The organism is Patulibacter ginsengiterrae, from assembly GCF_056269115.1.
Genome location: NZ_JBWDOG010000010.1, coordinates 57672 through 114334, shown reverse-complemented (window position 1 = coordinate 114334; position 56663 = coordinate 57672). Strand labels below are relative to the sequence as shown.

51 protein-coding genes (2 of these 51 cut by a window edge) are annotated in these 56663 nt (G+C 73.1%); 33 read left to right on the top strand and 18 right to left on the bottom strand.

Annotation, left to right across the window (positions count from 1 at the left end; translation table 11 throughout):
* The 5 genes in view from ACVUH9_RS14445 to rpmH are tightly spaced (at most 10 nt apart) and all read right to left on the bottom strand, a layout consistent with a single transcriptional unit that may run on beyond the window.
* A protein-coding gene (locus tag ACVUH9_RS14445; RefSeq protein WP_475758079.1) for a Jag family protein crosses the window boundary here: on the bottom strand, positions 1 to 12 show its start. The gene continues 468 nt to the left of window position 1, outside the view; 12 of the gene's 480 nt are visible here — the first part of the coding sequence; its start codon is at positions 10 to 12; the stop codon falls past the left edge of the window.
* A 1-nt stretch (position 13) separates the two neighbouring features.
* Positions 14 to 928 (bottom strand): YidC/Oxa1 family membrane protein insertase, encoded by a 915-nt coding sequence (locus ACVUH9_RS14440; RefSeq protein WP_475758077.1) that lies wholly within the window; start codon positions 926 to 928, stop codon positions 14 to 16.
* A 10-nt stretch (positions 929 to 938) separates the two neighbouring features.
* The gene (yidD, locus tag ACVUH9_RS14435) at positions 939 to 1199 is read right to left on the bottom strand and encodes a membrane protein insertion efficiency factor YidD (RefSeq protein ID WP_475758075.1); all 261 of its coding nucleotides are present in this window, start codon (positions 1197 to 1199) and stop codon (positions 939 to 941) included.
* Positions 1199 to 1633, bottom strand: coding sequence for a ribonuclease P protein component (gene rnpA, locus ACVUH9_RS14430; RefSeq protein WP_475758073.1), 435 nt, complete (start codon positions 1631 to 1633; stop codon positions 1199 to 1201). The genes yidD and rnpA overlap by 1 nt, the downstream gene beginning before the upstream one ends.
* A gap of 4 nt (positions 1634 to 1637) precedes the next feature.
* Positions 1638 to 1772, bottom strand: a complete 135-nt coding sequence (gene rpmH, locus ACVUH9_RS14425) for a 50S ribosomal protein L34 (protein WP_210491090.1) — start codon at positions 1770 to 1772, stop codon at positions 1638 to 1640.
* Between the two features lie 331 nt (positions 1773 to 2103).
* Between rpmH and dnaA the strand changes: the two genes are divergently transcribed.
* The 6 genes from dnaA to gyrA all read left to right on the top strand — a co-directional run bounded on the left by dnaA (position 2104) and on the right by gyrA (position 11713).
* Complete coding sequence (gene dnaA, locus ACVUH9_RS14420) at positions 2104 to 3555, top strand: chromosomal replication initiator protein DnaA (protein ID WP_475758070.1); 1452 nt, start codon at positions 2104 to 2106, stop codon at positions 3553 to 3555.
* Between the two features lie 147 nt (positions 3556 to 3702).
* A complete protein-coding gene (dnaN, locus tag ACVUH9_RS14415; protein WP_475758068.1) occupies positions 3703 to 4812 on the top strand; it encodes a DNA polymerase III subunit beta in 1110 nt (369 codons plus the stop codon).
* A 46-nt stretch (positions 4813 to 4858) separates the two neighbouring features.
* On the top strand, positions 4859 to 5992 hold the full coding sequence (gene recF, locus ACVUH9_RS14410; protein ID WP_475758066.1) for a DNA replication/repair protein RecF: 1134 nt from the start codon (positions 4859 to 4861) through the stop codon (positions 5990 to 5992).
* A 4-nt stretch (positions 5993 to 5996) separates the two neighbouring features.
* A complete protein-coding gene (locus ACVUH9_RS14405; RefSeq protein ID WP_475758064.1) occupies positions 5997 to 6359 on the top strand; it encodes a DciA family protein in 363 nt (120 codons plus the stop codon).
* Between the two features lie 166 nt (positions 6360 to 6525).
* Positions 6526 to 9060, top strand: coding sequence for a DNA topoisomerase (ATP-hydrolyzing) subunit B (gene gyrB, locus ACVUH9_RS14400; RefSeq protein WP_475758062.1), 2535 nt, complete (start codon positions 6526 to 6528; stop codon positions 9058 to 9060).
* 40 nt (positions 9061 to 9100) lie between these two features.
* The gene (gene gyrA / locus ACVUH9_RS14395; RefSeq protein ID WP_475758060.1) at positions 9101 to 11713 is read left to right on the top strand and encodes a DNA gyrase subunit A; all 2613 of its coding nucleotides are present in this window, start codon (positions 9101 to 9103) and stop codon (positions 11711 to 11713) included.
* Positions 11714 to 12384: 671 nt separating this feature from the next.
* Here the strand turns inward: gyrA and ACVUH9_RS14390 are convergent.
* From ACVUH9_RS14390 to ACVUH9_RS14380, 3 genes are all read right to left on the bottom strand, one after another.
* On the bottom strand, positions 12385 to 13011 hold the full coding sequence (locus ACVUH9_RS14390; protein WP_475758058.1) for an HNH endonuclease: 627 nt from the start codon (positions 13009 to 13011) through the stop codon (positions 12385 to 12387).
* A 200-nt stretch (positions 13012 to 13211) separates the two neighbouring features.
* On the bottom strand, positions 13212 to 13778 hold the full coding sequence (locus ACVUH9_RS14385; RefSeq protein WP_475758056.1) for a DUF4446 family protein: 567 nt from the start codon (positions 13776 to 13778) through the stop codon (positions 13212 to 13214).
* Positions 13779 to 13781: 3 nt separating this feature from the next.
* Positions 13782 to 14975 (bottom strand): hypothetical protein, encoded by a 1194-nt coding sequence (locus ACVUH9_RS14380; RefSeq protein ID WP_475758054.1) that lies wholly within the window; start codon positions 14973 to 14975, stop codon positions 13782 to 13784.
* A 231-nt stretch (positions 14976 to 15206) separates the two neighbouring features.
* Here ACVUH9_RS14380 and ACVUH9_RS14375 point away from each other — a divergent pair, with 231 nt between their 5' ends.
* The 8 genes from ACVUH9_RS14375 (at position 15207) to ACVUH9_RS14340 (ending at position 25134) form a co-directional block, all read left to right on the top strand.
* Positions 15207 to 16649 carry a serine/threonine-protein kinase gene (locus tag ACVUH9_RS14375; protein ID WP_475758052.1) on the top strand — a complete coding sequence of 481 codons (1443 nt, stop codon included), beginning with the start codon at positions 15207 to 15209 and terminating at the stop codon, positions 16647 to 16649.
* Positions 16650 to 16666: 17 nt separating this feature from the next.
* Positions 16667 to 17437: an FhaA domain-containing protein gene (locus ACVUH9_RS14370; RefSeq protein ID WP_475758050.1), complete on the top strand. Its 771-nt coding sequence runs from the start codon at positions 16667 to 16669 to the stop codon at positions 17435 to 17437.
* Complete coding sequence (locus ACVUH9_RS14365; RefSeq protein WP_475758048.1) at positions 17434 to 17922, top strand: FHA domain-containing protein; 489 nt, start codon at positions 17434 to 17436, stop codon at positions 17920 to 17922. Before ACVUH9_RS14370 ends, ACVUH9_RS14365 begins: the two co-directional genes overlap by 4 nt.
* A gap of 5 nt (positions 17923 to 17927) precedes the next feature.
* Complete coding sequence (locus ACVUH9_RS14360) at positions 17928 to 19181, top strand: Stp1/IreP family PP2C-type Ser/Thr phosphatase (protein WP_475758046.1); 1254 nt, start codon at positions 17928 to 17930, stop codon at positions 19179 to 19181.
* Complete coding sequence (locus ACVUH9_RS14355; RefSeq protein ID WP_475758044.1) at positions 19178 to 20518, top strand: FtsW/RodA/SpoVE family cell cycle protein; 1341 nt, start codon at positions 19178 to 19180, stop codon at positions 20516 to 20518. The genes ACVUH9_RS14360 and ACVUH9_RS14355 overlap by 4 nt, the downstream gene beginning before the upstream one ends.
* On the top strand, positions 20515 to 21969 hold the full coding sequence (locus tag ACVUH9_RS14350; protein WP_475758042.1) for a peptidoglycan D,D-transpeptidase FtsI family protein: 1455 nt from the start codon (positions 20515 to 20517) through the stop codon (positions 21967 to 21969). Before ACVUH9_RS14355 ends, ACVUH9_RS14350 begins: the two co-directional genes overlap by 4 nt.
* Before the next feature lie 79 nt (positions 21970 to 22048).
* Entirely contained in the window at positions 22049 to 24133 is a 2085-nt protein-coding gene (pknB, locus tag ACVUH9_RS14345; RefSeq protein WP_475758040.1) for a Stk1 family PASTA domain-containing Ser/Thr kinase, read from the top strand.
* The gene (locus tag ACVUH9_RS14340; RefSeq protein ID WP_475758038.1) at positions 24130 to 25134 is read left to right on the top strand and encodes a D-alanine--D-alanine ligase family protein; all 1005 of its coding nucleotides are present in this window, start codon (positions 24130 to 24132) and stop codon (positions 25132 to 25134) included. The genes pknB and ACVUH9_RS14340 overlap by 4 nt, the downstream gene beginning before the upstream one ends.
* A gap of 19 nt (positions 25135 to 25153) precedes the next feature.
* On the opposite strand, the gene ACVUH9_RS14335 is transcribed toward ACVUH9_RS14340, so the two are convergent.
* Together ACVUH9_RS14335 and ACVUH9_RS14330 are read right to left on the bottom strand one after the other, a co-directional pair.
* A complete protein-coding gene (locus ACVUH9_RS14335) occupies positions 25154 to 26605 on the bottom strand; it encodes a protein kinase domain-containing protein (protein WP_475758036.1) in 1452 nt (483 codons plus the stop codon).
* Between the two features lie 445 nt (positions 26606 to 27050).
* A complete protein-coding gene (locus ACVUH9_RS14330; protein WP_475758034.1) occupies positions 27051 to 28091 on the bottom strand; it encodes a hypothetical protein in 1041 nt (346 codons plus the stop codon).
* Between the two features lie 379 nt (positions 28092 to 28470).
* Between ACVUH9_RS14330 and ACVUH9_RS14325 the strand changes: the two genes are divergently transcribed.
* The 6 genes from ACVUH9_RS14325 to ACVUH9_RS14300 all read left to right on the top strand — a co-directional run bounded on the left by ACVUH9_RS14325 (position 28471) and on the right by ACVUH9_RS14300 (position 33163).
* The gene (locus tag ACVUH9_RS14325; RefSeq protein WP_475758032.1) at positions 28471 to 29046 is read left to right on the top strand and encodes an RNA polymerase sigma factor; all 576 of its coding nucleotides are present in this window, start codon (positions 28471 to 28473) and stop codon (positions 29044 to 29046) included.
* Positions 29043 to 30311, top strand: a complete 1269-nt coding sequence (locus ACVUH9_RS14320) for a hypothetical protein (protein WP_475758030.1) — start codon at positions 29043 to 29045, stop codon at positions 30309 to 30311. The genes ACVUH9_RS14325 and ACVUH9_RS14320 overlap by 4 nt, the downstream gene beginning before the upstream one ends.
* The gene (locus tag ACVUH9_RS14315; RefSeq protein ID WP_475758028.1) at positions 30311 to 31663 is read left to right on the top strand and encodes a hypothetical protein; all 1353 of its coding nucleotides are present in this window, start codon (positions 30311 to 30313) and stop codon (positions 31661 to 31663) included. The genes ACVUH9_RS14320 and ACVUH9_RS14315 overlap by 1 nt, the downstream gene beginning before the upstream one ends.
* 278 nt (positions 31664 to 31941) lie before the next feature.
* On the top strand, positions 31942 to 32316 hold the full coding sequence (locus ACVUH9_RS14310) for a hypothetical protein (protein WP_475758026.1): 375 nt from the start codon (positions 31942 to 31944) through the stop codon (positions 32314 to 32316).
* A gap of 119 nt (positions 32317 to 32435) precedes the next feature.
* Positions 32436 to 32777, top strand: coding sequence for an AbrB/MazE/SpoVT family DNA-binding domain-containing protein (locus tag ACVUH9_RS14305; RefSeq protein WP_475758024.1), 342 nt, complete (start codon positions 32436 to 32438; stop codon positions 32775 to 32777).
* The gene (locus ACVUH9_RS14300) at positions 32774 to 33163 is read left to right on the top strand and encodes a PIN domain-containing protein (protein WP_475758022.1); all 390 of its coding nucleotides are present in this window, start codon (positions 32774 to 32776) and stop codon (positions 33161 to 33163) included. The genes ACVUH9_RS14305 and ACVUH9_RS14300 overlap by 4 nt, the downstream gene beginning before the upstream one ends.
* A 116-nt stretch (positions 33164 to 33279) precedes the next feature.
* Here ACVUH9_RS14300 and purM read toward each other — a convergent pair whose 3' ends face one another.
* Positions 33280 to 34392: a phosphoribosylformylglycinamidine cyclo-ligase gene (gene purM, locus ACVUH9_RS14295; RefSeq protein WP_475758019.1), complete on the bottom strand. Its 1113-nt coding sequence runs from the start codon at positions 34390 to 34392 to the stop codon at positions 33280 to 33282.
* A 140-nt stretch (positions 34393 to 34532) separates the two neighbouring features.
* Here purM and ACVUH9_RS14290 point away from each other — a divergent pair, with 140 nt between their 5' ends.
* Positions 34533 to 35309, top strand: coding sequence for a class I SAM-dependent methyltransferase (locus tag ACVUH9_RS14290; protein ID WP_475758017.1), 777 nt, complete (start codon positions 34533 to 34535; stop codon positions 35307 to 35309).
* Positions 35310 to 35319: 10 nt separating this feature from the next.
* Here ACVUH9_RS14290 and ACVUH9_RS14285 read toward each other — a convergent pair whose 3' ends face one another.
* Entirely contained in the window at positions 35320 to 36189 is an 870-nt protein-coding gene (locus ACVUH9_RS14285; RefSeq protein ID WP_475758015.1) for an undecaprenyl-diphosphate phosphatase, read from the bottom strand.
* Between the two features lie 60 nt (positions 36190 to 36249).
* Between ACVUH9_RS14285 and ACVUH9_RS14280 the strand changes: the two genes are divergently transcribed.
* Both ACVUH9_RS14280 and ACVUH9_RS14275 read left to right on the top strand, forming a co-directional pair.
* The gene (locus tag ACVUH9_RS14280) at positions 36250 to 37371 is read left to right on the top strand and encodes a DegT/DnrJ/EryC1/StrS family aminotransferase (protein WP_475758013.1); all 1122 of its coding nucleotides are present in this window, start codon (positions 36250 to 36252) and stop codon (positions 37369 to 37371) included.
* Between the two features lie 44 nt (positions 37372 to 37415).
* On the top strand, positions 37416 to 38465 hold the full coding sequence (locus ACVUH9_RS14275; RefSeq protein ID WP_475758011.1) for a DUF354 domain-containing protein: 1050 nt from the start codon (positions 37416 to 37418) through the stop codon (positions 38463 to 38465).
* A 197-nt stretch (positions 38466 to 38662) separates the two neighbouring features.
* Here ACVUH9_RS14275 and ACVUH9_RS14270 read toward each other — a convergent pair whose 3' ends face one another.
* The gene (locus ACVUH9_RS14270; RefSeq protein WP_475758009.1) at positions 38663 to 39328 is read right to left on the bottom strand and encodes a hypothetical protein; all 666 of its coding nucleotides are present in this window, start codon (positions 39326 to 39328) and stop codon (positions 38663 to 38665) included.
* Positions 39329 to 39694: 366 nt separating this feature from the next.
* On the opposite strand from ACVUH9_RS14270, the gene ACVUH9_RS14265 reads away from it, so the two are divergent.
* The 6 genes from ACVUH9_RS14265 (at position 39695) to ACVUH9_RS14240 (ending at position 48650) form a co-directional block, all read left to right on the top strand.
* Entirely contained in the window at positions 39695 to 41656 is a 1962-nt protein-coding gene (locus ACVUH9_RS14265) for a polysaccharide biosynthesis protein (RefSeq protein ID WP_475758007.1), read from the top strand.
* Positions 41653 to 42993, top strand: coding sequence for a LytR C-terminal domain-containing protein (locus ACVUH9_RS14260; RefSeq protein ID WP_475758006.1), 1341 nt, complete (start codon positions 41653 to 41655; stop codon positions 42991 to 42993). Before ACVUH9_RS14265 ends, ACVUH9_RS14260 begins: the two co-directional genes overlap by 4 nt.
* A 68-nt stretch (positions 42994 to 43061) precedes the next feature.
* The gene (locus ACVUH9_RS14255; protein ID WP_475758005.1) at positions 43062 to 43610 is read left to right on the top strand and encodes a histidine phosphatase family protein; all 549 of its coding nucleotides are present in this window, start codon (positions 43062 to 43064) and stop codon (positions 43608 to 43610) included.
* Complete coding sequence (locus tag ACVUH9_RS14250; protein ID WP_475758004.1) at positions 43607 to 45487, top strand: N,N-dimethylformamidase beta subunit family domain-containing protein; 1881 nt, start codon at positions 43607 to 43609, stop codon at positions 45485 to 45487. Before ACVUH9_RS14255 ends, ACVUH9_RS14250 begins: the two co-directional genes overlap by 4 nt.
* The gene (locus ACVUH9_RS14245; RefSeq protein WP_475758003.1) at positions 45466 to 46989 is read left to right on the top strand and encodes an O-antigen ligase family protein; all 1524 of its coding nucleotides are present in this window, start codon (positions 45466 to 45468) and stop codon (positions 46987 to 46989) included. Before ACVUH9_RS14250 ends, ACVUH9_RS14245 begins: the two co-directional genes overlap by 22 nt.
* Complete coding sequence (locus ACVUH9_RS14240; RefSeq protein ID WP_475758002.1) at positions 46986 to 48650, top strand: hypothetical protein; 1665 nt, start codon at positions 46986 to 46988, stop codon at positions 48648 to 48650. Before ACVUH9_RS14245 ends, ACVUH9_RS14240 begins: the two co-directional genes overlap by 4 nt.
* Positions 48651 to 48825: 175 nt before the next feature.
* On the opposite strand, the gene ACVUH9_RS14235 is transcribed toward ACVUH9_RS14240, so the two are convergent.
* Positions 48826 to 49476: an NAD(P)-dependent oxidoreductase gene (locus ACVUH9_RS14235; RefSeq protein ID WP_475758001.1), complete on the bottom strand. Its 651-nt coding sequence runs from the start codon at positions 49474 to 49476 to the stop codon at positions 48826 to 48828.
* A 194-nt stretch (positions 49477 to 49670) separates the two neighbouring features.
* Here ACVUH9_RS14235 and ACVUH9_RS14230 point away from each other — a divergent pair, with 194 nt between their 5' ends.
* On the top strand, positions 49671 to 50036 hold the full coding sequence (locus ACVUH9_RS14230) for a winged helix-turn-helix transcriptional regulator (RefSeq protein ID WP_475758000.1): 366 nt from the start codon (positions 49671 to 49673) through the stop codon (positions 50034 to 50036).
* A gap of 98 nt (positions 50037 to 50134) precedes the next feature.
* Here ACVUH9_RS14230 and ACVUH9_RS14225 read toward each other — a convergent pair whose 3' ends face one another.
* The gene (locus ACVUH9_RS14225; RefSeq protein WP_475757999.1) at positions 50135 to 51028 is read right to left on the bottom strand and encodes a PaaX family transcriptional regulator C-terminal domain-containing protein; all 894 of its coding nucleotides are present in this window, start codon (positions 51026 to 51028) and stop codon (positions 50135 to 50137) included.
* Positions 51025 to 51648 carry a GNAT family N-acetyltransferase gene (locus ACVUH9_RS14220; protein WP_475757997.1) on the bottom strand — a complete coding sequence of 208 codons (624 nt, stop codon included), beginning with the start codon at positions 51646 to 51648 and terminating at the stop codon, positions 51025 to 51027. The genes ACVUH9_RS14225 and ACVUH9_RS14220 overlap by 4 nt, the downstream gene beginning before the upstream one ends.
* A gap of 29 nt (positions 51649 to 51677) precedes the next feature.
* Between ACVUH9_RS14220 and ACVUH9_RS14215 the strand changes: the two genes are divergently transcribed.
* Complete coding sequence (locus tag ACVUH9_RS14215; RefSeq protein ID WP_475757995.1) at positions 51678 to 52946, top strand: DUF418 domain-containing protein; 1269 nt, start codon at positions 51678 to 51680, stop codon at positions 52944 to 52946.
* 80 nt (positions 52947 to 53026) lie between these two features.
* On the opposite strand, the gene ACVUH9_RS14210 is transcribed toward ACVUH9_RS14215, so the two are convergent.
* Positions 53027 to 54079 (bottom strand): glycosyltransferase family protein, encoded by a 1053-nt coding sequence (locus tag ACVUH9_RS14210; RefSeq protein WP_475757993.1) that lies wholly within the window; start codon positions 54077 to 54079, stop codon positions 53027 to 53029.
* Between the two features lie 11 nt (positions 54080 to 54090).
* Positions 54091 to 54714 (bottom strand): ASCH domain-containing protein, encoded by a 624-nt coding sequence (locus tag ACVUH9_RS14205; RefSeq protein WP_475757991.1) that lies wholly within the window; start codon positions 54712 to 54714, stop codon positions 54091 to 54093.
* Positions 54715 to 54781: 67 nt separating this feature from the next.
* Between ACVUH9_RS14205 and ACVUH9_RS14200 the strand changes: the two genes are divergently transcribed.
* Entirely contained in the window at positions 54782 to 56245 is a 1464-nt protein-coding gene (locus ACVUH9_RS14200) for a lipopolysaccharide biosynthesis protein (protein WP_475757989.1), read from the top strand.
* Positions 56246 to 56365: 120 nt separating this feature from the next.
* Positions 56366 to 56663, top strand: partial view of a hypothetical protein gene (locus ACVUH9_RS14195; RefSeq protein WP_475757987.1) — the start only. The gene runs 953 nt beyond the window's last position; 298 of the gene's 1251 nt are visible here — the first part of the coding sequence; the start codon lies at positions 56366 to 56368; the stop codon falls past the right edge of the window.

Here is a 56663-nt window from a genome sequence, read left to right as displayed (position 1 = left end):
GTCCTGCGGCATCTCAGCGCCTCCTGCCCGAACGCTTGCGCTTGCGCTTGCGCGGGGGCGGCGGCGGGGTGCTCCCGGACGCCACGGCGACCTTGGCCCGCGCCGGCTTCGGGGAGGCCGAGTCGTCCTCCTCCTCGTCCTCGTCCTTCTCCGGCGGCTTGACGTGGCCGTAGACCTGGATCAGGCCCCACTGCTGGACGAGCGTGAAGACGTTGGTCGTGATCCAGTAGAGGAACAGACCGGCCGGCGGCTTGATCGGGATCAGGAAGAAGACGAAGACCAGCGGCAGCGCCAGCATCAGGCGCTTCTGGTTCTTGTCCGCCGTCGGCGGCATGTTGACCAGCGACGACGCCATCTGCGAACCGACGTAGAGGACCAGCAGCAGGACCAGCAGCGCGCCGGTCGCCGTCGCCGTGATGTCGTTGATCCCCAGGAAGTGCTCACCGAAGCCGCCGACCGCGCTGCCCGGCGGGATCGGCTCGCCGACGGTCCAGGTCCCGACCGGGTTCGGCACCGCACCACAGCCGACCGAGGTCGGCAGGCTCACGCCACAGATCTCGGTCTTGAGATCGGTGCGGAGCATGTAGTAGAAGCTGATCAGGAACGGGATCTGCACGATGATCGGCAGACACGACCCGAACGGGTTCACCTTGTACTGCGAGTACAGCTTCATCGTCTCCTGCTGGAGACGCTGCTTGTCGTCCTTGTACTTCTTCTGCAACTCCTTGAGCTGCGGGGCGATCGCCTGCAGCCCCCGCATCGACTTGAACGACTTGATGCCCAGCGGCAGGACCGCGAGGCGCAGGAGGATCGTCAGGACGATGATCGAGAGGCCCCATCCCAGTCCGACCGCATCGTGGAAGAACTCCAGGATCGGCAGGAACAGCGAGATGAGCCACTGAATCGGGGCGATAACGGCAGCGGGCATAGGCAATCGTTCAGGAGGGCGGAGCAGGACGGCGAGAGCGGAACAGCCGCTGCGCCGAGACGGGATCGTAGCCGCCATGGCTCCACGGGTTGCACCGGAGGATGCGCCACGTCGCGAGCACGAGCCCGCGCAGGACCCCTTCGGTCCGCACCGCCTCGGCCGCGTAGTGGCTACAGGTCGGCTCGTACTTGCAGCTTCTGGGCAGCGCCGGACTGATGAAGCGCTGGTACCCGCGGATCGGGGCGATGAAGATCGAGCGGACGACCGACATCAGCGGTCGGCCTGCTCGGGGGGCGGGGCGGAGCCCGACGGGGCCGGTGCCATCGACCGGGCGGCCTTGTCGACCAGCTCGCCGAGCGCTCCCGCGATGCCGGACAGGCCTTCGCGTTCGGCCAGCTCCCGGGCATCCGGGCGGGCGACGATGACCAGATCGACGGAGGTCGGGAACCGTCCCGCATGCTCCGCGAACGCCTCGCGAAGCAGACGCTTCACGAGATTGCGGTCGACGGCTCCGCCGACGCGGCGCGAGACGCTCAGTCCGACCCGGGGGTCGCGAGCCTCGCCGGCCCCGTCCTGCGGAAAGAGGTGCAGCACCAGATGGCGGTTGCCGAACGAGCGACCGCGTCGGAAGACGCGCTCGAAGTCGGCGCTGCGGGTCAGGCGACCCCGCTTCGACCGCGGAGCGGCCGGACGGGGATCGGTCATGGGATCAGACGGTGAGGCGGCGGCGGCCCTTGGCGCGGCGGCGCTTCAGGACCTCGCGGCCGGCCTTGGTCGACATCCGCTCGCGGAAGCCGTGGGTGCGGGCGCGCTTGCGCTTCTTCGGCTGGTAGGTGCGCTTCATCTCTAGAGCTCGGTTTGAGGGCTGCGCGGCACGGAGGAGGCACGACGACCTACCCCGACGCGGGCACGGACAGGCCAGTCTAGCGATACCCCGCGCGAGGGGCAGAGCGCCCTACTGCACCCGCCGGACGGTTCATGCTCGGAGGGCGCCCGGTTGTTCTCGCTCTTTCCGGGAACTCTCGTGCAGAACGGGCAAACCCGACCGCCGGGAGTCCAGGCCACTGGTATATTCGCGGCTCGCCGTCAGTCGATGGTGACTCCTCAGGACCTTCCTCCAAGCGGTCCTCCAATGCTTCTTCCTCGTCGCCCCTGGCGACTCCTTGCCCTGTCCCGTGACTGCCGCTGACCTCGACCGCGCCTGGAGCGCCATCATCGAGGACGCACGGCGGCAGATCGGGGACCAAGCGTGGGACACCTGGCTCTCCGTCCTGAGCCCGGTCTCCACCGACGGGCGACAGCTGCTGATCCTCGCGCCCGCACACGCGCGGGCGTGGATCGCCGACCGCCTGCTGCCGCTGCTCAGCGCGAGCGCGACCCGCGTGCTCGACCGACCGCTCGAGGTCGTCCTCGCCCCGGACGAACCGCCGACGAGCACCCGGCGACCAAAGGACCAGCAGCGGCGCGACGGCTGGTCCGGAGCCGACGCCGAGATCGGGGCCGCCCCGGCCGAGCGTCCCCTGACGCCCCGGTACCGGTTCGAGGAGTTCGTGCTCGGGCCGTCCAACCGGTTCGCCCACGCCGCCGCGCTGACGGTCGCCGAGAACCCGGGGATCGCCTACAACCCGCTGTTCCTCTACGGACCGCCGGGGACCGGCAAGACCCACCTGCTGCACGCGATCGGCAACTACGCCCGCCAGCACCACCACGGGATGCGGGTCCGCTACGCGACCGCCGAGACGTTCACCTCCGAGTTCACCGGGGCCCTCCGCAGTCGCGGGATCGCGGCGTTCAAGGAGCGCTACCGCGAGCTCGACCTGCTGCTCGTCGACGACGTCCAGTTCCTGATGGCGAAGAAGGCGACGGAGGAGGAGTTCTTCCACACCTTCAACGCGCTCCACGAGGCCGGCGCCCAGCTGGTGCTGACGGCCGACCGCGTCCCGCACGACATGCAGGAGATGGAGCAGCGCCTCCGCGACCGCTTCGCCTCCGGGTTGGCGGCCGAGGTCGAGCTGCCCGACATCGCCACCCGGATGATGGTCCTGCGCAAGCGGATCACCGGGCAGGCCGTCGAGCTGGCCGAGCCCGCCGCGCTCGAGGAGATCGCGCGGCACGTCAACACCAGCGTCCGGGCCGTCGAGGCCGCGCTGGTCCGGGTCGTCGCGTACGCCTCGCTGACCGATCGTCCGCTGACGGCCGGCCTCGCCCAGGAGGTGCTCGGCTCGCTCTACCCCGACCGTCCGCGGCACCCCGGCCAGCGCACCGGCGACGAGCAGGCCGCCGCTCCGGCGACGGTCGCCCAGGTCGTGCAGGCGACCGCGACGACGTTCGACGTCAGCGAGGAGGACCTGCTCTCGCGTCGGAACGACAAGCGGCTCGCCTGGGCCCGCAAGCTCGCCATGTACCTCGCGCGAGAGGAGACGGGTGCCTCGTACCCGACCCTCGGCCGCGACTTCGGGGGCCGCAACCACACGACGGTGATGACCGCCGTGCGCAGCGTGACCGAGAAGATCGGCCACGATCCGGCCGCACAGGTCGACCTCGCACGTGTGCGTTCGCTGCTCCGTTCTGTGCAGACGCAGGGTGCCTCCGCAGGCGACGCTCCACAGAACGACCGCCGTGACTGACAGACTGCACAGGGTCCTGTGCACGGACACGTCGCCCCGCGACCGTGCTCCAGACGGGCGATCCCGAGCTCTCGGGGGACGTCGGTCCACAGGACGCACAGGCCTTCCTACAACTTCTGATCACCCTTCTCTCTTGAGGACTTCAAGGTGAAACTGCACACCGCCGCACAGGACCTGCTCGGTCATCTGCAGTCGCTCAGCCGCATCGCGTCGGGGCGACTCGCGAACCCCACCTTGTCTGGGGTCCAGATCGTGGCGACCGGCGACGGCATCGAGCTGCGCGCCACCGACCTCCAGGTCGGACTCCGGATCGCCCTGGAGGGCGACGTCGAGCGTCCGGGCACCGTCGTGCTTCCTGCGCGGCTGCTGCTCGACATCACCCGTCAGGCTCCGGGGCCGCGTCTGACCCTGGAACTGCGCAGTGAGGAGCAGGACGTGGAGGTCACCGCCGGGTCGGCGGTCTTCCACCTGCGGACGCTGCGGGGCGAGGACTTCCCGCCGCTGCCGGAGCCCTCCGACGTCGCCGGCGTCGAGGTCTCGGCCGAGGCCTTCGTGCAGACGACGACCAAGGTCGTGCGGTCCGCGGCGAAGGACGACACGCGGCCGTTGCTGGCCTGCGTGCTGGTCCGCGCCGAGGGCGACACGCTGACGATGGTGGCGACCGACTCCTACCGCCTGTCCGAGAAGCGGACGACGCTGGAGACGCCGCTCGACGGCAGCTTCGAGGCGAACGTCCCGGCCCGGGTCATGCAGGAGCTGGAGCGGCTGGTGCCGGCGAGCGGCGCGGAGACGCTGACCGTCGCCCGCGGCGAGAACCAGGTGCTGTTCACGATCGGCCGCCACGTGCTCAGCTCGCGGCTGGTCGACGGGACGTTCCCGCAGTACCGCTCGCTGATCCCCGAGACGTTCGATCACGAGCTGCGGGTCTCCACGTCGGAGCTGCGCGAGGTCGTCAGCCGCGTCTCGCTGCTGGCCCAGAAGGCCGCGGCGTTGAGCCTGGCCTTCAGCGAGGGCGAGCTGGTCGTCTCGGCGCAGACCCAGGACGTCGGCGAGGCTCGCGAGTCGCTGCCGGTCCCGTTCCACGGCGAGCCGTTCGCGATCGGGTTCAACCCCGAGTACCTGCGTGACGGCCTCGACACGATCGACGGCGACGAGGTCCTGCTGCGGCTCACGAGCCCGATCCGGCCGGGCCTGCTGCAGACGACGGACGACCAGGGCTTCCTGTACCTGATCATGCCGATCCGCCTCAACGCCTGAGGACGGATCGGGTGGCGGACTCGAGCCCGGGGCGGACGACGTCCTGATGCACCTGGCGCGCCTTCGGGTGCGCGATCTGCGCACGTACGTCGAGGCCGACGTCGAGCTCGGTCCCGGGCTCACGGTCATCGCCGGTCCCAACGGGGCCGGCAAGACCAACCTGCTCGAGGCGGCCTACCTCGCCTGCACGGGACGCTCGTTCCGGCAGGCGAGCGACAGCGACCTCATCCGCCGCGGCGCGGAGGCCGGGCACGTGGCGGCCGAGGTCGCCACCGCCACCGGGACGAGCAGCTTCTCGGTCGGCCTGCATCCCGGAGACCGCCGGCGGCTGCGGGTCGACGGCAACCCGGTCGAGAGCCTGCTCGACCACCCGGCTCGTCCCCGGATGAGCGTCTTCCTGCCCGACCGGATGGTCCTGGTCAAGGGTGGGCCGGCGCTCCGGCGCGCGCACCTCGACCAACTGCTCGTAGCGCTGCGGCCCTCGGCGGCGCCGTTGCGGCGCAGCTTCCACGAGGCCCTGCGGCAACGCAACGCCTTGCTCTCGTCGCTGCGGGCACGCTCGGTCGACGTGGCGTCCGCCGGCCGCGAGCTGGCGCCGTGGGACCGTGCGCTGGCCGATGCCGCGGCGGCCCTGACCGGCGCGCGGGCGCTGACCACCGAGTCGATCAACCCCGCGGTCACGCGGCGGGCCGAGCAGCTCGGGCTCGAGGGCGCGCTGGAGATCTCCTACCGCCCCCGCTCGGCGGCGGACCCGGACGAGGTCGTCGCGGCCCTGGTCGAGCGGCACGCCGGCGACCTCGATCGGGGCTTCACCCACCACGGACCGCACCGCGACGACCTCGCCGTTCGCCGCGAGGGCCGTCCGCTCAGCCGCTTCGGATCGCAGGGCGAGCAGCGGCTGGCGCTGCTCGCCCTGCTCCTCGGCGAGGCCGACGTGATCGAGCAGGCGACGGGCCAGCGCCCGGTCCTGCTGCTCGACGACGTGATGAGCGAGCTCGACGTCGAGCGGCGCGCGCGGCTGGTCGAGGTGATCAGCGAGCGGGGTCAGGCGCTGCTGACCGTGACCGAGGCGACGCACGTGCCGGGTTCGAACGACCCGTCGGTCGGCTCGATCGAGGTCCGTCCCGGCGCCGCGACCAGCGTCCGGGTGGCCGCGGCGGACCCGGACCGGGGAGACTGAGTCCGTGGCCCGTCGTCGCCGATCCGCTCCCCGCCAGTCCGCGACCGGGCTCGAGTCGCTGCTCGACGCGCTCGCTCCGGAGGACGTCGGCAGCCTCGGCCTGGGCCGGATCCAGCGGGTCTGGGGCCGCGCGGTCGGCCCCGACATCGCAGCGGCCGGGCAGCCGGTGGCGTTCGTCGACGGGCTGCTCCACGTGGCCTGCGAGGACGCGACCTGGGCCCAGGAGCTGCAGATGCTGGAGGCGATGCTGGTCGAGCGTCTGCACGCCGCGGGCGTTTCCGAGGTGACCGCGATCCGGGCCCGGGCAGGTGGCGTTTCTGGGCGCAGCGGGTCGCCGTTCGGCCGTCCGTCCCGCGGGATCTCCTAGGCGGTCCCCGGAGGCGGCCGGAAAGCCCGTTGTGGAGCGGGTTTTCGCCCGCCACGACAGGGGATTCAGACCCCCTCCTGTGCTATTCTCAGAAGGATTCGCTCGGTGCGCCTTGGCCCGACCTCTTTGGCCCCGGGACCGAGGCGTTTCTGCTGCACGGAGGCTTATGGCGACTGACGAGAACCCCACCCCGGACGAGACGGCGAAGACGGAGGCCGCGTCCGCGGCTGACGTTGAGGCGCTCAAGGCGGCCAACGCGGAGGCGACGACCACCGCCAACGCCAAGACGGCATCGGACGGGACCTACGACGCGGCGGACATCACCGTCCTCGAGGGGCTGGAGGCGGTCCGCCACCGGCCGGGCATGTACATCGGCTCGACGGGGACCCGCGGTCTCCACCACCTGGTCTGGGAGATCGTCGACAACTCGGTCGACGAGGCCCTCGCCGGGCACGCGTCGACGGTGACGGTCACGATCCACCCCGACAACTCGGTCACCGTGGTCGACGACGGCCGTGGCATCCCGGTCGCGATGCACGAGACCGGCAAGCCGACCGTCGAGGTCGTCCTGACGGTCCTCCACGCCGGCGGCAAGTTCGGCGACGGCGGCGGCTACAAGGTCTCCGGCGGTCTCCACGGCGTCGGTTCCTCGGTCGTCAACGCGCTCTCCGAAGAGTTCGACATCGAGATCCGGCGTGACGGTTTCTCCTGGACCCAGCGCTACGTCCGCGGCGCGCCGATCGAGGAGCTCCAGAAGGGCGAGGCGCTCAAGCCCGGTGACGGCACGGGCACCATCATCCGGTTCCTCCCGGACACGGAGATCTTCGAGACGACCGAGTACGACTGGTCGACGCTCGAGACCCGCCTGCGCGAGACGGCCTTCCTGACCCGCGGTCTGCGGATCAAGATCACCGACGAGCGCGAAGGCGGCAAGACGGTCGACTTCCACTTCGAGGGCGGCATCGCCGACTTCGTCGCGTTCCTGAACGAGAACAAGGATCCGATCCAGAAGAAGGTCATCACCTTCGAGGGGGAGGACGACAAGGCCGGCGGCGCGGTCGAGGTCGCGATGCAGTGGAACGGCACCTACCAGGAGTCGGTCCACTCGTTCGCGAACAACATCAACACCCACGAGGGTGGCTCGCACCTCTCCGGGTTCCGCTCGGCGCTGACCCGCACGATCAACAAGTGGGCGCGCGAGAAGGGCGAGCTGAAGGAGAAGGACCCGGCGCTCTCCGGCGAGGACATCCGCGAGGGCCTGACCGCGGTCATCTCCGCGAAGCTGACCAACCCGCAGTTCGAGGGTCAGACGAAGACCAAGCTCGGCAACCCGCAGATGCAGGGCTTCGTCGAGTCGGTCGTGAACGCGAAGCTGGCCGAGTTCCTCGAGGAGAACCCGGCCGACGCGCGCTCGATCGTCCGCAAGGCGGTCCAGGCCGCCCAGGCGCGGTCGGCCGCCCGCAAGGCCCGCGACCTGACGCGCCGCAAGAGCGCGCTGGAGAACTCGCGGCTGCCGGGCAAGCTCGCCGACTGCTCGGTCAAGGACCCGTCGCTGGCCGAGCTGTTCATCGTCGAGGGCAACTCCGCCGGTGGTTCGGCCAAGCAGGGTCGCGACCGGCACACGCAGGCGATCCTTCCGCTCCGCGGCAAGATCCTCAACGTCGAGCGCGCGCGGATCGACAAGGTCCTCCAGAACATCGAGGTCCAGTCGCTGATCACGGCGATCGGCACCGGGATCCGCGAGGAGTTCGACATCTCCGCGGCCCGGTACCACAAGATCATCCTGATGACCGACGCCGACGTCGACGGCGCGCACATCCGCACGCTCGCGCTGACGCTGATCTTCCGTGAGATGCAGGAGCTGATCGAGGCCGGCTTCGTCTACATCGCCAAGCCGCCGCTCTACAAGGTCCGCCAGGGCGGCCACGATCGCTACATCGAGAAGGAGACGGAGCTGGAGGAGTACCTGCTCTCCGACAAGCTCGAGAAGTTCGAGATCGTCAACGCCGCCGGCGAGACGGTCTCGCTGAACGACAGCAAGTGGAAGAAGTTCAGCCGCCTGCGCAAGCAGCACGAGGGCTGGGCCAGCGCGTTGCGGGCCGAGCACGGGATGGACGTCGTCCACTTCCTCGCCTCGACCGGCCTCGTCCACGACGGGATCACCGGCTCGGCCGAGGTCCTCGCGCGGTTGCAGTCGTCGGAGATCTCCGGCGACGACGCCGCGATCAACGTGCGGCTGCTCTCCGAGGAGGGCACCCACCTGCGGATCCGCACGACCGAGAAGAAGACGGGCCTGGCCCGGACCACCGACCTCGACCGGACGCTGTTCGACAGCCCCGAGTACATCGGCTTCGTCAAGGTCCACCAGCAGCTCGTCGGCCTCTTCGGGCAGCCCTCGTTCACGATCCGGCTCGCCGATCGCAGCGAGGACGCCGACACGTTCGAGGAGCTCGGACGGGGCGTTCTCAGCGTCGCCCAGAAGGGCGTCTCGCTCTCGCGCTTCAAGGGGCTGGGCGAGATGAACGCCGACCAGCTGCGTGAGACGACCATGGATCCGGCCCACCGGACCCTCCAGCAGGTGACCGTCGACGACGCGGCGGGTGCGGACCGGTTGTTCTCGATGCTCATGGGTGAGCACGTCGAGCACCGCCGGAACTTCATCGAGGAGTACGGCCGTCAGGTCGCCAATCTCGATGTCTGACCGCTCACCGCAGACCCATTTCGTAGAAGGAGCCTGAGCGATGGCGACCGACGTGATCAGTGGCGGCAACATCGAGCCGCGCAACCTCGAAGACGAGATGCGGACGGCGTACCTCGACTACGCGATGTCCGTGATCGTCGGGCGCGCGCTGCCCGACGTCCGTGACGGGCTGAAGCCCGTCCACCGCCGGGTGCTCTTCGGCATGTCCGAGCTGGGCATCGGGCCGACGCGGCCGTACGCCAAGTGCGCCCGCATCGTCGGCGAGGTGATGGGCAACTACCACCCGCACGGCGACGCGTCGATCTACGACACGCTCGTGCGCCTCGCCCAGGACTTCTCGATGCGCTACGAGCTCGTCGACGGTCAGGGCAACTTCGGCTCGATCGACGACGACGACGCTGCCGCGATGCGGTACACCGAGGCGCGTCTGACGCGTCTCTCGCTCGAGATGCTGCGCGATCTCGACATGGACACCGTCGACTTCACGCCGAACTACGACGGCCGCAAGATGGAGCCGACGGTCCTGCCGTCGCGCTACCCGAACCTGCTGGTCAACGGCTCGTCGGGCATCGCGGTCGGCATGGCGACGAAGATCCCGCCGCACAACCTGCGCGAGACGATCGACGCCACGATCGCCTTCATCGACGATCCCCAGATCTCGGTCGAGGGGCTCATGGAGCACCTCAAGGGGCCGGACTTCCCGACCGCCGGGATCATCCTCGGCACCCAGGGCATCCGCGACGCCTACGAGAAGGGCCGCGGGAAGATCCGCGTCCAGGCCAAGGCGCACATCGAGCCGCTGGCCCAGGGCAAGGAAGCGATCGTCGTCACGGAGCTGCCCTACGAGGTCAAGAAGGGTGGCGAGAACGGCCTGATCGTCAAGATCGCCGACCTCGTCCGCGACAAGAAGATCCCCGAGATCTCCGACATCCGCGACGAGACCGATCGTCGCGGCATGCGCCTGGTCATCGAGCTCAAGCGCGACGTGCTGCCGAAGGTGGTGCTGAACAAGCTGTTCAAGCACACCAACATGCAGACGACGTTCGGCGTCAACATGGTGGCGCTGCTCGACGGCGTCCCGCGGACGCTGAACCTCCAGCAGGTGCTGACGGCCTACGTCGGCCATCAGCGCGAGGTCGTCGTCCGCCGCGCGAAGTACGAGCTGGCGCAGAAGGAGGCGCGCGCCCACGTCCTCGAGGGCTTGCTGATCGCGCTCGACAACCTCGACGCCGTGATCGCGGTGATCCGGTCGTCGAAGGACCGCGAGACGGCCCGCGGCGAGCTGATGAGCCAGTTCGGCCTGACGCTGATCCAGTCGCAGGCGATCCTCGACCTGCGCCTGTCGCAGCTGACCGCGCTGGAGAGCGACGCGATCCGCGCCGAGCACGCCGACGTGATGGAGCGGATCAAGGAGCTGCGCGCGCTGCTCGGCGACGAGCAGCAGGTGCTCGAGCTGATCAAGGAGGAGATGTCCGAGATCCGCGAGCGGTTCGGTGACGAGCGGCGCACGCTGATCACCCACGCCGAGGGCGAGATCGACATCGAGGACCTGATCGCCGACCAGCAGATGGTCATCACGATCACCCAGTCCGGCTACATCAAGTCGCTGCCGCTGGCGACGTACCGCCAGCAGCAGCGCGGCGGCGTCGGCGTCAACGGGATGACGATGAAGGACGGCGACTTCATCGAGCACCTGTTCGTCTGCTCGAGCCACGACTACCTGCTGTTCTTCTCCAACCGCGGCAAGGTCTACCGCTCGAAGGTCTACGACCTGCCGGAGTCCTCGCGGACCTCGAAGGGCCGGTTCCTCAGCAACGTGCTGCCGCTGCGCGAGGGCGAGCGGATCCAGTCCGTGCTCTCGACCCGCGACTTCACGGAGACGAAGTACCTCGTCTTCGCGACCCGCGCGGGCACGGTCAAGAAGACCGAGCTGCTGGCGTACAACACGCCGATCAAGGCCGACGGCATCATCGCGATCAAGATCCGCGACGAGGACGAGCTGGTCGCGGTCCGCAACGTCGACGCCGAGGACGAGATCGTGATGGTCTCGAAGGCCGGGCTGACCGTCCGCTTCAGCGAGGACGACGCGCGCTCGATGGGCCGCGACACCACCGGCGTCCGCGGGATGGACGTCGGCAGCGACCCGAAGAAGAACTCGGTGATCGCGATGGACGTCGCTCGCGACGACTACGACCTGCTGGTCGTGACCGAGAACGGCTTCGGCAAGCGCACGCTGATCCGCGAGTACCGCAAGACCAGCCGCGGCGCCAAGGGCGTCAAGACGATCCAGCTGACGGAGACCAAGGGCGGCCTCGCCGGCGCCCTGGTCGTTCGCGAGCACGAGGGCCTCGTCTTCATCAGCGAGGGCGGGATGGTCCAGCGGACGTCCGTCAAGGGCATCAACCGCTACGGCCGCAACTCGCAGGGCGTCAAGGTCATGAACATCAAGGACGACGACCGCGTCAGCGCGATCGCCCGCGTCGTCGAGGACCAGACGGTCGACGGGACCGAGGGCCTCGACGTCCAGGAGGCGCTGATCGAGGGTGGGCCGGCCGGCCTGCTCGAGATCGTCGAGGCGCCCGAGGGCATGGAGCCGCCCTCGGTCGACGGTGCCGGGCCCGCCGACGACGCTCCGGAGTCGACCGAGGAGTAGGCCACTGGCGGGGGCTCCTGACTGCGCGTCACGAGCTCCCGCCGCAGGCTCTCCCGGAGCGTGCTCCGGGGGGCCCGGGAGTCCTCGTTCGCCGTGAGCGACGGCGGATCATGCGATTCGCTCGACCTCGTCGGAGCTGGGTGCTAGGTTCGATCTACCCAGCACCAGAGAAAGGAGGTGGTCCGAATAGACAGTACGTCCGGGACTCAGGAGGTGGCCGTCAACTGACGGTCATTCGGGAGGTCGGTGGCGCCTCGCGTCACTTGCCGGACCGGGAGTTCGACCTCGTCCCAGCGAATACGCACTCACGTTACTGGCGTGAGGGATGCGACATCTCGGTCAGGACCACCACCCGACACTCTCAGCGCGGCGCCTACGGGCGCCGCGCCTCGTAGGGGGGCGGCGCGAGGCGTTCGTGGACCGGCGCATCTCGCCACCTGGTTCGCTCGGCAGTACTTGCGTACAGCTCTCGCTGCCCGGCGGCGACCTGCTTGGTCCACGAACGCCTCGCATCCACCCCCGCCGCGTTGCGACTCGGCCTGAGGTGGTCTGGGGCTTGGTCTTCGCCACGCCTTGATTTTGCTTGCCTCCGAGCGGCGCTTCCCGCGTCGTTGGCCCTCGGCTTCAGATGACGTGCGAGCGGGGCTTCGCGCCTTCCCGCGCTCGCGCGGTCAGGCGGCCTGGGGGAGCCAGGCGTGCCAGCTCTCGGGAATTCGCGGGCAGGCGACGTGGATGAAGACCGACGGGTGCGGCGCGCGTGGCGTCGTCGCCGGGAACATCCGCGCCTGGTGCGGCAGCCGGTCGGCCTTGCGGCGATTGCACGAGGAGCAGCAGGCGACGATGTTCTCCCACTCGCTCGACCCGCCCTTCGACCGCGGGATCACGTGGTCGACCGTCAGGTCGCTGTGGGCCCCGCAGTACTGACAGGTCCAGTCGTCACGGGCGAAGACGGCTCGCCGGGTCAGCCGCCGGCGGTTGTGCCGTGGGACCGGCGCGTAGGTCCGCAGGCGGATGATCGCCGGCCGCGGCAGCGACGTCCGCTCGGCGTGGAGCTCGCCCTCGCCGGCCTCTATGACCTCGGCCTTCTCCTTCAGCAGCAGGACCGCCGCCCGCTTGATCCCGCAGACGTGGATCGGCTCGTAGGTCGCGTTGAGGACCAGGACGTGCGTCGAGGAGCCGCTCGCCGGGCCCCCGATTCGGCGCGCAGTGAGGTGTCCACCACCACGCGACCCATGGCTTGCGCCAACACCGCGGGGCGGCAGGTTCACGACGGTGGCTGAGGGCTCTCCCGTGTGCATCAACCTGCACTCCGAGAAGGGAGGATACCCGTCAACTCCCCCTTGTCCACCGGTTGCTGCGTAGCGGTTACACGTCGGTCACCGCTCGGCCCTCGGTGAGCGTCGTCGCGGTGAGCGGCTCGGCGCCACGATCTGGGCCGCCCGCGGGGCCTCGCCGGGTTCGTCGGGAGCGGTCCGGTCAGGCCGCCGGGCGCCGCTGCTCAGTGGTCGTCGACGCCGCGCCGCGGCTCCGGCTCGACGCCGTCGATCGCGCCTGTGGCGGAGATCGCGCCGTTGTGGAGGGCGGCCTCCAGCGCCTGCTCCTCCTCGGGGGCGAGCCGGTGCTCCGGCTGGCCGCGGTTGATCCGGCGGATGTAGAGCCGGGCCTGATCGCGGTGGTGGATCGAGGTCATCACGAACCCGTCGCCGCGGACGTCGAGCAGCGCCAGCGAGCACGACTGCTGCCCGGACTGCTCGCCGTAGGCGTCGTAGCGGATCAGGCCGTGGCGGGAGAAGACCCGCAGGATCGCGCCCTCGATCCCGCCCATCCGCTCCTCCAGGCGGCTGCTGAGCAGCCGCCACTCGCGCGACGCGCTGGTCACGTGCTCGGTCAGCGCCGCGGCGTGGGCGACGAGGTCGTCGCTGCCGTGCTCGCCGAGGACCGTCGACTGGGCTCGCCGCAGCCGCCGGACCTGCACCCACAGCGCCGCGACCAGCAGCAGCGAGAGCAGGCTCAGCGCGGCGCCGGCAACCCCGATCAGGTGCCAGCTGGCGTCAGCGCCGGTCACCGCTCACTCACCGATCGTGATCGTGTAGGTCGCCTTGTTGTTGTCGAGCTTCTGCTCGCCCGGGACGCCGCCGACCTCGACCACGAGCTCGCCCGCCTGCCCGGCCTTGACCGTGCTCGGGAGCGCCAGCTGGACCGTCACCGTCTGCCCCTGGGGGATCGCCTTGACCGTCTTCTTGACGAACGCGGCCTTGCCGCCCGAGGGGGTGAAGGTCGCGCCGACGTCGACGTTCGCCTCGTCGGCCTCGCCCTGGTTGGCGACCTGGACCTCGACCGTGCGACCGCTGACGGTGGCGTCGGTGCCGGCCTCGAGGGTGGTGCCACCCATCGTCACGCCGACGATCCCGTTGCCGTGCGCGCCGCTGGTCGTCGGGGTCTCGCCCGAGCGATCGCGGACCGGTGACGTCGAGCCGCTGCTCCCGCCGCCGCTCGTGCTCGACCCGCCGAGCTTGCTCGCGACGGTGTCGGGCTCGAGCCAGCTCACGTCGGTCACGAACCGCGGGGCCTGGACGTCGGCCCCGGTGACGCCCGCGTCCTTCAGGGCCTCGTCGATCAGCGGCTTGGTCCGCTGGAGCAGGACCACGTCGCTGGCCAGCAACGCCTGCATCTGCCCGGCGATCTCCTTGATCGCGGCCTGCGACGTGTCCTGATCCGCCTGGGCGGCGGTGATCCGCGAGGCGATCACGCGGACCGCCTGGGCCCGGAAGTTCATCGCCAGCTCGAGGTCGTGCTGGGCGGACTGGCCGCGGTCGTCGCCGGGCGGGCTGAAGCCCTTCGCGCGCTCCGCCTCCTGCTCGGCCTTGTCCCGCAGCGTGTTGAGCTCGTTGGTCAGCTCGTTGGCGGGGCCCCCGGACGAGAGCGTGCGGAACAGCGGCGCGCCGACGTCGTCCCGCGACTCGACCAGCAGCGCGGTCACGTCCCGCGAGTAGTCCTTGAGGGCCGAGGTGCGGCTGTTGCTGACGCAGCTGCTGATGCCGACCGCGAGCAGGATCAGGACGACCACGATGATGCCGAGCGCGACCATCTGCCGGACGCGGGCGGTGTGCGGGTCCGGCTGGCCGGGTGCCCGGCCGCCGCCGCTGCTCGCGCCGCCGCCCCCGAAGCCGCTGAAGCCGCGCGGGCGCCGAGACGCACGCGGAGGCGCCGCGTCGGCGACATGCGTGGGCTCTTCGAAGTCGTCGTCGTCAAAGAACGACACGGGGTGCGCTCCTGTGCAGATGAAAGGGCTACGTCGGCAACGTGGGGTTCACGGTACCGACGGTCCTGCCTGCCGTTCACCGTTTCGACGGCGGTTCCTTCTTCTTCCGGTGCAGGTCCCCCCGACTGCGGCCCGCCGCGGGAGCCGAGATCGAGCGGTCTGGCGCTCCCGCGGGGTCGCCCACGACGGGTCCGGGGAGGAGCGCGCCGGCGGACAGCGAACACCGCTCTCGTGCGTACGGGAACCGCGGCCGCGTCGGACGGCCTCCAGCTGATCCCCGCGCCGGCCGCCCCGCCGACGCCGGGACGCCTCACGGGCGGGCCGGCGGGCGCCGACCTCGCGCCCGGCCAGCTGATCCTCGGCCGCTACGAGCTGCTGCAGGTGCTCGGCCGCGGTGGCGCCGGCACGGTCTGGAAGGCGGAGGACCGCCAGCTGGGTCGGATCGTGGCGATCAAGTGCCTGCCCAACGAGGGCAGCGATCGGGCGCTCGCCGAGGCGCGGGCCGCGGCCCGCCTCAGCCATCCGACGGTCGTCGGTACCTACGCGCTGGGCAACGCCGACGGCTGCGCCTGGCTGGTGACCGAGTTCGTGGCCGGCGACACGCTCCGCCGAACGATCGCCGAGGACACCCACGACGACGACGAGCTGCTCCAGATCGGCCTCGCCCTCTGCGCCGCACTGATCCACGCGCACGGCCGCGGGATCGTCCACCGCGACGTGACCCCGCGCAACGTGCTGGTGCCGGTCGGCGCCTTCCGCGGCTCCGACCCGACCCACCCCTGCCATCCCGGGATCGCCCCGGCGAAGCTGGCCGACTTCGGGATCGCGCGCCTGAACGACGGGCAGGAGTCGGCCGAGTCGACCCCGGGACGGATCGTCGGCACGCTCTCGTACATGGCGCCCGAGCGGCTGCAGGGGGCCGTCGGCGACGAGTCGAGCGACCTCTGGGCGCTCGGGGTCGTGCTCCACGAGGCGTTCGTCGGCGAGCACCCCGGTGGCAAGCCGGAGCAGGCGAGCGCGCTCGTCCGGACCCACGCCGAGCTGCCGTCGCTGGCCCCGCGCCGGCCCGACCTGCCGCCGACCGTGGTGGCGGCGATCGACCGCGCCTGCGCCGCCGCTCCGGTCGATCGCGGCAGCGTCGCCGAGCTCGAGCACGCACTGCGGATCGGGCTGGCCGAGCGCGGCGTCGCCGTCGCGCCGGTCCTCCGCGACCCGGCCGAGGTGCACGCCGCGGTGCCGCCGCCGGGCGCCCGGCGGGCTCCGGACCGGCCACGGCCGGCTCGCGCCTCCGGCACCACCCGGGCGACAGCGAGCGTCGGGGCCGGCTCCTCGTTGCGGCGCCCGGCGCTGCTGCCGCTGGCCCCGATCGCGGCCGCCCTCGGTGCGGCCATCGGTGGCCCGGCCGTGCTCGCGGTCCTGCTGGCGCTGGCCGCGGTCCTGCTCGTGGCCGCGAGCGGCCCGCACCCCCAGGGCGGCCTCGTTCCGCGGGTCGCCGCCGGGGTCGTCGTGCTCGCGCTGGCGGCGGCGGTCGCCGGCGTGGTGATGCCGACGATCGTGACCGGCCTGGGCGGAGCGGCCGGTGGGCCGACCGCCCCCGTCGTCGCCTGCCTCGTCGCCATCGTGGTCGGAGCAGGCGTCGGCCGGGTGGGCACACCCCGTAGCATCCGCCGGTAACCGAGCCGAAGCTGTACGTGCTGCGCGACATCGAGAGCAAGCTTGCTGGTCTGGTCGAAGGCACCTTCGGCCGCCTCTTCCGAAGCGAGGTCACCCCCGCTGAGCTGGCCCGTGGGCTTTCCCGGGAGATGGAGTCGACCCGTCGGCAGGGTCTCGACCGGACCTGGGTCGCGCACCGCTACGACGTCTACCTCTCGCCGTCGGACTACCGTCGGATCACCGAGGCCGGCACCCCGCTCGCCGACGAGCTCTCCAACAGCCTGCTGCTCCACGCCCGCGAGCAGCGGTTCGCGCTCGCGCACGCGCCGGAGGTCCGCTTCCACCGCGAGAACAAGCTCGCGACCAGCCGCTACGGGGTCCGGGCGACGCACGACGAGGCCCCGGCGGCGGCGCCCGAACCCGCCCGCTCACCGGCCGCCCAGCGGCCCGCGCCGGCGGCGGCCCCGGCCCGCCCGCGCGAGCCCGTCGCCGAGCGTCGCGCCGCACCCGCCGGTCGCTCCTCGCTGGTGCTGGTCTTCGAGGGGCGCCGCGAGCCGGTCCCGGCCGCCGGCGGGACGATCGGCCGCAGCCGCGAGTGCGACGTCGTGATCGCCAGCGCCGAGGTCTCGCGACAGCACGCCCAGCTGCGTCCGACCGCCTCCGGCTGGGAGGTCGTCGACCTCGGCTCGACCAACGGCGTCCGCGTCAACGGCGTCGACGCGGGTGGGGTCGCGGCGCCCGCCGCGGTCCGGCCCGGCGACCGCATCAACCTCGGGACGGTCGTGCTTCAGGTCGAGGAGGCGTCGTGATCGCGCCGCCGCTCGCCGACCTGGTCGAGCCGGTCTCGGTCGCGCTCAAGTTCGCGATCGTCGGCGTCCTCTACCTGTTCCTCGCGTGGGTCGCCCGCTCGAGCGTGGTCGACCTCAGTCGCGGGACGGTCGGGATGGTCGCGCCCGGCGCGATCGACGGTGTAGACGGAGGGCGGACCGCGCCCGTCGGCGAACCCCGGCTGCGCGTCGAGCGCGCGATCGGTCACCATCCCGGGGACGAGTACGACGTGGGGCCCGGCGCGGTCATCGGCCGCGGGAGCACCGTCGAGATCCAGATCGAAGATCCGTATGCCTCCGGCAAGCACGCACGACTGGTGCGACAGGCAGGGGTGGTGATCGTGGAGGATCTGGGTTCGACGAACGGGACGTTCCTCAACGAGGAACCGCTGCTCGGAGCCCAGCCGCTGCAGTTGGGCGACCGGATCCGGATCGGCGACACCGAGTTCACCTACCTGGACGACTGAGCTGAGTGTTGCGCGTTACTGACTACGCCCAGCGGACCGATACCGGCCGCCAGCGCCCCCACAACGAGGACTCGTTCGTGGCGCGTGCGCCCCTGTTCGCGGTCGCCGACGGGATGGGAGGCGCCCAGGCCGGTGAGGACGCCTCGCGGATGGCGGTCGAGGTCCTCCACGAAGGGCTGGGCGACGGCACCGGCACGGTCGCCGAGCGGCTGACCGACCAGGTCGCCGAGGCGAACCGCCGGATCCACGAGCTGGCCCAGAGCGACCAGCGGCGGGCCGGGATGGGCACCACCCTGACCGCCGCCTACGTCGACACCGGCTCGCTGGTCGTCGTCCACGTCGGCGACAGCCGCCTCTACCGGCTGCGCGACGGCCGGCTCGACCGCCTGACCCAGGACCACTCGCTCGTCGAGGAGCTGGTGCGGCAGGGTCGGCTGACGCCGGAGGAGGCCGCCGAGCACCCGCAGCGGTCGATCATCACCCGCGCGCTCGGGCCCGAGTCGGAGGTCGCGATCGACTCCGAGGTCCTGCCCGTCGAGAACGGCGACCTCTACATGGTCTGCAGCGACGGCCTCACGGCGATGCTGTCGGAGGACCACATCCACGACCTGCTGCTCGTCGAGGATGGCGCGGGCTCGCTGAAGGCGCGGGTCGACGCGCTCGTCGACGCCGCCAACGAGGCCGGCGGGCGCGACAACATCACCGTCCTGCTCTTCCGCGTCGGCGACGACGACGCCCCGGTGACGGGACGCGCGTCCGGCGAGGAGCCGACCGCGACCCACCCGACCGCGATCGACGGGGCAGCCGTTCCCGAGCAGGCGACCGCGGTGATGCCGGTGGTCCCGCCGTTGCGGGACGGCGACGCCCTGGACGACGCCCCGGGTCGTGACGCCGGGGCCGGTGAGCTCGGCGGCGGTGGCCCCCGCGAGCCGCGGCGGGCGAAGAAGAAGCGCCGCCTGCGGGCCGGGCCGTTCATCGTCCTGTTCCTCGTCGGCTGCGTCCTGGTCGGGGCCTACTTCGCCTCCCAGACCGTCTACTTCGTCGGCAGCGACAAGGGCCTGGTCACCGTCTACCGCGGGCTGCCCTACGAGCTGCCCGGCGGCATCAAGCTCTACACCCCGAACTACTACTCGTCGGTACCGGTCGGCGAGCTCGATCCCCGCCTGCGTGAGCGACTGCTCGACCACCGGGTCCGATCGCTCGGCGACGCCAACGACGTCGTCTCGCGATTGGAGCGCGGGGAGGTCATCAAGCCGTGACGGCCCGCAACCGCGAGGCTCTCGCGCTGCTGCCGTCCGCGTTGCTGGTGACCGCCGGCTTCACGGCGATCTTCCTCAGACGAGATGCGTTCCTCAGCAACACGTCGCTGATCTACGGCGGCGTGTTCCTGGCCCTGTGCCTGGTCGGGCACCTGGTGATCCGGTTCACGGCCAAGAACGCGGATCCGTACCTCTTCCCGCTCGTCGCGTTGCTGGCCTGCTTCGGCCTCGTCGAGCTGTACCGGATCGACGAGTCGTTCGCGCGGCTGCAGGCCCAGTGGTTCGTGGTCGGTCTCGGGCTGTTCTCGGTCACGATGATCCTGCTCCGGGACTACCACCAGCTCGAGCGCTATCGGTACACGATCGCGCTCGGCTCGCTGGTGCTGCTCGCGCTGCCGCGGATGCCGGGAATCGGCGAGGCGACCAACGGCGCCTACCTCTCGATCCGGCTCGGGCCGCTCTCGTTCCAGGCCGCCGAGTTCGCCAAGATCGGGATCGTCATCTTCCTCGCCAGCTACCTCCGGGACACCCGGCAGGTGCTGATCCACGGGGGCCGCAAGATCTTCGGGGTCTCGTTGCCCCCGCTCCGCCACCTCGGGCCGCTGCTGGCGATCTGGGGCACGGCGATGGTGATGCTGATCTTCATCCGCGACCTCGGTTCGTCGCTGATGTTCTTCGGCGCGTTCCTGGCCCTGATCTACGTCGCGACCGGCAAGCTGCGGTTCCCGCTCGCCGGGCTCGCGGCCTTCGCGGCCGGCGCCTACCTCGTCGGCAGCAAGGTCGGGCACGTGCAGGACCGCGTGGCGGCCTGGCGCAACCCGCTCGACCCGATCCTCTTCGGCAGCGCCGACGTCACGCCGCACCCGCCCGGCTACGGCTCCAGCTACCAGCTCGCCGAGTCGCTCTTCGCCCAAGCGGACGGCGGCCTCTTCGGTCGCGGCTTCGGCCAGGCCGAGCTGCTGACCCAGGTCACCGACGGGACGGTCACCACCCCGCTGCTGCCGGCGTCGCAGACCGACATGATCTACGCGCTGATCACCAACGAGACGGGGCTGCTCGGCGCGGCGGCGATCCTGCTCGCCTACCTGCTGATCGTGCACCGCGGGTTCCGCGTGGCGATGCTCGCGCGTGACCCCTTCAGCAAGCTGCTGGCGACGGGCCTCACCTCGGTCTTCGCGCTCCAGGTCTTCGTGATCGTCGGCGGCGTCACCAAGGTGATCCCGCTGACCGGCGTCACGCTGCCGTTCATCAGCTACGGCGGCTCGTCGATCATGGCCAACTTCGTGCTGCTGGCGCTGCTGATGCGCGTCTCCGAGGACGCGAGGAGACCGGCATGAACAAGTCGATCCGCAACCTCTTCCTGCTGGTCGTCGTGCTCTTCGGGCTGCTGATCGCCTACACCTCGCGGTGGACGGTCTTCGAGGACCAGTCGCTGCGGGCCGACCCGCAGAACAGCCGTGATCTGGTCCGGGCCCAACGTGTCCCGCGGGGCAAGATCCTCGCCGCCGACGGGACGACCCTCGCCCGCAGCGTCAAGAAGCGCACCCGCTCGACCAGCACCGAGGTCTACCAGCGGCGCTACCCGCTCGGCAGCACCTTCGTGGCCCCGGTCGGGGTCAGCGACCTCACGTTCGGCCAGTCGGGGCTGGAGAAGTCCCAGAACGACTGGCTGTCGGGCAAGGCGGTCAAGCTGGCGACGGCGGTCAACCGCTTGGTCGCCGGCGACCAGCGCGGCAACGACGTGCGCACGACGCTCGTCCCCGCCGTCCAGCGGGCGGCGATCAACTCGCTCAACGGGCGGGCCGGATCGGTCGTCGCGATGGATCCCCGGACCGGCAAGGTCCTGGCGCTGGTCTCGGTCCCGAGCTTCGACCCGAACAAGCTGATCGCGGACCCGGACTACCGCAGCACCCTCAAGGACAGCGCGCTGTTCAACCGCGCGACCCAGTCGGGCTACGTGCCGGGGTCGACCTTCAAGGTCCTGACCGCGGCCGCCGCGCTCGACTCGGGCAAGTTCACCCCCGACACGCTGATCGACGGGGCGAGCGGGCAGGTCTTCGCCGGGCAGCCGCTGGCCAACTTCGGCGGCGAGCAGTTCGGGCAGGTGACGCTGCGGCAGGCCCTCACCCAGTCGATCAACGGCGCCTTCGGCAACGTCGCGGTCGACCTCGGCGGGGCCACGATGCAGAAGTACATGAAGCGGTTCGGATTCGGCTCGAAGCCGCCGCTCGACTTCCCGTCCGACGAGCTGCGGGCCTCGGGCGAGTACCGCAAGGGCAAGATCATCCCCGCCACCAGCAAGTACGTCGACCTCGCGCGGCTCGGGATCGGCCAGGACAAGCTCAACGCGACGCCGCTCCAGATGGCGATGGTGGCGGCCGGCGTGGCCAACGGCGGCCGGCTGATGAAGCCGCACCTCGTCGACCAGATCGTCGACGCCGACGGGCTGGTGCAGAAGACGATCGATCCCGAGCTCTACCGCCGCGTGATGAAGCCCGGGACCGCGGCCGAGCTACGCTCGATGATGGGCAACGTCGTCGACGAGGGCACCGGCAACGCGGCCCAGCTCGGCGGGATCGCCGTCGGCGGCAAGACCGGCACCGCCGAGCTCGGCGCCGTGATCGACGGCATCAACGACCTCTGGTTCATCGGCTTCGCCCCGCTGGCGGCGCCGAAGGTCGCGGTCGCGGTGATCGTCGAGAACTCGCCGGGCCAGGGCGGCGCGATCGCCGCCCCGATCGCCCGCGACGTGATCCAGGCGGCGCTGGCCGGAGGCACGGGCCGATGACGTGGGTCACGCCCCCGACGTGGGCCGATGGGCATAGTGGTGGGACCGGCGGCTCAGCCGCGGACGGAGCAACGACGGCATGAACCGAACCGGACAGACGATCGACGCGCGGTACCTGGTCGAGCGCCGCCTGGGCACCGGCGGGATGGCCGACGTCTTCGCCTGCGAGGACCTCCAGCTCGGTCGCCACGTGGCCGTCAAGGTGCTCCACGAGCAGCTGGCCGAGGACCCCCAGGTCGTCGCCCGCTTCCGGCGCGAGAGCCAGTCGGCCGCTGGCCTCCAGCACCCGCACATCGTCTCGGTCTTCGACCGTGGCGACTGGGACGGCATCCCGTACATGGCGATGGAGCTCGTCGACGGGGTCACGCTCAAGGACGTCATCCGCGACCAGGCCCCGCTCGACCCGGTCAAGTCGATCGACCAGATCTCGCAGGTCCTCGACGCGTTGCGGTACGCCCACCGCCGCGGCCTCGTCCACCGCGACATCAAGCCCCAGAACGTCCTCGTCGGTCCCGACGGGGACCTGAAGGTCGCGGACTTCGGGATCGCCCGGGCCGTCGACGACCTCCAGATGACCCAGACCGGCATGATCGTCGGGACGGCGCACTACCTCTCGCCGGAGCAGGCCTCGGGCCAGGCGATCACCCCCTCGGCCGACCTCTACGCCGTCGGCGTCGTGCTCTTCGAGATGCTGACGGGCCGGATGCCCTTCGAGGGCGACCAGCCGGTCGCGATCGCGCTCAAGCACGTCAACGAGGAGCCGCCGGCGCTGTCGGTCGTCAACCCCGACGTCCCGGCCGACCTCGAGTACGTCGTGATGCGCGCGCTGGCCAAGGTGCCGGAGGAGCGCTACACCGACGCCGAGGAGTTCATCGCCGCGCTCCAGGCCGTCCGCCACCGGATCGTCTCCGGCGCGCCGGTTCCCGAGCACGGGCCCTTCACCACCGGCGCCCCCGGCGGCTACGGCGCGGCCGGGAGCCAGATCACCGGCGGCTGGCTGCAGCCGGCCGCGGGGATGGCGGTGCCCGCGGGCGTCGCTCCGGAGGAGATCCGTGAGCAGGCCGAGGCCCGCCGCCGACGCAACTGGACCTTCGCGATCGTCGGGGGCCTCGCCACCCTGATGGTCCTCGCCCTGATCGGCTACCTCGCCTTCGGGCGGATGGAGACCGTGCCGGACGTGCGCGGCCTGAGCGCCGCCAAGGCCACCCAGCGGCTCGAGGACCGGGGCTTCAAGGTGATCCGCGACGACACCGCCAGCAGCACCGTCCCGGCCGACACCGTGATGCGGCAGGACCCGTCGGCACTGCGCCGGGTCCGCCACGGTGCCCGGGTCCGGATCGTCGTCTCGACCGGCCAGGCCGAGGCGACCGTGCCGACCGTCTCCGGGCTGACGCTCGACCAGGCGAAGCAGAAGCTCGGGGAGGCCGGCTTCACGCGCGTCAACGACACGCGGATGTCGAGCGCGACCGTCGCCACCGACACGGTGATCACCACCGATCCGGGGCCCGACGCGAGCGTCCCGACCTCGACCACGATCACCGTCCGCGTCTCCAGCGGACCCGCCTCCAACGGCAAGGTGAAGGTGCCCGACGTCGAGGGCTCGACGCGCGCGAAGGCGGCGGCGACGCTCGAGGCGGCAGGCCTGGGGGCCTCCTTCACGGAGCAGGACAGCCGCGACCACCGGGCCGGGACCGTCCTCAGCCAGAGCCCGACGGCCAAGTCGGAGGTCGATCCGGGCACCGACGTGGCGCTCGTGATCGCGCGGGCGGTCAAGGACCAGACGACCACGACGCCGACCCAGACGGCGACGACCCCGCCGTCGACCGACGTGACCGTGCCCAACGTCCAGGGCCAGTCGCGCTCGAAGGCCGAGTCGGCGTTGAAGAAGCTCGGCCTGCGCCCGCAGGTTGCGACGATCACCGTCGCCGACCAGGCGCAGGACGGCAAGGTCGTCGAGCAGGTCCCCAACGGGGGTCGGGTCGCGGCCGGTGCCCGGATCAGCTTGAAGGTCGGGCGCTTCCAGGCGCCGGCCACGACCACCGAGGGCGCCAGCGGCGACGGTTCGCCGACCGCTTCGGGCGGTCCCAGTGGCGACCGGGCACCGGCCTCGTCGAACCCGGTGTCCGACACACGCACCCTGAGGGTGAAGGAAGGAGCTTCATGACACGTGTTGCGGTCTTGGGTGGCGGACGCTCGTCGGAGCACGAGGTCTCACGGCGATCGGCGACCGCCGTCGCCGCCGGCCTGCGCGCGGCCGGCCACGAGGTCGTGGAGGTCGATCTGGCCCGTGACGGTGGCTGGACCACCCGCGACGGCGCTGCGGTCGCCCTGACGCCCGGAGCGGGCCTGCTCGGCTGCGACGTCGCCTTCCCGGTCCTCCACGGTCCGTTCGGCGAGGACGGGACCGTCCAGGGCCTGCTCGAGCTGCTCGACATCCCCTACGTCGGTGCGTCGGTGCTCGGCTCGGCGGTCTCGATGGACAAGGTGGTCTTCAAGGACCTGATGCAGACCGCGGGGATCCCCCAGGTCGGCTACGAGGCCGTCCACGCTCGCGACTGGGCCGCGGACCGCGCGGCGGTCCTCGAGCGGATCGCCGGCCTCGGCCTGCCGGTCTGGGTCAAGCCCTCGCGGCTCGGCTCGTCGGTCGGGATCGCTCCGGCGCGGACCGCGGACGAGGTCGCCCCGGCGATCGAGGACGCGCTTCGCCACGACGCCCGCGTGATCGTCGAGGCCTCGGCCGCGGGGATCGAGGCCGAGACGGCCGTACTCGGGCTCGGCGACGCGCCCGAGGTCTCGACCGTCGGCCAGATCGTGCTCACCAGCGACGATCCCGACGCCTGGTACGACTACGAGGCGAAGTACACCCCGGGCGGCATGGAGCTGCGGGTCCCGGCGGAGATCAGCCCGACGGCGCTTGCTCGCCTGCGGGAGCTGGCGGCGCAGGCGTTCACGCTCGCCTGCTGCGACGGCCTCGCCCGGGCGGACTTCTTCGTCGACGGCGAGACGGTCCTGCTCAACGAGCTGAACACCCTTCCCGGGTTCACCGAGACGTCGGTCTACGGCAAGCTCTGGGAGGCCAGCGGCGTGGCCTACCCCGATCTGGTCTCGCGGCTCGTCGCGCTCGCGCAGGAGCGGTTCCGGCGCGAGCGGCAGCAGCAGTTCTAGCGGCGGCCGCGCCCGGCCGCTAGCGGCTGGGCGCGAAGAGCACGATCTCGTTGATCGCGACCGAGCTGTCGTTCGGCGGCAGCTTGGTGATCCAGACCAGGTAGTAGCGGTAGCGGCCGGTCCCGGACGGGAAGCGGATGTCGTTCAGGCGCTTCGCCTTGGGGATCTCGGCGAGCGTGGTCCAGCCGCTCTTGGTGTCCGTCGGCGGCGGTCCCCCGCCCTTGGCGGCGAGGATCTGGCCCTGCCATCCGGGCGTCGAGGAGGTGACCTGGATCCGGTTGGCGTTGGCGCTCGGCTCGGCGTCGACGAAGATCCCGACCCCGTCCTTGTGCAGGTCGCCGCCGACGTAGGTCTCGGTGTTCCAGGCGGTCGAGCTCTCGCCGTCGACCACCAGGTGGGCCTGCTCCGGGTGCTGCTGCTTGTCGTTCGGGTCGAGGCTGTAGGGGTTGTAGTCCTTCGCCGCGCCCTGGCTGAGCGAGATCGGCTTGTCGCTCTTCGGCACCGGGCCCTGGGCCCGCTGGGCGGTCCCCGAGGTCGTGCGGTCGTGCAGCAGCTCGTAGGCGGCGGCCCCGAACGCGACCAGCACCAGCAGCGCGGCGACCGCGAGCAGGCCGCGTCGGCGCAGGCGCAGGTTGACCCGCTGCTGCTGCTGGGCCGGCAGGCTGCGGAGGACGGCCGTCGCCTCACCCGTCGCGACGCCACGACGGCTGGCCTCGATCGTCAGGACGTCCTCGAGATCGGCGATCAGCTCGTCAGTGCTGGGATACCGGACGTGCAGGTCCTTGGCCGTCGCCCGGTCGACGACCGCGGCCAGCGCGGCCCCGATCGACGGGCGCAGGTGCTGGACGTCGGGCAGCTCCTCGCGGACGTGCTTCATCGCCACGGCGACCTGGTTCTCGCCGTGGAACGGGATGTCCCCGATCAACATCTCGTAGAGCACGATGCCCAGCGAGTAGATGTCGCTCTGGCCCGTGACGTCGAGGCCCATCGCCTGCTCGGGCGAGACGTAGTCGGTGGTGCCGAGGACGCGCCCGTCGGCGGTCAGGCCGTGCTCCTCGAGCGTCCGTGCGATCCCGAAGTCGGTGACCTTGGCCAGGCCCTCCTCGTTGATCATCACGTTCTGGGGCTTGACGTCGCGGTGGACGATCCCCCGCTCGTGGGCGGCGCCGAGCGCCCGTGCGATCTCGACCGCGTAGGCGACCGCCTCGGTCACGGGCAGCCGGCCGGCCCGCTGGATCCGCTCCTTGAGCGTCTCCCCCTTGACGTGCTCGAAGACGATGAACGGGGTGTCGTCGTGCTCGCCCGCGTCGATCACCTGGACGATGTGCGGGTGGTTCAGCTGCGCGACGGCGCGGGCCTCGCGCCGGAACCGCTCGAGCTGCTCCGAGTTCTCGGCCAGGTTGCGGTGCATCCGCTTGATCGCGACCGTCCGCTCGAGGACGGTGTCGAAGGCGCGGTAGACCGTCGACATCCCTCCAGATCCGATCTGGGCTTCAAGGCGGTAGCGATCCGCGAGGAGGGTGCCGACGTCGATGCTCACCGGTGCGGATCTATTCTGCGGCCATCGCCGTGGTTCGTGCCCGCTCCTTCGCCGATCCGGCGGCGCCCACCTGCGGGCGAGGGGAGCCGGAGCTGCTGCGGGTGACGGCCGAGTTCAGGTCCACGACCACGATCTTGCCGGTTGTGGTCGGAGAGTGGCGCACCACCGGTGATTCTTGCGTGTCGGTGCATGCCAGCTTGCAGGCTCCCACGACCGGAGGCCGTCCGGCGGGCGGCCGGGACCGCTGGTCCTTCGGGAGGCGTCCGGACCGACCGTACGCCGTCGGCGCGAGCGCCGTCGTCAGGAGGGGCGGGCGTCCCGCCGACCACGACCGAGCGGGCGTGGTCGGCGAAACGGGTTCGAGGCCCCGTCGCGATCAGCGGAAGGCGAGCCGCCGCGTGATCCGCACCTGCTGGACGATCTTGCCGGCGGCAGCCGTCGAAGAGCCCTTGTAGACGTACCGGAGGCGGTAGACGCCGGCCTTGCGGGCGGTGAAGCGCTTGCGGAAGGTGCCCTTCGAGCTGATCTTCACGCGGCCGAGGGTCTTGTACTTGCCGCCCTTCTTGCCGCGGGCGATCGAGATCGTGACCCGGCCGCGGATCGACGTCTCGCGCAGGGTGCCCTTGAGCTGGTAGCTCGGGCCCCGCGAGTCGGGGAAGCTGACGCTCGAGAGATCGAACGGCGCGATGGCCTCGATCGCCACCGGAGCGCTCCACGGCGTGTAGAAGCGGCCCCCGCCGGCGTAGCCGATCGCCCGGGCGACGACCACGTAGCGGCCGGGGGTGCGGACGCTGAACGGTGCGAGGCCGGTCGCGGTGCTGACGTAGGTCGTCTCCGACGGGCCGGAGATCGCGCCGTCGGGGCCGATCACGCCGCCCGCCGCGTACCGGATCTCGTAGCTGCTGGCGCCGGGGTTCAGCTGGACCGGCAGCTGGAGCGTGTTGGTCGTGTAGCTGTTGGCCGCCCGGATCATGTGCTTGCCGGCCGGGGTCCCGACGACGACCGAGCCGGAGATCACGACGGGATAGGTCTCCGTCGAGGTCGGCTTGGCGCAGGTCGTGTCGGCCTTCGCGAAGTTGGTCACGGTGAACGTGTAGGTGCCGTTGCCGCGGTAGTCGATGCTGCGGTCGACCGGGACCTTGGTCGTGAAGCAGTCGACGTTCGACGAGACCGCGACGCCGTCGGGTCCGGCGAAGCTGACGCGGTAGCGGTAGTCGGCGCCCGGGGCGAAGCCGACGCCGATCTTCGTCGACATGTTGCGGATCCCGACCGGGGTGTCGCGGGTCAGGGCCACTGGGTTGCCGTCGTCACCGGCCACGGTCACGTTGGCGGCGTCTGCGGCGGTCGCGGTCGCGAGCACGGCAAGGGTGGCGGCGCCGGCCGCCAGCAGCAGGCGGGGGCGGGGAACGTTGCGCATTGGGGGTGTCTCCTCACACGGGAAGGAACGGATTGGGGGATCCCGTGGCGGCGAACTCTATGGTCTGGCGCGGTCGCGGGGCGTCGGTTGCCGCGTCCTGCGGTCCGATCGGGCGGGTCGGCGCGACGTCGGCGGGCGGTGCCGCCCGGTTGTGCGGAGCCCTCGCCGCCGGGCGGGTGTCGCCGTGCGGGGTTGCGGGGCGGCGGGGTGGCGGTGTCCGCCGTCGGCAGCGCGCCCTCAGCAGCGGGGGCGCAGCAGGACGGTGATCCGTCGGTTGATCTCGGGCCTACACCTGAACGTGTCAATCTGGTGCCGACCTCGTGGAGGACCCGTTGGCCTGGACGTCACAGGATCGGGGCACCTGCGCACTACACAGGTGATGGCCGAGATTCCCACGAGTCCGCTGGCGCGCAGTCGGCGCGACCCCCAGGCGTTCACGGCGTTCTACGCCGCGGAGGCGCCACGGATGGTCGTCTTCTTCGCCCGCCGGATCCTCGACTCCGAGGCCGCGCTCGACCTGACCGCCGAGACCTTCGCCGCGGCGTTCGCCGGACGCAAGGGATTCCGCGGTCGCGACGAACGGTCGGCACGGGCCTGGGTCCGCACGATCGGCGAGCGCCAGCTGGCGGCCTACCTCAAGCGGGGCTACGCGGACCGGGCCGTCCGCGAGCGGCTCGGCGTCGAGCGGCCGCCGGCCACGCCGGAGGAGCTGCAACGGGTCGACGAGCTGGCGGCCCTGGCGGGACTCCGGGCGGCGGTCGCCCGCGAGCTGCTCGACCTGCCCGAGGCCGAGCGCGAGGCGGTTCGGCTGCGGATCGTCGACGAGCTCGACTTCGCGCAGGTCGCCCACCAACTGGAGATCACGGAGGCCGCGGCCCGGCAACGGGTCTCGCGGGCGCTGCGGCGTCTGCACGGACGGCTGCGGCCGTGGACGGACGAGGAGCTGGTCGCATGAGCGAGCACGACGACGACGCCCGGCCCTCCGCGACGCGGATCGAGGACCTGCCCTCGTTGCAGGCCTTCGGGGAACGGCTGGTGGCGACCGAGGGGATCCCGGTGCGCGGCGCGCGACGGATGATCACCGTCACCACCCTGCTGGCGTCGCTGGCCGCGGCGGCGACCTTCACCGGCGCGGCGGCGGTCGCCCTGACCGCCGCCACCGGCAGCCCGATCCCGTCGTTCGCGCGGGGCGACAGCACGGGGATCTGGCCCGATCCGGGCAGCACCCGGCTCGCGGACCTGCGCGCGGCCGATCCGCACGGGGGATCGCCGTGGACGGTCCGGGTCGGCCGCTCCGGCGACGGGCTCGTCTGCGTCGGGGTCGGCCAGGCGGTCGCGGGCCAGCTCGGGATCCGGGGGCTCGACGGCATCTTCCGCCCGAGCTCGGCGGTCGGCTCGGACCAGTGCGGACCGGCGCCGAGCAGCGGAGCGCCGCTGGTCGCCCTGCGTGGCTTCGCGGGGCCCGACGTCGCCCGTCCGCAGGGGGCCACGACCGTCGTCTACGGGACCGGCGGCGCCGATCTCGAACGGGCGGAGGTCACCACCGGCGACGGCCGCACGCGGCAGCTCCCGGTCGGGACCGCCGGCAGCTTCGTCGTGGCGGTCGCCGGCTGGCCCGAGGGGGTCGCACCGAGCGTCTGGCTGCGCTGGAGGAACGGCCGCGAGCGGACGGTCCGGCTCGGATCGCCCGACCTCGTCCCCGATCCGGGCGGGCAGTTCGGTTGGACCAGTCGGTCGATGTGGGGGGAAGGCGTCATCTCGGGGCGGACCCGGGGAGGCAACCCGCTCTCCACGTTGGTCGGCTGCACCGCGGTGCAGCCCGGACGCCGGGAGCGGGAGCGATACGTGGTCTGCGGCTCCGACGACCGTCGGGTGGCGCTGCTGCACCGGATCGACGGAGCCGGCTACGGCGGTGGTCCGCGGCAGGTGGTCGTCGTCCGGACCCACGACACGGGCGATCGCACGCGGATCACGGTCGCGGGGCGCCCGGTGCCGCTCGTCGCCGGGGAGGCGAACGGACCGGCGCTGCGGCAGACCGGACGCCGGAAGGACCATCGCGGTCGCTGGTCCTCCTACACGCAGTGGGGCTTCGGGCGGGGCACGCGGGTGGTGCTGGCCGTGCTGCCGGCCTCGGTACGGGCGGCGGACGTGACGGTCGCGATCGAGCGCGGCGGGCGAGCGTCGCGGCTTGCGGTGCGACGAGCGAGGGGAGGACGCTGATGCGCGTCAGGGCACGGCAGGGGTTGGTGGTGGCCGGGGTCGCCGGGGTGCTGGCGGGCGGCGTGACCGCGGTCGCGACCCGTAGCTCGTCCGACGACGCCGCGGGGGCCGGAACCGCGTCGGTGCTGCGCCCGGAGCGCGGACCGCTGCGGACCGCGCTTCCGGACACCCAGCCGCCCCGAGCCGGCGACCCGCCGGTGCGGACGACGTATCCCGCGATGCCGGGCACCCGCCCTCGCGTCGTGGCGCGGGTCGCGGACCCTTACGGCGGCCCGCCGTGGGCGATCCGGCTGTTCGAGCGTCGAGCCGCCCGCTCGGCGGGGCAGCGGGACGTGCGCGGCGTGCGGGTGGTCTGTGCCCAGGTCGGCCGGATCGTCGCCGGTCGGTTCGTGTGGGTCGACCCGGGCGAGGTGCGGGCCCTGCGGGTGCCGGTCCGGATGACCGACACCACGATCTGCACCGGCCGCGGGCGGGTCGCGTCGGTCGCCGCACTGCGGATGCCGCTCGGCGACCCCGCGGCCGCGCTGCCCGGGGTGGCCGCGACCGTCTTCTGGGGGATCGCGCCCGACGCGCGGGACGTGACGGTACGACGTGGGGCCTCGCGGATCGCGCTGCCGGCGCTGGCGGGCGGCAGCCGGCTGGTCGTCGCCCGCGGGGCCCGGCCGGTCGGCGGCTCGGAGGTCGTCGCCGACGGGCGGGTCGAGCGACGGGGGCTCGCCAACGGGCCGTATCTCGATGCCGACGCTCGGGGTCTGCCGCTCGGGGTGGGTGCGCGCGAGCAGCGACCGATCCGTCAGATCAGACGCAACGAGGGCTTCACGCTCGCGGCGGTCGTCGCCGATCCCGCAGCGGACCGTCCCGCGCTGGTCGTGACGTCGCGGATTCCGGGTTCGGGGAGGCCCTGCTGGGGGCTCGTGCCGGCGTTGATCGGCGGGGAGCCGGTGCGGGCCGCGCAGGGACTTGGTGCGCTGGTGGTGTCGGTGGGGCTCTGCGACGTGCCGATGCCGGTGTCGGCGGGCACCTACGGCAGTCCGAGCAGTGGTGGCTCGAGCGGCGGCGGGAGACCGGGTGCGGAACAGCGGCGGGCGGTGTCGCGCCGAACCCTGCCGGGGGCGGCGCAGTCGGTGATCGTTGTGCCGGCGAACGTGGTCGAGGTCGATCTGCGCGAGCCGACGGGGGTCCGCACGGTCAGGACGGTGCCGGTCGGCGACGCACGGCTGGCGGTCTCGCTGACCGCGGGTGACCTGCCGCTCGGGGGCTGGAGTCGGTTCTCCGGCTCGTTCGTCTCGCGGCCGACGTTGGTGGGGCGGGACGCCGCCGGTCGCGCGGTCCGGCTGCGGCCGGGTCGGTGATCGGCGGGCGATGGGCCGGCGCGTCGAGCGCGGGCCGGTGGTCGGGGCCGCCGGTCGGGCGCGTCGCGGGCCCTTCGGTGCCGGGCGCCGGTGCGGCGGGTTCGTGGCGGGCAGCTGGCTCTCGTCGTGGTCCGGTGCGGGAGACTGCGCGCATGCGCAAGGCTGCCGTTCTCGTTCTCGCGACCGTTGCTCTCGCCGGGTGCGGCGGGGACGACGAGCAGGCCCAGGCCCCGCCAACCAGTCCAACCGAGCAGACGGCTCCGGGTGCTCCACCGACCGTGACCGTTCCGCCGGCGGTCACGGTCCCACCCGCGGCCACCGTTCCCCCGACGGCGACCGTCCCGCCGACCGCCACCGTGCCGCCGGCGACGACGGTTCCGCGGAGTCCGACGCCGAAGCCCGGCGGCCCCGTCTGGTGCCCGGCCGGCCCCAAGGGGTCGACGGTCCGGGGCGGACCTGGGAGCTTCGACGCCCGGCGGCTGCTGGGGAAGGAGATCCTCGACGCCGAGACCCTCGCGCGCAAGCACGACTGCACGGTTCGGGTGGTCCGCCGCGACGGCAAGGACCTGATCCAGACGATGGACCTCTCGACGGCGCGGGTGAACGTCGAGGAACGGAAGGGCAAGGTCGTGGCGCTGCGCGGGATCGCCTGAGCGGTCGGCGGCGCGGCGGCGGCACTGGTGTCGCCGCCGCGATGTTGGTGCAGTTCCGGTGCGGATCTGGTGCGGATCAGGCCTTGTCCGGGCACAGCGATCACCGCGAACCTGACGGCATGTTGCGTCTCGTCGCCGCAGAACCGCTTGTAGACGAAGCTGATGTTGTCTACAGTCGCAGGATGCGTGGGAAAGATCAGGTTTCGGTACAGGCCGACTTCCGTGGGCGCTTGCTGCTGCCGAAGGAGGTCCGCGAACGCCTCGGTCTGGAGCCGCGCGGCATCCTGACGCTGGAGGAGACGGACGACGGCGGGGTGGTCCTCCGCAACCCCCAGCAGGTTCGTCGTCAGGCGATCGCGGCGGCCCGCGGGAGCTTCGCGGGGCGGGGCGGCTCCGTCGACGACCTGGTTGCGGAGCGGCGCGCCGATGCGGCCCGGGAGACGCGGGCGGCCGGCGCATGACGGTCGTCCTCGACGCCAGCGCGTTGATCGCGCTGCTGCGCGACGAGCCGGGGGCCGAGCAGGTCGCTCAGGCGCTCGACGTGCCGGAGCTGGTCGAGGTCTCCGCCGCGGTGATCAGCACCGTGAACCTGGCCGAGGTGCACCAGCAGCTCGGAGGCGAGCTGCCGGACCTGATCGGCCCGGGCCGCGTCGTCGTGCCGGTCGCGTTCAGCGTGGACGACGCGCGGGCCGCAGCGGCCCTGGCGGCGGGGACGCGCTCGGCGGGGCTGTCGTTGGCCGATCGCGCCTGCCTCGCGCTGGCCGTCCGGCTCGGGCAGCCGGTCCTGACCGCGGACCGGGCGTGGGCCACGATCGCGGTCGAGGCCGAGATCCGGCTGATCCGCTGAACGTTCGCGCGCTGGCCTCGGCTCGGCCCTCGGAGGGCGGCCGCGGGCCTGGGGCTCGACCTCGGCCCCGGGAGTTGACCTCGGCCCGGGCCTGCCTGCAGCCCGGGGCGTTGACCTCAGCCCTGGAGGCGGACGCCGCCCGGGGCGGTGCAGACGCCGGCCTGATCGGTGACCGTGCCGATCCGGCGGGGAGCCGGCAGGTCCTGGCGCCCGTGCTCGGTCAGCAGCTCGATAGCGGCCTCGACGTGCTCGTCGGCGACGACGACCACGAAGCCGCAGCCCATGTTGAAGACCTCCCACATCTCGGCGTCCGAGACCTGGCCGAGCCGCTGGATCAGCGGCATCACGGCGGGCAGCGGGAGCGGGTCCTCGATCGCGAAGCCCAGCCGCGGACCGTCGGTCGCGTCGGGGTGCGGGGCGCCGGTCGCGTCGAGCGCGCCGAGCCGGATCAGGTTCAGCAGCCCGCCGCCGGTGATGTGGCTGAGGCCGCGGACCGGGATCCCGCTCTGGAGCAGGGCGACGATCGCGCGGACGTAGATCACCGTCGGCTCGAGCAGCGCGTCGGCGACCGAGGCGCCGCCCAGCTCCTCCGGCCGGTCGTCGAGCGAGAGCCCGCCGTCCTGCTGGAGGGCCTTGCGGGCCAGCGTGTAGCCGTTGGAGTGGATCCCGCTCGAGGCCAGGCCGATCATCGCGTCGCCGGGCTCGATCGCCGCGCCGGTGACGAGGCCGTCGAGGGCGACGGTCCCGATCGCGGTCGCGCAGAGGTCGAAGCCGTGCGGATCGGGGTGGCCGCGGAGCAGCTCGGGCAGGACCGCCAGCTCGCCGCCGGGGATCTCGATCCGTGCGTCCTCGGCCCCGGCCTTGAGGCCCCGGGCGATCGCGGCCAGCCGCTCGCCGTCCGGCTCCTGGACCGCCAGGTAGTCGAGCAGCGCGATCGGCTCGGCTCCGACGCAGATCAGGTCGTTGACGTTCATCGCGATGCAGTCGATCCCGACGGTGTCGAGCCGCCCGGTCTCCTCGGCCACGATCAGCTTCGAGCCGACGCCGTCGGTCGCGACCGCGATCCCCAGGTTCGGCGCGACCCGCAGGACGCTGGCGTAGTGGCCGGACTGCAGCACCGAGAGCGACGGCCTGCCGGTCTGGATGCTGTTCAGGACCGAGACCAGGGCGCCGACCCCGGCGTCGGACTGGTTCGTGTCGACCCCGGAGGCTGCGTAGGCGTCGCTCATCACGGCCAATCGTCGCAGAACGGCGGGCCCCGGCGAGGGGTGCCGCCCGCCGGGGTGGGCCTCGAATTCAGCCGCAGGACCCGCGCACGCACGTGGCGCCGCGGGAATCGGGGCGACCCGGTGCGGAGTATCGTCGCCGCATGACGTCCGGACACGCGCTTGATCGGGCGCTCGCGCTGCTCGCCGAACCGCCGGAGACGGTGACGGTCGTCGACGGCTACGTCGATCTGCTCGGCGCGGACCAGACGGTCAAGCCGACGCTCGCCCAGCGGGCGATGAGCTCCTCGATCCTGCCGCGGATCTACGAGCGGGCGTGGCGACCCCTCGCCTTCCAGGCGTTCACCGCCCGCTCGACCCGCGACGAGGAGGAGCACCTGCTCGAGCTGCTGGCGATCCGCCCCGGAGACCAGGTCCTCGATGTCGCCTGTGGCCCGGGCAACACGACCCGCCGGTTGCACGACGCGGCCGGCGACGCGGGGCTGGTGATCGGCTTCGACGCCTCGGCCCCGATGCTGGCGCGGGCCGTCTGCGACACGCCGCCCGACGAGATCGCCTACGTCCGCGGCGACGCCCACCGGCTGCCGTTCGGCGGCAGCGAGTTCGATGCGGTCTCGTGCTACGGCGCGCTCTACCTCGTCGAGGACCCGTTCGTGGTCGTCGACGAGATGATCCGGGTGCTGCGTCCCGGCGGCCGGCTGGCGATCCTCACCAGCTGCCACCGCGGACCGAAGCCGCTGCGGATGGTGGTCTCGGCCAGCGAGGCGCTGAGCGGCGTCCGGGTCTTCGGGCGCGAGGAGGTCCCCGCCGCCTTCCGCGCGGCCGGCCTGGTCTACGTCGAGCAGACGGTGACCGGCTGGTCGCAGGTGGTCGCGGGACGGAGGCCGGCCCGGGACGGGGCCGAGCCGTCCGCGGGCTGACGGCGGCCGTTCAGCTGCGCCAGCGGCGGTCGGCGGCGACCAGGACGCTGGCGAGGCCGACGCGGTAGATCGCGAACGGCGCCAGCGGAAGGCCCTCGAGCGTGCGGCGGGCCAGCGGCGCGGCGAGGTAGCCGGAGAGGCCGCCGGTGACGGTCACGGCGCCCAGGGGCACGAGGTGCTGGTGGCCGATCGTCCCGGCGCGGAGCCGCACGCCGAGCCGCACGAGCTTCAGCAGCGTCGCGCCGCCGACCACCGGAACCGCGAGCGCGGCGGCGATCTCCCCCGCGCCCTGGCGCGAGAAGCCGCGACCGCGAGCGGCGGCGAGCACCGCTCCGCTGCGCGAGACGCCCGGCCACAGCGCGGTCGCCTGGGCCGAGCCGACCAGCAGCGCGTCGAGGAAGCTCGCGTCCTCCCACGAGCGGTCGCCGTGGTCGTCGCCGTGGCGATCGGCGAGCGCCATCGCGACCGAGCCGACGACGAGGCCCGCGGCGATCGTCGCGTCACCGCCGAGATGACGCTCGATCGGTCGCTCCAGGGTCAGCGCGCCGACCACTGCGGGCAGCGAGGCGACGGCGATCTGCGCGACCGTCCGTCCCGCGAGCCGGGGGCGGGAGAACGCTCCGCGGACGGCGGTCAGGGCCTCGCGCCGGAGGCCGACGGCGAGCCCGGCCAGGGTCCCGGCGTGGGCGCCGATCTCGACGCCCTTGGCGACCTCGGGGTCGACCGGGCGTCGCCCGCGCCGCCCGGCGGCGAGCCGCGCGACGAACGCGACGTGGGCCGAGGACGAGACCGGGAGCGCCTCGGCCGGGCCGTGCAGGGTTCCCGCCAGCAGCGCGGCGGCGAGGCTGCGGCGCGGGCTGATCGGTGGAGCTCCGGGCATCCGGTGCAGGGTACGAGATGCGGGCCCCCGTCCTTCCCCGCCCGCCCCTACCCTTGGCCGATGGCCGTTCCCCTCTTCGACACCGCGACCGCCCAGGCTCCCCTCCGGTCGCCGCTGCGTGAAGCGCTGCTGCGGGTCGCCGATGACGGCCGCTTCATCCTCGGGCCGGAGGTCCAGGCCTTCGAGCAGGAGTTCGCCGCCTGGCTCGGTGCGCGGCACGCGATCGGGGTCGCCAACGGCACCGAGGCGATCACGATCGCGCTGCGGGCGCTCGGCGTCGGACCGGGCGACGAGGTGGTCGTCCCGTCGTTCACCTTCTGGGCCAGCGCCGAGGCGATCCCGCCGACCGGAGCGACCCCCGTCTTCTGCGACGTCGACCCCGACACGATGTGCGTGACGGCCGAGACGGTCGCCGCCGCCGTGACCCCGCGGACGAAGGCGGTGATCGCCGTCCACCTGTTCGGCAACGTCGCGCCGATCGCGGAGATCCGCCAGCGGACCGGGCTGCCGGTGCTCGAGGACGCGGCCCAGTCCGCGGGCTCGACGGTGGTCGCAGCGGGCGACGAGGCCGGCCTGGTTCGTCCCGGCGCGCTCGGCGACATCGCCACCTTCAGCTTCTACCCGTCGAAGAACTTCGGGGCGTTCGGCGACGGCGGCGCGATCACGACCTCCGACGACGCGCTGGCCGAGCGGGTCCGGACGTTGCGCTTCCACGGCAGCGCGGACAAGGTCGACTACGTGGAGATCGGCTACAACAGCCGCCTCGACGAGCTGCAGGCCGCGGTCCTGCGGGTCCAGCTGCCCCACCTCGAGGGCTGGGCGGCCCACCGGGCGAGCGTGCTCGAGCGCTACCGCGCGGCGGGCCTCGGCGAGCTGGTGCGGCTGCCGATCGCGGCCGCGGGCGCGACGCCCGCCTGGCACCTCTTCGTGGTCCACCACGAGCGCGCCGACGCGCTGGTCGCGGGCCTCAACGAGCGCGGGATCGGGGCCCGCGGCTACTACCGCACCCCGGTCCACCGCCAGCCGCCGATGGCCGGGTTCCTGCCCGAGGGCGGGCTCGACCTGCCGGTCACCGATGCGCTCGCCGCCTCCCACGTGGCGCTGCCGGTGAGCGCCACGATCAGCGACGAGCAGATCCACGAGGTCGTCGACGGCGTGCGGGCGGTGCTGGCCGCGGGCTGAGGGGTCACCCGCGCTGCCGGCCTCGTGCGACCATGGTCCCGCCGATGCGCGTCTGGATCGACCTGACCAACAGCCCCCACGTGCTCGTCCTGCGGCCGGTGATCGAGGATCTGCGGTCCCGCGGGCACGAGGTCGAGGTGACCGCGCGCGACTTCGCCCAGACGCTCGGGCTCTGCGCGCGCTACGGGATCGAGCACACCGCGATCGGGCGCCACCGTGGCGAGCGGCTGCCGGACAAGGCCCGCGGGCTGGCGTCGCGGACGTCGGCGCTGCTGCGCTGGTCGCGCGCGGTCGGCGGCTGGCCCGGCGGCGGCTGGCGCGGACGGGCCGGCTCGCGCCCCTTCGATCTCGCGATCGGGCACGGATCCAACGACGTGACCGTCGCGGCGGCCCTGCTCGGGATCCCGTCGGCGACCGCCTTCGACTACGAGTGGGCGACGGTCCAGCACCAGATCAACTGCCACCTCGCGCAGGCGGTGGTCGTCCCCGAGGTGATCCCCGCCGAGCGGCTCGCGCCGTACGGGGCGACGGGCAAGATCCGTGCCTACGCGGGGCTCAAGGAGGAGTACTACCTCTCCGACCTCGAGCCCGACCCGACCGTGCTCGACGAGCTCGGCCTCGATCCGTCGGCGCCGATCGCCGTGGTCCGGACCCCGCCCGAGGTCTCGCTCTACCACCGCTTCCACAACGACCGGTTCGCGCTCGTGCTCGAGCGGCTGCGGTCGCAGGGTCAGGTCGTCGTCCTCCCCCGCACCGACGCCCAGCGGGTCGAGCTGCGGGAGGCCGGCGGCTTCGTGATCCCCGAGCGGCCGATCGACGGCCCTTCGCTGGTCGCGCTCGCCGACCTCGTGGTCAGCGCCGGCGGGACGATGAACCGGGAGGCGGTCGCGCTCGGGACCCCGGTCTTCACCACCTTCGACGGCAAGCCGGGAGCGGTCGACGACGCGCTGATCGCCGACGGCCGGCTACGGCGGCTCGACGATCCCGAGCAGGTCGACCTGGTCAAGCGCGACCGCTCCGGGGGCGACGATCCGTCGCGGATCCGTCGCGATCCGGCGATCCTGACCGACCTGCTGCTGAGCGCCGCGGGCTGAGGCGGGGCGCGAGGGCGGCGCGGCGTCGTCGGCGGCTCCGCGATGGGTTGTCCACCGTGGAGGTGGCAAACGCATCGAGGAGCGGCGATCGGGTGCCGCCGCTTGTGTCCCGCCCGCCTGTGCCGTCGCCCGCCGCGTCCCTGCGGCGTCCCCGCCGCGGCCGCCGCGCCCGTCGCCCGCCGCGACGGCCGCACCGCCTAGGCGCCCGCCCAGCCGATCCCGCGCAGCGTCTCGCGCAGCATGGTGGTGACGATCGGGGCGATCGTGGCGGTGGCCGCGGTCGCGGTCGCCGCCGCCAGCAGCCAGCGCCACGGTCGTCCGATCGCGGCGAGGAAGACGATCGCCGCCCCGCCGAGGCCCTCCAGCATCGCCATCGTGCGCAGGTTCGGCTGGTCCCAGACCCACAGCAGGGCGATCGCCTCGCCGATCAACAGGCCGCCGAGGGTGCCGATCGCCGCGCCCTGGAGCCAGACTCGCGACCGGCCTCCGACCCGGGTCGTGAAGAGGGCGCCGAGCAGCCCGACCGAGCCGCCGACGGCCAGGCCGGCCATTGCCCACCCGACCCCGAGCACGACCGCCCGCCGCGCGCCGACGCCGTCGGTGGCCCAGACCAGCAGGCCGTAGTAGCTCAGCGAGCCGATCGCGATCGCGATCGCGCCGCCGATCACCCCGAGCACGAGGCCGAACGATCCGCGGCGCCAGCCGCAGAGCCCGCCCGCGACGAACGCGCCGATCAGCCACGGCCCGCCGAGCCGTGAGAACTCCCACGAGCCCCGGAACGCCCCGTCGTTGGTCTCCCGGCCCATCACGCCGAGCGCGATCGCGATCAGGATCACGCCGATGAGCACGACCAGCACCGGCAACGGGCGGCGGTATCGCCCCGTGACCGCGGTCTGGTCGGGCGGCGTCGGTACGTCGCCGCCCCCTGGGCCCGGGCGCTGCGCGCGCTCGCCGACGCTAGACGGGCGCGCCGCCGAGGCAGGACGCGGAGTCCGCCGGACGCCGCGCGGAGAGGAACCGGTGTCCACAGGACGATCGTGGCGGGTGAACCCAAGGCGTTCCTCAAGATCGCGGAATCGGGTGTCGGAGGGCCTACGTCGGGAGCGGGGCGAGAGCCCCCGGCCGCGGCCTCCGGCGCCGCGTCGCGACCCGTCCGTTCGGTCCCCTCCCGCGGCCCCGGCGTACGGGGTGCGGGTCCGTCGGGCCACCCCCGTGCGAGAATCCGCCGGATGCGCCGTCGCCCCGCTGCGCTGAGTTTCCACCGGCTCTCGCCCCTCCAGGCGCTGGTCGACTTCGTGCTGGCCGCGGGCGCGTACTACCTCGGCTTCAAGCTGCGGTTCGACGTCAACAAGGTCAACGACAAGTACTCGGACCTGTTCAACAGCACCTGGTACCTGGTCGGACTCTGCGTCGTCCTGTCGATCTGGGCGCTTGGCGGCTACCACCGCTCGTGGCGTCACACCAACGGTCGCGACGACTTCCGCGCCGTCCAGGGCGTGGTCCTCGGTCTGCTGCTGTTCCTCGGCGTCAACGGGGTCCTGCACCCGTCGACCTGGGTCACCGGCCTCGGCGTGACGACCACCTACCCGCCGGCCAGCATCTACGGCCTGACGATCGTGGCCGGGGTGCTGCTGATCGTCGGTGCGCGGATCGTCGTCCGCACGGTCGCCGAGCGCCAGCTGCTGCTGGGCCGTCGGGCCAGCGGGCGCGGTGCGCTGATCGTCGGCGCCGGCGAGGGCGGGCGCCTGGTCCTGCGCGAGATGCTCCGCAACCCGCAGCTCGGGCTGCGTCCGGTCGGCTTCGTCGACGACGACGAGCAGAAGCTGCGGACCCGGGTCGACGGGGTCCGGGTCCAGGGCCGGATCAACGACCTGCCGCGGGTGATCGACGAGCTCGAGCCGGACGAGATCATCATCGCGATCCCCTCCGCCCCCGGCACCCTCCGCGCGACCGTCCTCCGCGCCGGCCGCGAGCGCGGGGTTCCGGTCCGCACGCTCCCGACCGTCTTCGAGCTGCTCCAGTCCGGCGAGGGCGCCGCCGTCCGCCAGGTCCGCGCGATCGGGGTCGAGGACGTGCTCGGCCGCGAGCCGGTCCGGATGGAGCTGGACCGGGTCGGCGCCTACCTGCGTGGCCAGGTCGTGCTCGTGACCGGGGCCGGCGGCTCGATCGGCAGCGAGCTCTGCCGCCAGATCGCCCGGGTCGGCCCGGCCCGGCTGGTCCTGCTCGACCACGCCGAGGACAACCTCTTCCAGATCGAGCGCGAGCTGCTGGAGGACCGGCAGGTCCCGGAGGGCGTGGTCGCGTCGGTGATCGCCGACGTCAAGGAGGGCGACCGGATCCGCGAGGTGCTCGCCGAGCACCAGCCGCAGATCGTCTTCCACGCCGCCGCCTACAAGCACGTCGGCCTGATGGAGGCCAACCCGGTCGAGGCGGTCCGCAACAACTCGATCGCCACCCGCCTGCTGACGCGGCTCTGCGGCGAGGCCGGGGTCGGACGGTTCGTGCTGGTCTCGACCGACAAGGCCGTCGCGCCGGCGACCGTGATGGGCGCGAGCAAGGCGCTGGCCGAGCTGGCCGTCGAGAGCGCGGCCCAGCGCTGGCCGGAGACGCGGTTCTCGTGCGTGCGGTTCGGCAACGTGCTCGGGTCGAGCGGCTCGGTCGTGCCGATCTTCCAGCGCCAGATCGCGCGCGGCGGCCCCGTCACCGTCACCCACGAGGGCATGACGCGGTACTTCATGACGATCCCGGAGGCGGTCCAGCTGGTGATCCAGGCGGGCTCGCTCGGCCGGACCGGCGAGATCCTGGTCCTCGACATGGGCCAGCCGGTGGCGATCATGCAGCTCGCCCGCGACATGATCGAGCTGTCCGGCCTGCGCCCCGACGAGGACATCGCGATCGAGGTCGTCGGTGCGCGTCCGGGAGAGAAGCTCCACGAGGAGCTGTTCAATCCGTTCGAGACGCCGCGCCCGACCGATGCGGAGCGGATCCAGCAGGCCGAGCGGCCCGCGTTCCCGCCCGATGTCGTCGAGGCGATGTTCGACGAGATCGGCCTGTTGGTGCTCGAAGGCGACGCCCGCGGGGTGGCCACCAAGGTCACTGCGTTGCAGCAGGCGCACACCGACGGCCGGAGCGAGGGCCATCCGCTCGGTGACGTGGACGCCGGCCCGAGCGCCTACACTGGTCCGCTATGACCTTCGAGGTCCCTGCGCTCGCGGCCGGTTTCGCGAGCAAATTCGACACGATCGGGCCGTACGTCGGCTTCGGTTCCCTCATCGCCGTCGTCGCCATGGCGGTCCTGGTGTTCTCGCAAGGGCGGGAGCTGCAGCGGCTGCGCGAGTGGGCCGGGACCGCTCCCGAGCGGCTCGACGAGCTGGAGCAGCGGCTCGAGGAGGACCTCCAGCGTCCGCGGGGCCAGACCCTCGCTCCGCACCCCGGCGCACAGCAGCGGGCCCCGGGCCAGCCGGCGGTTCCGGGCGTCCCGGGCCGCCCGCCCGTTCCCGGCGTTCCGGGCGTCCCCCAGCGTCCCCCGGCGGTCGGCGCCTCGATGGCCGGCGTCGCCACGGCCGCCACGGCGGCCGGCGCTGCAGGAGCCACCGCGGCCGGGGCAACCCCCAGGCCGACCCCGAAGCCGACGCCGCCCGGTGGTGGCGGCCCGAACGCCGACGGTCCGGGTGCCGGCCCGCCGACCCGGGTGATCTCGGCGGCCGCCGCCGGTGGGCCCCGCGCTGCCTCGGCGGCCGGGATCGCCGCCAAGACCGCCCGTGAGCGCGAGGCGGCTGCGGCCGCCGCACCGCGCCGCACCCCGGCCCAGATCATCGGCGTCGCCGTCGTCCTGATCGTGGTCCTCGTCGGCGTGTTGTTCGCGCTCGGGATCGTCGGCGGCAGCGACTCGCCGACGGCCGAGCAGAACGCGGCCGACCAGAAGACGCAGACGACCGAGACCAAGAAGAGGGCCAAGACGTACAGCCCGACGGCGACCTCGGTCGTGGTCCTCAACGGCTCGGGCACCAACGGCCTGGCCAAGGGCGCCAGCGGGATCCTCGACGAGAAGCGCTTCAACACCGGCCCCTCGAACGACTTCACGGTCAACGGCCAGCGGTCCCAGCAGGCGCTGTCGACGATCGCCTACCGGACCGGCCGCGCGAACCGCGACGCCGCGCTCGACATCGCCAAGGCGCTGAAGCTGCCCGCCTCGCGGGTCAAGCCGATGACGTCGGACATCCGGATGGCGGTCTCGGGCTCGCCGAAGGTGATCGTGATCCTCGGCCTCGACTACGCCGCCAAGCAGAACGGCGGCGTCGCCCCGGCGGACACCGCGACCACCCCGCCGGCGGATCAGCAGCCGACCGACGGCAGCGGCAGCGGCAGCGCGACCGGGACCGGCAGCGCCACCACGACGGGGACCACCGACGGCACCGGATCGGGTGCCGCGGGGACCGTCGACCCGGCTACGGGCGGGGCGACCGGCGACACCACCGGCGGCACCGCATACGGAGCCGACGGCAGCGGCGGCGCCACCGCGCCGTAGCGACCGGCCGCGGTTTGGCCGTCGAGCAGGATCGTCGCCTGAGGCGCCGAAGCAAGAACCAACGTCCCATGCTCCTGCTCGCTCGCCACGGTCGCACCGCCTACAACGCCGAAGGGCGATTCCAGGGGCAGTCGGCCGTTCCGCTCGACGACCACGGCCGGGACGAGGCCTTCGCCCTCGCCGGGCTGATCGCGGGGCGCGGCGACGTCACCCGGATGGTCTCCAGCCCGCTGACCCGGGCGCTCGAGACGGCGGCGATCATCGCCGCCCGGACCGGGCTCGCCCCGGAGGTCGAGCCGCGGCTGGCCGAGACCGACTGCGGCGCCTGGACGCACCGGGCCTACGCCGACGTGATCGCCGAGGATCCGGACGGCTACGCGGCCTTCCGGCGGCTCGAGCCCGACTACGGCGCCCCCGGCGGCGAGACCTTCGGCCAGCAGCTGGCGCGCGTGCGGGCCGCGATCGAGGCGATCCGGGCGGTCGACGAGCAGACCGACGGCGACGGCACGACCCTGGTCGTCTGTCACGGGAACGTGGTCCGGCTGCTGCTGCGGCACGAGCACGGTGAGGCCCCCGGGCACGACGAGGTCCCCAACACCCACCTGGTCCGCCTGTGACGCGGGCGGCGCGGATCCTGTTCGCGATCCTGATCGTGGCCACGGCCGGTGCGTTCTTCGCGGCCCAGCGGCTCAAGAGCCAGCCCGCGGTGATCCAGGTCAAGCACTTCACCGACGCGTTCTCGCCCAACGGCGACGGCCGCCGGGAGTTCTTCAACCTCAACTTCAAGCTCAAGCGCACGACCAAGGTCACGGTCGAGATCGTCGATGCCGACGGCAACCGCGTGGCGACCCTCGCCGAGGACCGGCAGGCGTTCAAGTACCGCCCGATCCGGCTCCGCTGGAACGGCCGCGACGACCGCGGACAGGTCGTCCACCAGGGGCGCTACAAGCTCAAGTTCGTGCTGCCCGACGAGGGCCGCAGCGTCGTCTGGCCGTCCTCGTTCTCGCTGCTGACCGAGCCGCCGCGGCCGAAGGTCGTGCGCGTCGGTCCCGGCGGCGTCGCGGCGGGCTCCGGCCCCGCGATCCTGCCGTCGACCGACCGCCGCCCGGTCGAGGCCGTGCTCCAGCTCGGCGGCTGGCGCCCGGCGGCGCGGGTCGTCCGGACCTCCCCCGGCCGCGCCGAGGTCGTCCGCGAGCTGCAGGTCGACGTCACCGAGGAAGCGCGCTCCGGGACCCAGATCGGGGGCCGCTACCGTGCGGTCCGCGGACGCACCCGCTGGGACGGACGGCTGCCGGACGGCTCGCGGGCCCCTGCCGGGTCCTACGTGATCCAGGTCTGCATCCGCAACCAGGCCGCGATCGAGGGCTGCGGCCCGACCGCCGGCCGCGACGGGCTGCCCGTGCCCGAGCCGAGCGGCCGCTTCCGCGGACGCGGCGGGGTCACGGTCCGCGACGTCGCCGTCCAGCCGAACCCGGTCCCGGTCGGCGGCGGTCGTCGCCTGACCTTCTTCGTCGACGCCCGCGGCAAGCAGTACCGCTGGACGCTGCGCCGGGTCGGTTCGTCGCGCCCGATCAGCAGCGGCGTCAGCCGCAAGCCGGTCCTGAAGGTCCGCCCCGGATCCGAGCGATCGGCGGCCTACCGGCTGACGGTCAGCGTCGGGGCGCAGCAGACCGAGGTCCCCGCGATGGTCAACGACCCCGAGGCCCAGAAGGTCCTGGTCGTGCTGCCCGCGATCACCTGGCAGGGCCTCAACCCGCTCGACGACGACGGCGACGGGCTCGTCAACGTGCTCGAGGGCCGCGGGGCCAGCAACGCCAAGGGCGTCCGCAGCGTGCGGATCCTGAACGGGATGCCGGCCGCCTTCGACGCCGACGTCCAGCCGGTCCTCGAGTGGCTGGCCCGTCACCGCAAGCGGTACGAGCTGACCACCGACCTCGCCCTCGCCCAGCAGACCGGCGCCAAGGACAGCTCGTCCGGCCCGCAGCTGGAGGGCCACCGCGGGGTGCTGCTGGTCGGCGAGGCCCGCTGGACGACCCGGGCGACCGCCAAGCGGCTCCAGGCGTTCGTCAAGGGTGGCGGCACGGCCACCGTCCTCAACCCCGCCGGGCTGCACCGGACGGTCGACCTCGACGCCCGCCGCAACGTCCTCCGCAGCCCCGGCAGCTTCGACCCCGACGACGTCTTCGGGATCACCAGCCGCGGCGGCGTGCGGCTCGACGGCCCGCCCCAGAGCGACCTCGACGAGATCGGCCTGTTCGAGGGCACCGACGGCAAGTTCGACGGCTACCCCGTCGGCTGGCCGGCCGAGTCGCTCGGCGACGGCAAGCGGGTCGCGACCGCCGTCGACCGCCGCGACCGGGTGCTGATCGCCGGCGTCCGGCTCGACAAGGGCCTGGTCATCCGCACCGGCCTGCCGATGTTCGCCGCGCGCCTGCGCACCGATCCCGACACCTCCGAGCTGATGAGCAGCACATGGCGACACCTCTCGCGCTGATCGCGGTCACCCTCGCCGCCTTCCTGGCGCTCGTCCTGCGGCGTCCGCAGGCGCGGGCCGGGGCGATGGGCGTCGCGCTCGTCGGGGCGCCGGTGATCCTCGCCGCGCAGGTCTGGGACACCGGCCCGGTCGAGCGGCTGCGCGACCACCTGCCGATCCTGCTCGGCGTGATCGTGGTCGGGATCGCGGTGCTCGTGGCCGCGGCGGCGGCCTTCCGGCGCTGGCCGCTGGCGGTCCCGATCCTGGTCGCGGTGGTGTTGCCGTTCCGGCTTCCGCTCGACCTCGGGGACGGGCAGCCGGTCAACCTGCTGCTGCCGCTGTACCTCGTGACCGGGGCCGCGGCGCTCGCCTGGGCCTGGGACCGGGCCCGCCAGGACCCCGACCTGCCGTCGACCGACCCCCGTCCCGGGGCCGCCGACATCGTGCTGCTGCTGTTCGTCGTGCTCTACGCCGTCCAGAGCTGGTGGTCGGTCGACCAGGGCAAGGCGGTCGAGCAGGTCGCCTTCTTCTACGTCCCGTTCGCCCTGCTGTACGTCGTGCTGCGGACGATCCGCTGGACCCCGAAGCTGGCCGGGCAGAGCTTCGCCGCGGCGACCGGGGTCGCGCTGGTGCTGGCCGCGATCGGCTTCTACGAGTACGCGACCCACCACGTCCTGCTCAACCCGCGGGTGATCGCGTCGAACCAGATCGAGGACGCCTTCCGCGTCAACTCGCTCTTCTTCGACCCCAACATCTACGGCCGCTTCCTCGCCCTGGTCATGCTCGGGATCTGCGCCCGGATGCTGTGGGCGCGGCGTGGCCAGACGGTCGCCGTCGCGGGCCTGCTGCTGGTCGTGCTCTGGGCGGCGCTGGTGATCACCTACTCGCAGACCAGCTTCGTCGCCCTGCTCGCCGGCCTGGCTGTCCTCGGTGGCCTCCGCTTCGGGCCCTGGAAGGCCTTCGGCACGATCCTGGCGATCGTCGCCGTCGGCCTCGTGCTGCTGTTCGCGGCGCCCAAGCTGCTGAACATCGACGGCCTCGACAGCAACAGCATCGACGACGCGACCTCCGGCCGGGTCGCGCTGACCGGCGGTGGGATCGGCGTCTTCGCCGACCATCCGGTCTTCGGCGTCGGCTCCGGCGGCTTCGCCCGCGCCTACCGTCGGGCCGAGCACTCCGGTCGCGACAAGGCCGTCGACGCCTCGCACACGATCCCGATCACGATCGCCGCCGAGCAGGGCCTGGTCGGGCTGGGGATGTACCTGCTGCTGATCGTGCTGATCCTGCGACGGCTGCTGCACGACGCCGAGGACTCGGTGGTGCGGGCGGCGATCGCGGCGATGGTGATCGCGGTGCTCGTGCACACGATGGGCTACGCGGCCTTCCTCGAGGATCCGGTCCTGTGGGTCCTGCTCGCGGTCGGCGGGGCGCTGGCCACGCGAGACCCGGAGCCGGCGTCGGTCCGGCGGCAGCCGGCCGGACCCCCCGGGCGGGACGCGACGGCGCCCGTCGTCGCGCCGTGAGCGAGGCGCGCGACGCGGGCCCGGGGGCCGCGCGCGGCCCGGAGCCCGTCGCCGACGGCGGGCGGGGGCGGGCGACGGGATCTTCGCCGGCCCCGTCGCGGCCGGCGTGGCTGACGGCCTCGGCCGAGTCGATCGTCTTCCTGCTCGGGATCGTCCTGGCCGTCGCGGTCTGGGCGATCGCGCCGAGCGCGGGCAACTACGACACCGTCCTCGACCTGGTCTGGGCGCAGGAGCTGCTCGACGGGGTCAAGCCGGGCTTCACCGCCTACGCCGCCTCGACCCCGCACCCGGCCTGGCTGGCGCTCGGAGTGCCGGTGGTGGCGCTGTTCGGGGACGACGGCGACCGGGTGATGGTCCTGATCAGTGCGCTCTCGCTGGCGGTGCTGGCGGCGGGGACGGTGCGGGTCGGCCGGCTGCTGGGCGAGGCGGTGGTGCGGGGGACCGTGTCGCCGTCGGCGGTCGGCGACGCGCGCGAGCAGCGGGCACGGCGGACCGGCCTGGCCGCCGGCCTCGCCGCCGGCTTCCTGACCCTGTCGAGCTTCGCCTTCCTGCTGCTGGCCGCCCGCGGCTACCTCGACGTCCCGTTCCTGGCCCTGATCACCTGGGCGGGGGCGTGGATCCTGGCCCGGCCCGAGCGCTGGCGGGGGCCCGCGATCCTGCTCGCCGTCGCCGGGCTGCTGCGGCCGGAGGCATGGGTCCTGGCCGGCCTCTACTGGCTGTGGTGCAGCGCGCGGGGCCGCTGGGCCGCCGCCGACGAGCGGCTTCCCGGCCGGGTTGCCCACGCGGCGCTGGTCGCCGTCGCGCCGCTGCTGTGGGTGGCGATCGACGCGATCGTGACCGGGCATCCGTTCCACTCGCTGACCGCCACCAGCCAGCTCGCCGACGACCTCGGGCGTGAGCGCGGACTCGCCCGTGCCCCGCGCCTGCTGGTCTCGGCCCTGGCCGGCCAGTCGCGTCCGCCGATCGCCGCCGCCGGCCTGCTCGGCCTCGCGGTGCTGCTGCTCGGCGACCGGATCGGCCTGGCGCGGCCGGCGCGACGGGTGCTCGCGGTCGTGCTCGCGCTGCTCGGCGCGGGCGTCCTGACCTTCCTCGCCGCCGGGGTCGCCGGCCTCTCGCTGATCCCGCGGTACCTGACGGTGCCGGTCGTGACCCTGACCGTGCTCGCCGCGCTGGCCGCGACCGGCTGGGTCGGGCTCGAACCCGGCCACCGCTGGCGCCGGCCGTGGGCGATCGTGGTCGTGATCGCGGCGGTCGTCGGGGTCGGCGGCTACCTGGCGATCAAGCGCGACGCGGTCACCCGGCTCGGCTCGGAGCTGCGGTTCCTCGCCGACACCCGCCGCGACGTCCGCGCGCTGATCGACGACCCGGCCGTTCGCGAGGGCGCCCGCTGCGGCCCGATCTCGCTGCCGACCTACCGGCTGGTGCCGGAGATCCGCCTCCAGCTCGACGTCGACGGGACCCGCGTCCTCGCCCGTAGCGATCCGCGGGCGGACCGCCTCGGCGCCGACCGCCGCGGGGTCGCGATCACCGTCGCCGAGGGCAAGCCCGCCCAGCGCTACGGCCGCGCCGACGGCGTGCCCCGCAGCACCCAGCCGGCGCCCCCGGGCTTCCGCCCGGTCGCCCGGCGGGGACCGTTCACCGCCTGGGTCCGCTGCGACTGAGGGTGGCGCGGGCGCTGGTGGGGGCGCGGGGCGCGGGTGCGCGGGGCCACCTGATGCGGATTTGCCGCCGTATAGGCCCTAAATCCGCATCAGTCCGCCGGAGCCGGAGCCGGAGCCGGAGCCGGAGCCGGAGCCGGAGGCGCCCGCGCCGTCTCCCGTGCCGGCCCTGGTCCGCTCAGGCCGCGACGGCGATCCGGGTCCGGTGGTGGACCGGCTCGGTGGCCTCGTCGACCAGCGCGATCGCGAAGTCGGCGTAGGAACCGCTGGTCGGGCTCTCACCCTCGCGCAGGGGCGCGTCGCCGCCGGTTCGGTAGTGCCCGGTCCGCTCGCCGTCGCCGTCGAACAGCTCGGGCGGGGTCAGCATCAGCCAGTCGATCGGGGTCGCCGCCGCCCGCAGGACGTGCAGCGCGACGGTATGGCCGAGCACGAACGGCAGGTGCTCGGCGGGGAACGCGGGATCGTCCATCAGCCGCACGCCGGGGCTGCTCTCGAGGTTCGGCGAGAGCCCGACGACCGCCAGCCGCCCGACGCCGGCCCGCCCGAGCCCGGCCAGCAGCGCCCCGGTCGACTCGGCGTAGAACTGGTCGTGGGGGATCGCCGTCTGGTAGAGCGAGACGATCGCGGCGTCGTGCCCGGCGGCGAGGGTCGCGATCCGTTCGGCGTCGAGCACGTCGCCTTCGACGAGCGCGATGCCGTCGGCGGTGAGGTCGGCGTGGGCGGCCGGATCGCGGACGACGGCGGTGACCTGGTGGCCGCGGCGGCGGGCCTCGGTGATCGCGAGCCGGCCGAGTCGTCCGCCGGCCCCGAAGATGATGAGCTTGGTCATGGCCGGGACCGTAGGGACGACCCGCCGGTATCTACAACGGAACCGGGGTCGGCTGGGCCGATGCGGAATGCCGTTCGCCCGCAACGGCAGCCTGCATCAGTCGGGCGCGGCCGGCTGGCCGATGCAGATAGCCGTTCGCCCGCAACGCCAATCCGCATCAGCTCCGGGAGCGTGCCCGGTAGCGTGGCGGCACGATGCGACCGCTCACGCCGGACATGTTCCACCCGGAATGCCCGTCGCGGGCGCTGCCGATCAAGGTCGGCGACAAGTGGACCGCGCTGATCGTCCGGTGCCTCGAGGACGGTCCGCGGCGCTTCTCCGAGCTGCGGGTGCCGCTGCACCGGGTCACGGCGAAGGTCCTGACCGAGTCGCTGCGGGCGATGGAGCGCGACGGCTTCGTCACCCGGACGGTCTACGCCGAGCACCCGCCGCGGGTCGAGTACGCGCTGACCCCGCTGGGCCGCAGCCTGCTCGAGCCGCTCGCGCTCGCCGGCCGCTGGTGCGAGGAGCACGGCGACGAGCTGTTCGAGGCGCGCGAGGCGTTCGCGACCGAGCGCTAGCGGCGCGGCGACCTCCCGTCGTCCCGACCCGCCGTCCCGTCGCCCCCGCCGTCCCATCGCTCCCAGCGGTCGTCGGTGCCGCGGCGAGCGGCGCCGGCTCAGCCGTCGCTCGCGTCCGGGTCGCCGCCGGGCGTCACCGCCGGCTCGAGTCCCTCTGCGTAGGCGTGGAAGAGCCGCGGCGCGGCGGCGTCGCTCAAGCGGTCGCTCAGCAGGGCCCAGGCTCGCGCGAACGTCGCCCGGGCCGCGATCCCCGGCCACGGCTGCGGCAGCAGTTCCGGGGGCAGCAGCGGGTCGGGTTCGAGCGCGTCGGTGAACGCGGTCGCCAGCTCCATCGCCATCACCAGCGCCTCGCGCGGGGGCAGCTCGTCCGGCTGCTCGAGTCGCTCCAACCGGGGACGGACGATCCGCAGCAGCCGCTCGTGCCCGGCGGCCAGCTCGTCGAGCGGCCAGAGTCGCGCCGCCAGCCGCCGTGGGTCCTGCTCGCCGCCGATCCGCAGCGTCGGGCTGGCGGCGAAGCTGACCGTGTCGAGCACGCCGAGCTCGCGCGCGACGGCCTCGACCAGCGGCTCGACCGGGTTGGCGAAGGCGTAGAGCCCGCCCTGGATCGCGGCGCCGCCGAGCCGCCCGATCGCGTCGCGGAGGCCGTCGCGCGCCGCCCGCCGGGACTCGGGGACGGCGAACGCGACCAGCCGCCAACAGCCGTCCCAGGCGGCCGCGCCGCGGTCCTGGCGGTAGGCGAAGCGGACGAACTCGACGTTCGGGGCCAGCACCCGCTGGGCGAGGTCGGTGATCCGCAGCGAGGCCCGCCGGCCGCGGCCCTCCTGGACGAGCTGCCCGTCGCCGACGAGCCGGCGGAGGCAGAGCCGGACCTGCTGGTCGCTCATGCCGAGCGCCTCGGCGACCGCGTACAGATCACCGGCGTCGATCCGGCCGTCCTCCTGGACCATCGCGTAGACGAGGGTGCGGGTCGGGATCTCGATCGCGTCGGTCACGGCGGAGAGATCTTCGGTGAGTTGGCGGTCGGGCGTCGCATGGTCGTGACGGCGCCGAAGCCGAGCAGCCCTCGCAGGTACGGGGTCCGCTCGGTCCGGACCGGGGTGAAGCCCTCGCGGAGGTAGAGCGCACGGGCACGGGGGTTGGCGTCGATCACGTCGAGCCGGACCTCGGCGTAGCCGTGCTCGGCGGCGACCGCCAGCACCTCGTCGAGCAGCCGGGTGCCGATCCCGTGGCCGCGGAACCCGGAGTCGACGGCGATCCCGTCCATCAGCAGCTGGCCGCGCTTCGGCCGCCGTTCGAGCAGCGCCAGCAGCGCGACCCGGGGCAGGCCCCGCAGCCAGCCGTAGTCCCGGAGCACGTCGCCGACAGTCCCGCCCACGAACGGCCGGTCCGCGTGCCGGTAGCCGGCGACGCCGACGACCCGCTCGCCGGCCAGCGCGACCACGGCGCGGTCACGGTGGAGGTGGGCGGCGATGAACGCCGTCCCCTTCGCGGGCGGACCGAGTGCGGGCCCGAGCATGCGCCCGAACGCCTCCCAGTAGAGCGCGGCGGCGCCGGCCTCGGTGCCCGGTGGGAGGCCACGATGCAGCTCGATCGGGACGTCAGCGATGCGCAAACAGATCAATCTGGATACGATCGTGCTCGATGCGAACGATTGTAGGGGATACTCCGGCGGCAGGGCCACCGACGGGCGGGGCGACCGCACCGGGGCGGCGGCTGCGCGACGTCGACGCGCTCCGCGGCTTCGCGCTGCTGGGGATCGTCGTCGTCAACAGCACCTACTTCGCCTCCACCTACCACGGCAACGGGCTCGAGGATCCCGGCTTCGCGGGCGCCGCCGACGAGGCCGTCCGCTGGCTGGTGGCGGTCGCCTTCGAGACCAAGTTCTTCCTGCTCTTCTCGTTCCTGTTCGGGTACAGCTTCACCCTCCAGCTGGCCTCCGCCGAGCGGCGGGGCGTGGCCTTCCGCGCGCGGTTCCTGCGCCGCCTCGCCGGGCTCTACGCGATCGGGCTGGTCCACGCCGCGGTCTTCTTCCCGGGCGACATCCTCACCACCTACGCGATCCTCGGCCTGGTCCTGCTCGCCGCGCGGAACGTGCCGTCGCCGCGGGTCCTGCGGGCGACCGGCTGGCTGCTCGGCCTGACCGTCGCCGGCTACTTCCTGCTGGCGCTGGTGATCGCGCTCTCCGGCTCGAGCGGGATCGACGCCGCGGCCGTCCACGCCGAGGCGCAGCGCTCGGCCGAGGCGTTGCGAGGCGGCCCGGGCAGCGTGATCGGCGAGCACCTCCGCGGGCTGCCCGACGTGGCGTTCCTGCTGGCCTTCTTCCAGGCCCCGGTCGCGCTGGCCGCCTTCGCCCTCGGGCTCGTGGCCGGCCGCGGGGCGCTGCTGGCCGACGTCAGCCGCCGCGGCGCGGCGCTGCGGCGGATCCAGTGGATCGGGTTCCCGGTCGGGATCGTCGGCGGGGTGATCTACGCCTTGGCGAGCCTCAGCCACTCCGGTGGCGGCTTCCAGGTGGCCGCGCTCGGTCTCGACCTGCTGACCGCCCCGGCCCTGGCGGCGGCCTACGCGGCGACGGTCCTGCGGGCGTTCCACGGGCGGGGTGGGGACCGGCTGTCGTCGGCGTTGGCCCCGGCCGGCCGGATGGCGCTGACCAACTACCTGCTCCAGTCGTTCGTCTGCGCGCTGCTCTTCACGGGCCTCGGCTTCGGCCTGGTCGGGCGGGTCGGACCCGCCGCGGTCCTCGCGATCGCGCTGGCGATCTTCGGCGGGCAGCTGATCGTGAGCCGCTGGTGGATGCGGGGCCACGTCTACGGCCCGCTCGAGTGGGCGCTGCGGGCGCTGACCAACCTCGAGTGGCCGGCCTGGCGACGTCGGCCGGCGGCGGGCCCGCCGCCGGAGGCCGCGAAGGGGTAGCCGCCCTCGGAGCCGGGAGCCGGGAGCCGGGAGCCGGGAGCCGGGAGCCGGGAGCCGGGAGCCGGGAGCCGGCGGGTCGCTCAGCCGGCGTCGAGCCCGAGCACCCGCAGCCGCTCGCGGAGCGGCTCGTTCTGGTGCTCGGCGGTCTGCTCCAGCGCCCAGGCGCGGAGGGCGAGGTCGGGGACGTCCCGCTGGCCCTCCTCGGCCTGGACCGCGGCAGCGAACGCGTCGACGTCGGGGGCGACCACCACCGCCCGGTCCCAGGTCCGGACCCCGGCCAGGTCCGGCACGACCGTCCGCCGCCCGAGCCGGGCGGCCTTGAGGATCCGGTACGGCAGTCCGGCGTCGTTGAAGTCGTCGACCCGGAAGGGCAGGATCCCGACGTCGGCCAGCCGCAGCAGCTGGGCCGCGGCGGCATCCGGCAGCGGGCCGCAGAAGACGAACGGCTCGTGGGCGCGGCACCAGGCGAAGTCCGGATCGTCGGCGCCCTCGTCGTCGTGGACCTCCCCAACCAGCAGCAGCTGGAGCCCCGGCAGCCGCTCGCCGAGTCCGCGCAGCAGCGTCCAGTCGATCCGGCGGCCGAGGTGCCCGAGCGAGAAGCCGACGATCTCGACGGTCGGATCGGCGGCCGGGAAGCGGTCGGCGGCCAGCGGGCTCAGCACCGTCGGCCGGCCGTCGGCCTGCGCAAGCTCGGCCAGCTTCCCGCTCGACGCGACCACCAGCGACGCCTGCTGCGAGGCGCGGCGGTGGAGCTGGGTGAGCCGGGAGCGCTGGTCGTCGCCCGCATCGCCGGCGGTCTCGTAGCGGTCCCAGCGCCAGTACCAGAGCTGGGCGCCGGTCCGGGCCCGCAGCTGCGCGGCGACCGGCTCCTGGGTCGCGTGGAAGATCACGATCACCCGCGGGTCGCGACCGTCGGCGTGCAACCGCTTCAGGAGCGTCCCCGCCTGACGCCGGGCGAGCGCGGAGCCGGCCGCCTCCGGGAGCCGCAACGAGGCGCCGTAGCCCGGGCGTGGCGGGTCGAGCGCGACCACGTCGTCGCCCCGCAGCAGGTCCTCGGCCTGGTCGCGCAGGATGAACTGCTCCAGCGGACGCGGCAGCAGCAGGACGCAGGCGGGGCGCAGGTCGGACGTCACGTCTCGCGAGGCTACGCCAAACCGGTGCGCCGCTCCGGTGACCCGGGGCCGTCGCGATCGTCGCCGACCTCCTCCAGGTAGGCGATCCCCCGCGGGGAGAGCCGGTAGCCGACGTCGAGGCTCTCGGTCAGGCCCAGCTCCTTCAGGCGTCGCACGTCGGCCTTGAAGGGCAGCATCTCCCGCCCGCACCGCTCCGCGAGGTCGCCGGCCCGGGTCCCGGGATGGTCACGCAGCAGCTCCAGGACCTGGCGCGTCCACGGCCCACGGCGACTGCGGGCGTCGATCGCGGCCACCCGCGAACGGAGCGCGGCCCGCTCCTCCGCGGTCTCGGCCGGGTGCTCGCGGAGCCCGATCCGACGGTCGGCACCCCGCCAGCGGAGCCCGATCCGGTAGGTCGTTCCCTCCCGCTCGCGGAGCCCGGCGAGCAGCGCGGCGCGCGACGGAGCACCCGCCCGGTGGGCCTCGTCGGCGCTGATCGAGGCCAGCGGCACGGCGTCGATCGACTCGACCTCCAGCTCCCCGATCGGCGTCCGCAGGACCGTCCCCGCCCGCACGGTCGGGCGCTGCCAGCGGCGGAAGGCCAGGGTGACCTCACCGCGAGCGATCGCGTCGAGCACGGGACGGCGGAACAGCACCCCGCCATCATCGCGACTTCCGACGCGCGGGTGGACGGGAGCGGCTGCCGAATACCATCCCCGACCGATGGCGCCGCACCCCCTCCGCCGCCTGGCTGCCTCCGGGGCGGCCTACCAGTCGGCCAGCCTCGTGGCCGGGGTCCTGGCGCTCGTCACGCTGCCGCTCTACACGCGGCACCTGAGCGAGGCCGAGCTCGGCTGGGCCGAGCTGCTGCTGACCTGCATCATCCTGGCCTCGATCCTGCTGCGGGCGGGGCTCCAGGAGGCGCTGCTGCGCCACTGGTTCCACGACGCCGACGTCGACCGCCGCTCGCGGCTGGCCCGCCGGGTGCTCGGGGTCGTGCTCGTCAGCTCGACCCTGCTGTCGATCCTGATCGTCGTCTTCGCCGAGCCGTTGGCGCGGCTGCTGCTGGCGGACGGCCACCCGCCGGGCCCGGTCCGGGCAGCCGCGCTCGGGGTCTGGGCGTTCACCAACCTCGAGGTCGCCAACGCGCTGCTGCGGGCCCAGGAGGCACGCCGGGTCTACCTGCTCGCCTCGCTGTCGAACGTCGGGCTGACCGTCACCACCACGATCGTCCTGGTCGTGGTCCTCGACGGCGGGGCCTCGGGCTACCTGCTCGGCAACTACGCCGCCTCGACCGCCGTCCTGCTCGGGATCTGGTGGAGCCAGCGGCGATTGCTGCTCGGCGCGTCCGACGCGCCGCCGACGCCGATCGGGCCGTTGCTCCGCTTCGGCCTGCCGACCGTCCCGCCGGAGGCCGCCGTCTTCGCCCTCAACTTCGTCGACCGGCTGTGGCTGATGCAGACGACCGGGGCCGCCAGCGCCGGCGTCTACGCGGCGGCGGCCAAGCTGGCCACGCTGGTGATCGTCGTCGCCCGCGCGTTCCAGTCCGCCTGGCCGCCGCTGGCCTACGACCTCGACGCCGAGGAGGCGCCGCGGACCTACGCCCACGTCGTCCGCGCCTACGTGCTGCTCCTCGGCTGGATGGTCGCGGCGCTGACGCTGATGCGCCACCAGATCGTCGAGGTCCTGGTCGACGAGCGCTTCGCGGCCGCGGCCGGGGCATTGCCGTGGCTGGGGCTCGGCTGGGCGCTGTGGGGCCTGACCTGGGTCTTCACCTCGATCGCGGGGCGCTTCCACGCGACCGGCCGGACCCTGCCGGCCGCGCTGCTCGGGCTGGTCGTCAACATCGCGGCGCTGGCGCTGCTCGTCCCGACGCTGGAGGCGACCGGGGCGGCGATCGCGCTGGTCGCCGCCTACGTCGTCGCGCTGCTGGTCGCGCACCTGCGGACCCGGCGGCTGCTGCACGTCCCGTTCGAGTGGGCGCGGCTGGCGGCCGCGGTCACGCTGCTGACGGTGGTCGCCGTCGGGGGCGACTGGCTGCTGCCGGTCGACGGGGTCGCCGGCTGGACGCTGCGGATCGTCGCCTGTGCGCTGGTGCCGCCGCTGCTGGTGGCGGTCGGCGCCGTTCGCCCGGCCGAGGTCCGGGTGCTCTGGCGTGCGGTGTCCGCACGGCTCCCCGGGCGGTAGCAGGGATTTCACGCCGCTCTCAGGATTCGCTCAGGTCTCTCCGCTACGGTGAAGTGGCGTATGAGTACGAAGAAGCGGAAGCCAAAACGATCAGGGAGTCCGACGCACAAGCGCGCGTCCGTGGCGCCACAGCCCGCCGCCGAGGTCACGTTCGACCGGATCGGCCGGCCCGAGATCGACCGGATCCTGCGTGAGCAGATCGGGATGACGCTGGCCGTCGCGCTGGAGCGGTCATCGGTGCCCGCGGTACAGGCCTTCGTCGACGGTCTAGAGGCGGAGGACGACGCGGTGACGGCCGTCCGCGAGCTCGAGGTCGAGCTGGGGATCGAGCCGGGGGTCGACGAGCTCCCCGACCTCGATCCCGAGCAGGAGCTGCGGCTGCTGCGCGCCGACGGCGACCAGGAACGGCAGATCGCGG

Bases quoted from the DNA above. Each gene is read 5' to 3' on its own strand.
- ACVUH9_RS14300 (WP_475758022.1), top strand. From the start codon at position 32,774: ATGACGGTCGTCCTCGACGCCAGCGCGTTGATCGCGCTGCTGCGCGAC.
- ACVUH9_RS14245 (WP_475758003.1), top strand. From the start codon at position 45,466: ATGGCGACACCTCTCGCGCTGATCGCGGTCACCCTCGCCGCCTTCCTG.
- gyrA (WP_475758060.1), top strand. From the start codon at position 9,101: ATGGCGACCGACGTGATCAGTGGCGGCAACATCGAGCCGCGCAACCTC.
- ACVUH9_RS14305 (WP_475758024.1), top strand. From the start codon at position 32,436: ATGTTGCGTCTCGTCGCCGCAGAACCGCTTGTAGACGAAGCTGATGTT.
- ACVUH9_RS14390 (WP_475758058.1), bottom strand. From the start codon at position 13,011: ATGCACACGGGAGAGCCCTCAGCCACCGTCGTGAACCTGCCGCCCCGC.
- recF (WP_475758066.1), top strand. From the start codon at position 4,859: ATGCACCTGGCGCGCCTTCGGGTGCGCGATCTGCGCACGTACGTCGAG.
- ACVUH9_RS14215 (WP_475757995.1), top strand. From the start codon at position 51,678: ATGCGAACGATTGTAGGGGATACTCCGGCGGCAGGGCCACCGACGGGC.
- ACVUH9_RS14340 (WP_475758038.1), top strand. From the start codon at position 24,130: ATGACACGTGTTGCGGTCTTGGGTGGCGGACGCTCGTCGGAGCACGAG.
- ACVUH9_RS14260 (WP_475758006.1), top strand. From the start codon at position 41,653: ATGACCTTCGAGGTCCCTGCGCTCGCGGCCGGTTTCGCGAGCAAATTC.
- ACVUH9_RS14290 (WP_475758017.1), top strand. From the start codon at position 34,533: ATGACGTCCGGACACGCGCTTGATCGGGCGCTCGCGCTGCTCGCCGAA.
- ACVUH9_RS14320 (WP_475758030.1), top strand. From the start codon at position 29,043: ATGAGCGAGCACGACGACGACGCCCGGCCCTCCGCGACGCGGATCGAG.
- ACVUH9_RS14265 (WP_475758007.1), top strand. From the start codon at position 39,695: ATGCGCCGTCGCCCCGCTGCGCTGAGTTTCCACCGGCTCTCGCCCCTC.
- ACVUH9_RS14255 (WP_475758005.1), top strand. From the start codon at position 43,062: ATGCTCCTGCTCGCTCGCCACGGTCGCACCGCCTACAACGCCGAAGGG.
- rpmH (WP_210491090.1), bottom strand. From the start codon at position 1,772: ATGAAGCGCACCTACCAGCCGAAGAAGCGCAAGCGCGCCCGCACCCAC.
- ACVUH9_RS14235 (WP_475758001.1), bottom strand. From the start codon at position 49,476: ATGACCAAGCTCATCATCTTCGGGGCCGGCGGACGACTCGGCCGGCTC.
- ACVUH9_RS14325 (WP_475758032.1), top strand. From the start codon at position 28,471: ATGGCCGAGATTCCCACGAGTCCGCTGGCGCGCAGTCGGCGCGACCCC.
- ACVUH9_RS14350 (WP_475758042.1), top strand. From the start codon at position 20,515: ATGAACAAGTCGATCCGCAACCTCTTCCTGCTGGTCGTCGTGCTCTTC.
- purM (WP_475758019.1), bottom strand. From the start codon at position 34,392: ATGAGCGACGCCTACGCAGCCTCCGGGGTCGACACGAACCAGTCCGAC.
- pknB (WP_475758040.1), top strand. From the start codon at position 22,049: ATGAACCGAACCGGACAGACGATCGACGCGCGGTACCTGGTCGAGCGC.
- ACVUH9_RS14275 (WP_475758011.1), top strand. From the start codon at position 37,416: ATGCGCGTCTGGATCGACCTGACCAACAGCCCCCACGTGCTCGTCCTG.
- yidD (WP_475758075.1), bottom strand. From the start codon at position 1,199: ATGTCGGTCGTCCGCTCGATCTTCATCGCCCCGATCCGCGGGTACCAG.
- ACVUH9_RS14230 (WP_475758000.1), top strand. From the start codon at position 49,671: ATGCGACCGCTCACGCCGGACATGTTCCACCCGGAATGCCCGTCGCGG.
- ACVUH9_RS14330 (WP_475758034.1), bottom strand. From the start codon at position 28,091: ATGCGCAACGTTCCCCGCCCCCGCCTGCTGCTGGCGGCCGGCGCCGCC.
- ACVUH9_RS14200 (WP_475757989.1), top strand. From the start codon at position 54,782: ATGGCGCCGCACCCCCTCCGCCGCCTGGCTGCCTCCGGGGCGGCCTAC.
- gyrB (WP_475758062.1), top strand. From the start codon at position 6,526: ATGGCGACTGACGAGAACCCCACCCCGGACGAGACGGCGAAGACGGAG.
- ACVUH9_RS14315 (WP_475758028.1), top strand. From the start codon at position 30,311: ATGCGCGTCAGGGCACGGCAGGGGTTGGTGGTGGCCGGGGTCGCCGGG.
- ACVUH9_RS14335 (WP_475758036.1), bottom strand. From the start codon at position 26,605: ATGTCGACGGTCTACCGCGCCTTCGACACCGTCCTCGAGCGGACGGTC.
- ACVUH9_RS14280 (WP_475758013.1), top strand. From the start codon at position 36,250: ATGGCCGTTCCCCTCTTCGACACCGCGACCGCCCAGGCTCCCCTCCGG.
- rnpA (WP_475758073.1), bottom strand. From the start codon at position 1,633: ATGACCGATCCCCGTCCGGCCGCTCCGCGGTCGAAGCGGGGTCGCCTG.
- ACVUH9_RS14440 (WP_475758077.1), bottom strand. From the start codon at position 928: ATGCCCGCTGCCGTTATCGCCCCGATTCAGTGGCTCATCTCGCTGTTC.
- ACVUH9_RS14285 (WP_475758015.1), bottom strand. From the start codon at position 36,189: ATGCCCGGAGCTCCACCGATCAGCCCGCGCCGCAGCCTCGCCGCCGCG.